Source organism: Microbacterium sp. S308A+, assembly GCF_049800815.1.
Taxonomy (GTDB): Bacteria; Actinomycetota; Actinomycetes; order Actinomycetales; family Microbacteriaceae; genus Microbacterium.
The window spans coordinates 914,619-970,440 of sequence record NZ_JBNAFT010000001.1; the positions used below are offsets into that span (position 1 = coordinate 914,619).

Sequence of the window (55,822 nt, forward strand, 5' to 3'; positions counted from 1 at the left end):
GACGAGGTCGTGATCGTCGACGACGCGAGCACAGACGACACGGTCGGGCTCGTGGCCGAGTACGCCGATCCCCGGATCCGTCTCGTCCGCAACGAGCGAAACCTCGGCTACGTCCGCACGTTCGAGCGAGCGCTCTCCCTGGCTTCTCGCGATGTGATTCTGCTCAGCGACCAGGACGACGTATGGATCGACGGTCGCCGCGACGCCCTGGTGACCGCGAGCGCCTCCGGGTTCGCCGCCTCGAACCTGCTCACCCTCGACGAACGGGCACCACTGCCCTCCCCTCTCACCGGACGGCCCTGGCGACTGCGCGCGCAGGAGCACGGCGGGGGGCTCGGCAACGAGCTCTCGATCCTCGCCGGCAACATCCCGTACTACGGTTGTGCGATGGCGATCGACCGCGACGCCCTCGACCTCGTGCTGCCCTTCCCTGCGTACCTCACCGAGTCCCACGACCTGTGGATCGCGACCGTCGCCAACGCCGCGCACCGGATGACCCACCTGGAGCAGCCGACGCTCCTGCGACGTGTGCACGAGGAGAACGCGTCATCCTCGCGACCGCGCGGGATCGGTGCCGCCCTGCGCTCCCGGCTGCTCCTGCTCCGCCTGTACGTCGAGGCCCGGCGCCGTCTCCGCCGGCGCTGAGCTCTCCGCTCCGGCGAGCAGACACCGCAGGCGAGACTCAGGACACGTCGGTCATGGGACCGCTGGGCGCGACGACCCCTCCGACCGCGTCCGACCTCTTCGCTCGCACCGCCCGCATCGCCCGTCGCTCCACCAAGGTCCAGCTCGCCCACGCGAGAACCAGGGTGACGATGGTGGTGATCGCCGTGTAGAGGACGAGCCCGAGAGCGGCACCGCCGAAGACGACCGTGAGCTGTTGGACCGGCCACGCGTAGATGTAGAAGCCGTAGGACACGTCGTTGCGCGCGATCCAGGCCGGCTGCGGGACGATCGTCGAAAGGGTGAGAAGAGCGTAGCCGAGGAACGGCGCGGCGAGCGGCGCCCCCAGACCGGGTACGAAGACCATGAGCACGGCGGCGACGGGGATCGAGAGCAGCCCGATCGCGCGGCTCAGACCCCACCGCTCGATGATCAGGTAGAGAAGCGAGCCTCCGAGGAAAGACGGCAGCAGCCGAGCGAACAGGTCGAAGTCGGTGTCCATCCCTCCGTTGACCCCGAGAAGACCCGCGCCTCTGACCAGGACCGAGAGCGCCCAGACCGTCGCGACGAAGACGATCGACCGGCGATAGATGGCCAGCCCGCCCAGGACCCAGACCGTCAGATAGCAGAGGAACTCGAAATACAGCGTCCAGAGCGAGCCGTTCCACGCGTTCGGGTAGGGCACCGTGGAGAGGGTCTCGCCGATCTGATACGTGTCGATGTGAAGGAAGAGGTTGGACCAGATGTACTGCAGGGGCGTGGGCCCCGTCGTGAGATACCCGGCGAGGCTTCCGTGCGTCATGAGCTGGGCGACGGGCCCGAACACGAACGCGGTGACGATCAGGCACACGAGGAACGCCGGCATGATCCGCGCGACCCGGTGGAGAAGGAAGGTCCCGGGGTCGGTGCGGAACCGCGAGCGGGTGATCAGGAAGCCGCTGATCACGAAGAAGCCGATGACAGCCCAGCCGCCCAGGTTCTCGCCGTTGAAGCCAGGGCTGTCCGAACGCCCCACGATGTAGTACCCGTGCGCGACGAGCACGAGGAAGGCGAGGAGGAGACGGAACAGGTTGAGGCTGTTGTCCCGGTACGGGAACGACGCCCGCGTCAGGAGGGCGGACCGGCTCACTTGAGCAGGTTCCGCTTGCTCATCTCGTCGAGCGACCGCTGGTAGCCGTCGTTCTCCACCGGCTCGGTGAGGACCCATTCCGCGAAGCGGCGGACGCCGTCCTCGAACGTCACGGACGGCGTGAATCCGAGCACCTCGCGCAGCGCGGAGGTGTCGGCGACGTTGTGGCGGATGTCACCGAGACGATAGTTGCCGGAGACCCGGACGGGGACCTCCGTGCCATAGGCGGCGAACAGCGCGGCCACCACCTGGTTCACGGTGGTGGCGACGCCGGATCCGACGTTGAACACGCCCCCGGCGGCGGCCGGCAGCGTCGCCGCGCGGAAGGTGGCCTCGACGACGTCGTCGATGTAGACGAAATCGCGGCTCTCCTCCCCGTCCTCGAAGACGTTGATGTCCTTGCCCTGTCGGATCAGGGTCGAGAAGATCGAGAGGATGCCCGTGTAGGGGTTCTTCAGCGACTGGCCGGGTCCGTACACGTTCTGGTAGCGGACCGAGACCGGCTCGACGCCGATCGTCGGCGCGACCGTCATGATCAGCGACTCCTGCATCTGCTTGGTGATGCCGTAGACCGACGACGGATGCACCAGCGCCGCCTCGTCGGTGGGGACCATCCGCAGCGGGCCCTCGCCCGGCATGTGGACGTCGAAGTCCCCGGCGGCCATGTCGGCGTCGGACCGGTGACCGGGGTACACCCGTCGTCCGTCCTCCGTCTCGTAGGCGCCCTCACCGTAGATCGACCGCGAGGACGCGATGACCATCCGGCGCACCGTGTGGTCCTCGTTCGCGAGGATGTCGAGGAGCTTGGCCGTGCCGCCGACGTTCGCCTCGACGTATCGGTCGATCTCGTACATCGACTGACCCGTTCCGGTCTCCGCCGCGAGGTGGACGACGATCGTGGCGCCGGTCAGCGCACGACGCAGATCGTCGGCGGAGGTGACCGTCCCGACGACCACCTCCGCCACGCCGTCGAGCGAGCGCAGCAACGGCGACGTCACGGCAGGGTCGTCTCCGTGGACCTGAGGGATGAGCGCGTCGAGGACCGTGACCCGGTGGCCGTCGGAGGCGAAGCGTGCGGCCAGACGGGTTCCGATGAATCCCGCCCCTCCGGTGATCAGGACGTGTTCCGGCATCGATGCTCTCCTCGGCGGTCAGACGGTCTCGGCGTTCGACGCGTCGGCGGAGGCCTCAGCTCGCGAAGATGTGCGCCAGCGTCGATTTTAGCGCAGCGCCGTCCCCGTGCCGGATGACGCCGGGCAGCTCCGTGACGGCATGCAGCCGGGACATGATCCGGACCGCCGCGACACGTGCCGTCCGGTTCCAGCCCTTCGCCCGCGCGAGGCTCCGGGCGGTGCGGTAATACGCGCGCTCGTCGCGGAAACGTCGCCCGTCGAGGATCGTCTTCTGCGATGCACTGGACCCATGGCGCCGGTAGGAGAACGCGACCTCCGGCGTATAGGCGAGCGACCCGCCGTCAAAGGCGATGTCCATGAGGAGCGCAAGGTCCTGGATGATGGGCAGACCCTCGCGGAAGTCGATGCGCTGGAGGGTCTGCGTCCGGAAGGTCAGCGACGGCCAGTAGAGCCAGTCGCCGCGGATGAGACTCGTCGCCATGTCCTGACCGGTGAGCACGACCGTCTCACCGGCGGTCCTCGGCGCGAGCATCCCCTGTTTGACCCGATCCACGAGAGGCGACACGACGGTGCCGTGCTCGTCGATCACCGTGACGCCCGGCTGGATCACGTCCGCCTGCGGAGCCGCCTCGATCGCCCGCAGGATCACGTCGACATAGTTGGCGTGGAGGAGGTCGTCGCAGCCGAGGATCGAGATGTACGGAGACGTCGCACGGCGGATGGCCTCGCGATAGTTCTCCGTGATGCCGAGGTTCCGCTCGTTGCGCACATAGGTGATGCGATCGTCGTCGATCGCGGCGAACCGCCCCGCGACCGACTCGTCGGGATAGCAGTCGTCGATCACGATCAGGCGCCAGTCGGGATTGCGCTGGGCGCGGACCGAGGCCACCGTCTCGAACAGCAGGTCGGGGTCGCCCCAGAAGGGACAGAAGATCTCCAGGGTCACCCGTCGACCCCGCATCCGGTGATCTTGTAGAGCTTCGCCTCGCCCTGCTGGTCGACGAGCGTCAGGTTCGGGGAGCCGGACAGGTCGTCGAGTCCTGAGTAGGTGACGTGCGAGTCGTTGACCTGCCGGGTGCCGAAGTCGAGCGCATAGGACGCCTTCAGATCACGTACCGCCGCACATGCCGGGCTCTGCGGATCGGCGTGATCGAGACCGTCGACGATCGCCTTCTTCCCCTCGGTGATGTCGGTGAGGGTGTGCGGCAGCATCACCGGGCGGTTGGCGAGCGCGTAGGCCAGAGCGGTCCCGGTCCAGGGGCTGCCGACGATCAGCGCGCCCTCCGGGACCTCCTTGTCCAGCCGCGAGAGCAGGATCTGCTCGTCGGACGAGAGGAGCTGCGAGTCCGCGTCCATCCTGAAGGTCGCGTGGGCAGTCCCGATCGCCTGACGCATGGTGACGGCCTGTGGGACGAAGACGAGGAGCACCACGGACAGCGCCGTCGCGAGGACGGACTTCCATCGCGCGCCCCCCGTCCGCGCGATCCGGTCCGTCACGAGCCGCCAGAGCTCGGCGGCGCCGAGGGCTCCCAGCGGGACCCAGGCCACGGGGAGGAGGGCCGCCAGCCTCGGGACGTTGTTATACCACGTACCGGTGAGGATATCACGCAGGAGCGGATAGGGCAGACCGGAGACGACGATGTACAGGCCGGCGGCGGCGAGGAAGACGAGGAGCGCGACGACGTCCGCCCTGCTCCGGCGCCGGAGCGCGACGACGATGCCGACGACGACGAGAGCGGCGATGACCAGGTTCACCGGCATCCGGTAGACGGAGACGGTGAGCACCTCGCCGACCGCCTGCCCGATCGTCTCCTCGGGAAGCCAGGTTCGCGCCGCCGCGGGGGGTCGCAGCACGTACCAGGCGACGCCGCCGATGAGGAGGTATGCGACCGCCCCGGCCACGGCTCCCGCCCTGGCGCCCGCCGATCGCGCGTCGCGGAGGAAACCGATGAAGAACGGGACGAGCACCATGGTGGCGAAGAAGAGGAACGCCACGAATCCGCCGGGGTGGCTGATGACCAGCGCCGGAAGGACCCCGGCGAGAGCCACCGTGAACGGCCACCTCGCACGGCCGCGGGCGTTCAGCGCCCCCCAGAGCAGGGCCAGCGCCGTCCCGATGAGCGCGATCGACACCATGTAGGGGAACAGGACTCCGTACCGGATCATCAGCAGCGGGAAGGCGGGAAGGGCCGCGCTCACCGCGGCCGCGCCCACGACCAGCGCCGTGCCGCCGCTGAAGAGGACACGAGCGAAGAGGATCGCCGAGACGGGCCAGGCGGCGGCGAAGAAGATCGTCATCGCGTTGGAGGCGACCGGGATCGACACCCCCGTGAGCTGGACGAGGAGGGATCCCATCGCATGCCATGCCGACGGATAGAACGGGATGCCCCCGCTCTCGCCGCTCGTCATCTGCCCGAGGGTGAGCGGGGAGGCGCTCCCCGTGTCGAGCGCGTAGCGGATCGCGTTCAGATGGAAGATGTTGTCGAAGGTCTGCGAGATGGCTTCCGGCGCACGGATCACCAGGACCACCTGGGCGGCGACGGCGAGGGTTGCTGCGGCGACGGCGAGCATCGCGCCGCGGCTCAGACGGGGCGCCTCGAGGAGAGCGGTGCCGCGCCACAGCAGCAGCCGGAGGACCCCGGCGACGACCGCGATCCCGACCGTCGAGATCAGGACCGGCAGGATGCCCCACCGTATCCCCAGAAGAGGACCGGCCGTCGCCGCGATCGCGATCACCGAGACGCCCGCGGGGACGGCGATCGCCGGCAGCCACAGGCCCCGGAAGCCGAGGAGGGCGGCGATCATCCCCCCGGGGACGAGGACGATCAGCGCGAGAGCGCCGGTGGAGAGGGCGAGGGCCAACCACGTCATCGCAGCGAGTCCTCGTTTCTTCGATCGCGACCAGCTCGGGCGGGGGGTTCGGAGACGGCGTAGGCGTCGGGCACCGGATGATTCTACCGATCCCGCCCTCAAGACCGGCTTCGAGCCGTCGGACCCATAAGATGGTTCAGATCTCGCCGACTCCCGTAAGGAATGAGAACCGCGTTGTCCCGAATGTCGACATCCGTTGAGGAGCGCTTCGTCGCCCCTGGCTCGACCACCGGGCTGATCGATGTCTTCCGCCGTCGCTACCTGCTGAGCCTCATCGTGAAGAAGGAGGTCGGCATCCGGTACCGCGGGTCCGTCCTCGGCTGGCTCTGGTCGTACGTGAAGCCGCTCATCCAGTTCCTGGTCTTCTTCTTCGCCCTCGGCGTCTTCCTCGATCTCAACAAGTCCATCGAGTACTACCCGATCTACCTCCTCTCCGGCATCACGGTCGTCACCTTCTTCAACGAGTCGTTCGCCAACGGCACCCGGTCACTGGTGGACAACGCGGCCCTCATCAAGAAGATCTACTTCCCGCGACAGATGTTCCCGGTCGCCAGCATGTTGGTCGCGACGATCAACACGGTCCCGCAGATCATCGTCGTGCTCGCGATCGCGCTGTTCTTCGGCTGGGCTCCCGGGGTCCTGAACATCGCGGCCCTGCTCCTCGGCCTCGTCATCATCGCGCTGCTCGCCACCGGGCTGGGGATGCTCTTCGGCGCGATCAACGTGACCTTCCGCGACGCGCAGAGCTTCGTCGAGATCATCGTGATGATCTCCGTCTGGGCCTCGCCGGTCATGTACCAGTGGCAGATGGTCGCGGGCAAGGTCCCGGACTGGATGTTCTCGATCTACACACTGAACCCCATCACGATCGCCGTCGAGCTCTTCCACTACGGCATCTGGTTCCCTCTGGACCCGCTCGGCGCGGCGACGATCCCCGGGCTGTGGCCGCGGTCGGCGATCGCACTGGGCGTCGCGGTCCTCTTCGTCGTCATCGGCGAGCTCGTGTTCCGCCGTCTGGAGGGTCGCTTTGCCCAAGACCTCTGATCCCCGCACGCGCATCGTCGTCGACGACGTGCACAAGCACTTCAAGCTCCGTCACACGCACTCCATCAAAGAGACCTTCGTCGCGGCGATGAAGCGCAAGAAGCTCACCTCCGACTTCCAGGCTCTCGACGGCGTGTCCTTCGAGATCGGCGAAGGCGAGTCGGTCGCGCTCCTCGGCTACAACGGCTCGGGCAAGTCGACGATGCTCAAGCTCATCTCCGGCGTCCTGCGTCCCGACGAGGGCCGCGTGCTCACGCGAGGACGCGTGGCCGGCCTCATCGAGGTGGGCGCCGGCTTCCACCCCGACCTCTCTGGGCGCGAGAACGTCTTCCTGAACGCGGCGATCCTCGGCATGTCGAAGAAGGAGATCGAGGAGCGCTTCGACTCGATCGTGGAGTTCAGCGAGATCGAGAAGTTCATCGACACCGAGGTCAAGCACTACTCCTCCGGGATGTTCCTGCGCCTCGCCTTCTCGGTGGCCATCCACACCGAGGTGGACATCCTCCTCATCGACGAGATCCTCTCCGTCGGCGACGAGCCGTTCCAGCGGAAGTGCATCGCGCGGGTCAAGGAGCTGCACGACCAGGGCAAGACGCTCGTGGTGGTCAGCCACGACCTCAACATGGTCTCGGACCTCTGCGAGCGCGGGATCCTCCTCCAGGACGGCAAGGTCCGCATCGACGGGTCCAGCAAGGACGCCGTCACCCTCATGCGCTCCTGACCCGCCCATCGGCACACAGAGGCCCTGCAACGAGGGCCGACAGGCCTCAGAGGTCGGCGTGCAGCGCCCAGACGTGCTCTGCCGCGCTCGGCCAGGAGAAGGCTCGGGAGCGATCGGCGGAGAGCACCGCGAGGCGAGAGGCCCCGTCGCCGAGCGCGTCCTCGACGGCGACGGCGAGATCCTCCTCCGCGACGATCCGTCCTCCGTCGGCGATCACGTCGCGATGCACGGCCGAGTCGATCGCGACGACCGGGATGCCGAGGCTCATCGCCTCCCCGGCACGCCACGGCCAGGACGCCGTCTGATCCGCGACGAGGACGACGGCGGCGCCACCGAGGAGGGCGGCGCGGTCCGGCGTCTCCTGTCGCCCCCTCACGTGCACGCGGGCTGCAGGGAGCCCGGCGGCGACCGCGCGCGCGGCGACGGCATGCTCCCCGTCTTCATCCGCGTCGAGGATGACGACGTCCGCGCCCGCGGCGACGACCACGGCGAGGGCGGCGGCGAGCCCGTCCGGCCACTGCTCCGCGCAGATCGAGACGGCGGCATAGCGCTCGGGGAGGCCGAGCGCCCGCCGCCGCGCGGCGGCGTCGAGGGGCGCGGCGATCTCCGGATCGGGGGCGCCGGCGATGACCCGGATGCGGTCTCCGAGCGGCGCGAGGTCACTCAGGCGTTCGGCGATCGCATGCGAGGGGACGACGACGGCGTCGGCATGACGCGCCGCTCGCCGCAGCATCGCGCGATGCCCCGCGACGACGCCCTTCGGGAGGAGGTGGGGCGCCTCCCAGGCCCTGAGGTCCCAGAACGTCGGAACGGTCTGGTCGTGGTCGTTGAAGCGATCGTGCCGGACGAGCGGTGCGAGCGGCGTCGGCGAGTGGATCATCCCACCCCCGACGCCCGCGGTGACGCCGAGCTGCCACGCGGCGGCGAGCTCACGACGGGCGAGTGGCAGGCGGCGGACGGAGGAGACCCCCTCGATCGGCTCCGCCGTCCCCGACGGGACGATCGCCTCGAGCGTGCAGCCCTGCGGTGCGGTGACGGCGAGGGCCGACACCAGGGCGCGCGACGCGTCAGCGAGATCCGATGTAGACGAGGGCCCGAGCTGATCGAGGACCACGCGCAACTGAGCCATGGAGCGAGCCTAGCCAGCAGGCGCTGGCATTCCCCTGAGACGCGGCGGCGTCCTCCGCTCCCGTTCCCCGTCCCGTCGGCTGAGGTCAGCCCGCCGGCGGAGCGCTCGGCGGATGGAGCCTCTCCTGCACCGTCGAGCGGATCGCCTCGTAATCCGGGGTGCGCTCGTCCACGCCGCCGTCCGGGGTGAGCTCGATCGTCGCGACGGGCTGCTCCTTCGCCTTGACCAGCAGGTCGAAGAACTCGGGGAGCTTGTCCTGCGGCATGTCTGTCTGGACGATCGCGGTTCCGGCCGCAGCCACCTCGTTGAAGCGGCTCAGGACGTTCTGCGGTGTGAACTGCGCGAGGATCGCCTGCTGCAGCTGACGCTGCCGGAGCATCCGGTCGAAGTCGCTGGTGGTGTAACGTGACCGCGCATACCACTGCGCCGTGTCGCCGTCCATGCGCTGCTGCCCCGGCTCGATCCAGCCGATGGCCCAGTCCTCGGCGGACTGCCCCTCGTATGCCGGACCACCGCCCTTGGGAAGCCGTTCCGTGACGTTGATGTCCACCCCGCCGAGCGCGTCGATGAGGGCGGCGAAGCCGTGCATGTCGATGAAGACGTAGTAGGGAATGCTGATGCCGAGGATCCCCTCGGCGGCGTCCTTGGTCGCCTCGATCCCCGGCTCGGAGCCCCGCGACTTCGCCTCGGGATAGAGGTTCTGCCCCTCGCGCGCGTTGCGGCAGATCTCGACCTCGGGATAGAGCTGGTTGACCCCGCTCCCCCAGCCGCACTCGTCGTCCGCGACGCCCTCGTGCCCGTCCGGGTAAAGATCCTTCATCGGACCGTCCGCGAACGGGAAGCCCGGCATGTCGCGAGGGATCCCGGTGATGGTCACCGCCCCGGTGGAGGCGTTCAGCGACACGACCGAGATGCTGTCGAACCGCATGGAGTCGCGCCCCTCGCCGCTGTCGGCGCCGAGCAGGAGGATGTTGTAGTAGCCCTCGCTGGGCGGGAGACTCGGCCCGCCCGCCCCGAACAGGGTCGTGAGCGCACCGCGGCTCGTCCCCACGATGCTCGCACCGTAGGCCACGCCACCGCTCAGCATGCCCAGCACGAGGACGGCGACGAGCGGAAGGGCGACCTTCGCGTAGGGACGCACCTTGACCAGCCGCACCAGGCGCAGCGTGTCGAAGGTGAGGACGACCCAGAGCACCGCGTATCCGACCAACAGCACCTGGATCAGCGTGAGCACGATCCAGGACATCCAGCCGCCGCCCACCGTGAGCCAGAGCAGCCCCTGCCGCCAGAGGAGGCCCGCGAGCACACCGACGACGACGAGCGCCCACAGCGCGATCGTGGCCCCCAGGCCGAACCTTCCCAGCCGTCGGTTCCCGGCCAGGACCTGCGCGGAGCCGGGGACGAGGATGTTGAGCAGGATGAGCCACCAGCCCCTCCTGGTCATCTCGGGCTCGGAGGCCGTGTCCGGGTTCCGGATCGGACGTGTCTCGATGACGCGACCGCCCTGGGATGCGGTCAAGCGCTCGCGGAGCAGCGTCATAGGGAGTCCTTCAACCGGCGGTTCTTCTCCTCCACCTGCGACTCGAGCTCCGCCGCGTAGGACTCGACCCGGTCCGCGAGCGTGGGATCGGCCGATCCGAGGATGCGGGCCGCGAGGATCCCTGCGTTGCGGGCGCCGCCGATCGACACCGTCGCGACCGGGATGCCCGCGGGCATCTGCACGATCGAGAGCAGGGAGTCCATCCCGTCGAGCAGCGCCAACGGCACGGGCACGCCGATGACGGGAAGCACGGTGACCGAGGCGAGCATCCCAGGGAGATGGGCGGCGCCGCCGGCGCCCGCGATGATCGCCCTGAGCCCCCGCGCCCTGGCCTCCCGCCCATAGCGGACGAGCTTGTCGGGCGTGCGGTGGGCGGAGACGACCTCCACCTCGTGCGGGATACCGAAGTCGGTGAGCACCTGCGAGGCATCGCTCATGACGCGCCAGTCGGAGTCGGAGCCCATCACGACACCGACCACCGGCGCGTCGGAGGAGTGCAGAGGAGAGGTCACCCGACAAGGCTACGGGCGAGGGCTGGGAGATCCCCGGCGCGGCACGCCTCTCGCTCTGCACCGGCACCCCGCGAACAGGGCGCTGCCGGGATCGTGGTCTCGGACGGACGACGCTCAGGCGAACCGCACCGCTGCAGCCCGCGCCTCGTAGACGACGTCGTCCAGGTCGTCCCCGGCGACGTTCACATGCCCGACCTTGCGTCCGGGTCGTGGCGACTTGCCGTAGGTGTGGACCTTGGCGGCAGGATGGGCGGCGAGCACGTCGGAGAGGCGCGCGATCATCCCTCCCTCGGCGGGGCCGCCGAGGACGTTCACCATCACCGCCCAGGTCGCCCGCGGGGTCGGGTCGCCCAGGGGCAGATCGGCGACCGCGCGCAGATGCTGCTCGAACTGCCCCGTGACCGCGCCGTCCTGACTCCAGTGCCCGCTGTTGTGCGGGCGCATGGCGAGCTCGTTGACGAGGATCCGCTCGTCGTCGGTCTCGAACAGCTCGACGGCCAGCATGCCGGTGACGTCCAGCCCCTCGGCGATCTGCACCGCGATCCGGGCCGCGATCTCCACAAGCTTCTCGCTCGCGCCGGGAGCGGGGGCGATGACCTCTGCGCACACGCCGTCACGCTGCACCGTCTCGACCACGGGGTAGACGGCGACGTCGCCGGAGGGACGCCGCGCCACCTGCTGGGCGAGCTCGCGCACGAAGGGCACGAGCTCCTCCACGAGCAGCGCGTCGTCCGGACCGAGCGCCGCGAGCCAGTCGGCGACCTCGGTGGCGGCCGAGACCACGCGGACGCCCTTGCCGTCGTATCCGCCACGGGGGGTCTTCACCACGCCACGGCCGCCATGGGCATCGAGGAACCCCTGCAGAGCCGTCTCGTCCGAGACCCGTGCCCACTCCGGCTGTGGAACGCCGAGCTCGGCGAGCCGCGCCCGCATCGCGAGCTTGTCCTGGGCGAAGCGGAGCGCATCGGGGCCGGGACGGACGGCGATGCCCGCCTCGACGAGCATCCTCAGCACCTCCTGCGGAACATGCTCGTGGTCGAAGGTGACGACGTCGACCCCCTGAGCGAACGGAAGCACGGCGGCAGGGTCCCGGTAGTCGCCGACCGCGGTGGCGGCCAGCCGCGCAGCCATCCCCTCGTCCTCCGCGAGCACGCGGATCTCCAGTCCCAACTCGACCGCCGGGGCGATCATCATCCGAGCCAGCTGTCCTCCGCCGATCACACCCACACGCAACGTCATCGCCGTCTCTCCGTTTCGTCGTCCGCACCATTCTCCCGCACGACGGCCCCGCCCGGAGCGGTCGCACGCCGGAGGTCAGAAGGCGGTGGTCGCGGACTGCGCGTCCCGATGGGCGAGGATCTGCCCGACCTCGACCTGATCGGCGAGCGTCTCGTGGATGAGCGCGACGTAGGGGACGTCGATCAGGCGCAGGGGAGCGTCCACGCCGTTCGTGAGGGTGACGGTGCCGGATCCGGTCAGGCGCTGCAGGGGACCGCGACGGACGGCGATCGTGTACCCGCGGGCATGCGACATCTCGCGCCGGCTGCGCGTGCCGACGCCCTGCTTCACGATCACCCGCCGCGTGGTCACCGTGTAGCTCCGCGCACGCCAGAGAGAGAACGGCACGATCACCGCGAGCAGGACCAGCGCTCCCGCCGCGGCGAACAGCATCCAGTCCTGGAGAGGTGAGGGAAGGTTCCGATAGAAGAACCCGGTCGCGCCGGCGACGGCGATCAACACGAGGGCCGACCAGAAGAGATGGCGGGCGCTCCCGTGGAACCGCGCGATCAGCCGCTCTTCGGCCGGCGGCGCACCCGGCGGCGGCATGAGGGGCCGCCCTCCGAGACCCACGGGTTGCGTCATACGCCCATTCTGGCCCCCGCCCCCGACATTCGCCGGAGAGCCCCCTGGTGTGTCCGGCCGAATCCGCTCGCTTCGCCGGTCAGACGGGACGAAGGTGCACGATGTCGCCGGCGGCGATCGGACGCTCGTCGACCCCGTCACGGACGAGAAGACACCCGTCGTCGGCGAGGCCGGTCGCGCGGCCGACGAGGTCGCCGCCGTCGGGAAGCTCCACGCGCACGTCCTGACCGATCGTGAGGCACAGCGCTGCGACACGATCGCGGAGGCCGCTCGCCGCCGCGGAGCCGTGCGCCGCGAGACCGGCCACGAGCGCGTCCAGACGGGCGAGATATCCCGCCAGCAGCAGGTCGACGTCGCAGGTCACGCCCTCCACCGCGAAGGACGTCGCGTGGGGCACCGGAAGCTGGTCCGCCGTCATCGCCGTGTTCACCCCGGCGCCGACCACGATCGCGTCCGCGCCGGACGCCTCGGCGAGGATCCCACAGATCTTGCGTCCGCCGACCAGCACGTCGTTGGGCCACTTCAGGCCGACGGGCGCTTCGGGGAGCTGCGCGGCGACAGCCTCGGTCATCGCCGCACCCGCTGCCAACGGGATCCACCCTCGCGCAGCGAGCGGCACCTCGCTCACGCGCAGCAGCACCGAGACGGCCACCGCCGCACCGGCCGGCATCACCCAGGAGCGGTCGAGACGCCCGCGCCCGCTCCGCTGGTCATCGGTGAGAAGGACCGAGAGATGCGGCCACCCGTCCTCGTCCGCCGCACGTGTGAGAAGGTCGGCGTTGGTGGACCCGGTCATCTTGAGCACGTCGAGACGAGACGCCGCCGCGGCGGTGTGCGGGAAGCTCATCCCGACACCCTACCGACAGACGGCAACCTACAGACGAACGGCGACCTCGTTGTGCGAGGCATCCAACGTCGTGCGCGGGCCCGCCGCTAGGGTGGAACGCGTGACGGATACGCCTGACCTCTCCACGACCGCCGGCAAGATCGCCGACCTGCGCGCGCGCTACCACGAGGCCGTCGTCGCGCCGGAGGAGATCGCGAAGGAGAAGCAGCACACGAAGGGCAAGATGACGGCCCGCGAGCGCGTCGACCTGCTCGTCGACACCGGCAGCTTCGTCGAGTTCGACGAGTACGTGCGCCACCGCACCACCGCGTTCGGCATGGACAGGTCCCGCCCCTACGGCGACTCCGTGGTCACCGGCGTCGCCACGATCCACGGCCGCACCGTCGCCGTCTACTCGCAGGACTTCTCGACCTTCGGCGGATCGCTCGGCGAGGTCGCCGGCGAGAAGATCATCAAGATCATGGAGTTCGCGCTCCGCAGCGGCGTCCCGATCGTGGGAATCCTCGACTCCGGGGGCGCCCGCATCCAGGAGGGGGTGCTCGCCCTCAGCAAGTACGGCGAGATCTTCCGTCTGAACACCCGCTCCTCCGGCGTGATCCCGCAGATCTCCATCATCATGGGCCCAGCGGCCGGCGGCGCGGTCTACGGCCCCGCGCTGACCGACTTCGTGATCATGGTGGACAAGACGAGCCAGATGTTCGTGACCGGCCCCGACGTGATCAAGACGGTCACGGGCGAGGACGTCGGCATGGAGGAGCTCGGCGGCGCCCACACCCACAACACCCGTTCCGGTGTGGCGCACTACCTCGCTGAGGACGAGGACGACGCGATCGACTACGCCCGCACCCTCCTCGGCTTCCTCCCCGACAACAACATGGCCGAGCTCCCCTCGTACGAGACCGCCTTCCCGTTCGAGACGACCGACGCCGACCGGACCCTCAACACCATCGTCCCCGACTCCCCCAACCAGCCCTACGACATCCACACGGTGATCGAGCACGTCGTCGACGACGGGGACTTCCTCGAGGTGCAGCCGCTGTTCGCGCCGAACATCGTCATCGGCTTCGGCCGGGTCGAAGGGCGATCGGTCGGGATCATCGCCAACCAGCCCTCGCAGATGGCGGGAACACTGAACATCGAGGCCGGGGAGAAGGCCAGCCGTTTCGTGCGCTTCTGCGACGCCTTCTCGATCCCGATCGTGACCCTGGTGGACGTGCCGGGCTACCTCCCCGGCACCGATCAGGAGTGGACCGGCGTGATCCGCCGTGGCGCCAAGCTCATCTACGCCTACGCCGAGGCGACCGTGCCTCTCGTGACCGTCATCCTCCGCAAGGCCTACGGTGGTGCATACATCGTGATGGGATCGAAGCAGCTCGGCGCCGACGTCAACCTCGCCTGGCCGACCGCGGAGATCGCCGTCATGGGCGGCCAGGGCGCGGTGAACATCCTCTACCGCGGCGAGATCAAGCGCGCGGAGGAGGCAGGCGAGGACGTCGCCGCCGTGCGCACGCGGCTCGCCAACGAGTACACCTACAACGTCACCTCTCCCTTCCTCGCTGCCGAGCGCGGAGAGCTGGACGGGATCATCGAGCCGGCCAGCACACGGGTCTCGATCGCGAAGGCCCTCCGCTCCCTCCGCGGCAAACGCGCGGAGCTCCCGCCGAAGAAGCACGGGAACATCCCGCTGTGAGCGTGCACGGGCAGGGGGACGCGGGGAATCCGCCCCCCGTCGAGATCCAGGTCCTGCGCGGTGCAGCCTCGGAGGAGGAGCTCGCGGCGCTGATCGCCGTCCTCTCCGAGGCGTTCAGCGCCGAAGAAGCCGCCGCCGTGGCGACGGAGCCCCGCGTGTCGGCGTGGAACCGCACGCAGCGCGCGCTGCGAACACCGCTGCGCCGGGACATCCCCTGGGGTCGCTTCGCCGGCTGATCCGCATCGGACGCGGCCGGATCGGCCCGCGCCAAATGTCCCCCAAAATACCTACAGACATTGGTCTTAAGACCCGGAAGACTCTTTCTTGCAACGCTTCGCGTTCGACCGGTCCTCTGTCACAGGGTAGGCAGACGATCACCGGTCCTCTCGCGGACGGTTTTCGGGTAACCGGTCCGCACCTGGCGAGGGGCGGGCGGCTTCGCCGCCCCTCGCCCTCACGACGCCCACCCCGGGATTCTCCTCCCTTCACCGGGGTGGACGTCCGTCTGGCGGGTGGACGATCCGCCCGCCAGATACAGCTAGGGGCCTTCCGCCGTCTGGCGTCACACCGGCAACGGATCCTCCCCGCCCCGGCGCGGGATCTCATGCCACAGCTCCACCGCGTCCTCGTCGGAGGACTCCCCTGCCGCCGAACGCCCCACCACGGTCACCGCGATCTCGGCGTCAGGGGCGGCACGGATGATCAGCCGCGCGGAGTCCGCGCTCCTGAGCACGACGGCGAGCTCGTTCCGCACCCGCTCCCTGGCTGCCTCGTCGAGACCGTCGAGCCCGCCCTCGTCGAAGACCGTCACCGTCGCGCCCCGACGGCGGGCCGCCTCGATCGAGCGACGGGCGTCCGCGTTGAGGAGGTTCGCCCCCCGGATCTCGTCGCGCAGCCGGCCTTCGGCGAGCCGCGCCTCCACCCGTTCCTCGGGGAGCAGGTCGGCCCTGCTCTCGATCACACGTGCGAGGACCGGGCCCGCCACCGCCAGGGCGTAGCGCACGCGTTCCCGGCGCTCACGCCGACGCACCGCCTGGGTCGCCTGCCAGGCGGACGCCGCCTGCTGGATCCCGACCAGCCGATCGGTGTCGCGTACGGCCCGGTCCCAGAAGGCCGCGAGCAGCTGCGCGACGATGATCCACACGGTCGAGCCGACGAGCCCCAGCTCGAGAGCCCCGTCGATCCCGATCCAGAGCGAGGTTGTCGTGGCGAGCGCGGCGAGCACGAGCCACCCCAGGAGCGGCCGACGTCGCACGACGCAGATCACCCCGATCAAGCCGACCCCGCCGACATACCAGGTCGCGTAGGGAGCGCGGAACGCGGAGGGGTCCAGCGCGACGTTCACCAGCACGGGGACCGCGGCGCCCGTGACGGGCGCCGCGACCGCCACCGGCAACGGCATGCGGAGCCTGCGCCCCGTCCCGACGGTGACGGCGAGGACGATCATCCCGAGGAAGAGCACGACGGCGACGACGAGGAGCCATGGGGTCTGCGGCGGGATCGTCCACCACAGTGCCCGGAACGCGAAGTAGAGCGCGAACCCGATCGCGAGGATGGTGGCGACGCTGCGTACCGTGAGCCTCATCGTTCGGACCATCCCAGGGTCACGCTCGTGCCGCGACGATCAGACTCGACCACCGCGGTGCCGCCCACGGCGGCCATCCGTGCCAGGATCGACGCGCGGATCCCCAGACGGTCGGGGGCGACCTCGCCGAGGTCGAACCCCGCCCCCGCGTCGCTGACCTTCACCGTGATGCCCGTCTCCCCGTGCCCCTCCACGACGATGGTGAGCCCCCGCCCTCCGGCGTGGGCGACCGCGTTGCCGATCGCCTGGCGGGCGGCGAGAGCCACCGCGCGCGCCACCCGGTCGGGCACGGAGCCGTGCCCGAAACAGTCGAGCTGGGCCACGACGTCCAGCTCCCGCACGCTACGCTCCAGATCCTCGGCGATCCGGACGATCTCCACGGGCTCCTCGCTGCCCTCCTGGGCGGTGGACGCCTCCGCGTTCGCGAGCCGGGTGAGCGCCTCACGCGCCATGGCGACGGCGAGATCTCGCTCCCTGTCCGTCCGCGCGCGCTCGGCCGCGATGAGGGCGGCGAGGACACTGTCGTGCATGAGCGCCGCCACCGCCACGCGCTCCTCCTCCGAGGCCGCCGCAGCGGCGGCGGCAGTGTACGACGAGACCGCGCGCCCGCGCGCGTCGTCCACCCCGGTCGCGACCGAGCGGAACATCCACGCGAGCGCGACGATGACGCTGCCGAGGATCAGGGTGAACGACACGTCGAACGCCACGGTCTCGCCGAACGCCGGCGCGAAGCCCCCCTGGGCGAGTCGCACGAAACCATACAGGAACGGGCCGATCAGCGCCCAGAGCACCTGCACCGCGATGGGGAACGCGACGACCACGGCGGCGCCCGCGACGTTGACCAGGAAGAAGATCCACGGCTGGGCATGCGGCAGATCGCCGGGGAACGCCACGAACGGCCAGGACATGAGGACGACGAGGTAGCCGAGCGTGAACGCGCCCGCCGCGATGCGCACGCCCCGTCCGATCACACAGGCCACGAGCATGCCCGCCCATGGCACGAACGCGAGGGCCAGGAGCAGCAGATGCGGAGTATCGAAGCTGTCGACGCCCGCGAGCGCCGAGAGCAGCGCCTGGGCGCCGAGCGCGAGCGCACCGACCGCCACGACGATGGCGATGATGCGCTCCATCCTGCGACCGGCGAAACGCTCCGCCTCCGGACCGGCCTCGCCGGGCGAGGGGATCTTCTCCCAGGCCTCGCGCAGGCTCGTGTCAGGAGACAATCGAGGGATCCTCCGGCGGCCGGGTGACGATGCCGTCCTCCATCGCCCGGCGCAGGAGGTCGACCTTGGTCGGCGCCGGCCGCCCGACCTCGACGTATTTCACCCGGATCCGCGTGATGTTCTCCTTGGCGGTGGAGTAGGCGACGCCGAGGCGCTCGGCCACCGCCTTGAGCGGGAGCCCGGTCGCATACAGGCGCAGGACCTCTCGCTCGCGCGTGGAGAGAGACGCGTCGGCGAAGGCCCGGTCCCCCTCCACCGCGCTCGCCCACTCGACGTTGTTGAGCGCCTCTCCCCGTGCGACGGTGCGGACGGCCGCGATCACGTCGTCCAGCGGCGAGGACTTGCTGATGACCCCCGCCGCCCCCGCGGCGAGCGCCTCGCGCACCGCGGCAGGTCGGTCGGCGACGCTGTGGATCACGACGCTGGAGCCGTCCGTGACCAGACGGGTCACGTTCTCGGTCACGGTCGTGCCATCGCCGAGAGTGAGATCGAGGACAACCACATCAGCCGGCGGCATCGCCGCGGCCCGCCGTCGGTCGAGATACTCCCCGACTCCTGCTCCGGCGAAGACGACGTCGAACCCCGCGCCTTCGAGAGAGGCCGAGAGGCCGATCCGCACGGACTCGTGGTCGTCGATGAGGGCCACGCTACTCATCTCACCAGCCTACCCAGGCGAGTGCCGGATCAGGAGGCCCCGTTCCGGCCGCTGTCGGGGACGAGCAGGGCGAGGGACTCGAGGTGGTGCGAATGCGGGAACAGGTCGAAGGCGCGGAGAGAGGCGGTCTCATATCCGAGGCCACGGAAGGTGCCGAGATCACGCGCGAGGGCGACGGGATCGCAGGCGACGTAGGCGACCGCCGCGGGCCGGAGGGCGGCGACCGCCTCGACGACCTCACGTCCGGCGCCTGCGCGGGGCGGATCGAGCACGACCGTCCCTCCCACGAGCGCCGCACGATCGTCGCGGTCTCCCCTGCGCAGCCCGGCGAGATAACGGTCGACACGTGCCGTCGCCGCCTCGACGCCGAGATCGGCCAGGTTCGCCGCAGCGTGCGCGGTCGCCCTGGCGCTCGCCTCGACCGTCGTGATGCGCCGCGCGCCCAGCCGTCCCAGAGTGGCCGCGAACAGCCCGACGCCGCCGTACAGGTCCAGGTGCGCGGCGTCAGGGTCGACGCGCCCGGCGAGCGCGTCCGCGACCGCGACGTCCAGGATCGTCGCGGCGCGTGGGTGCACCTGCCAGAAGCCGTCGGCGTCGAGCGCGAACTCCCGCTCCCCGACGCGCTCGCGGATGGTCTCCGGCGCACGACGGGCCGCATCCTGCCGGCGAGCGGCCCCTCCCCGGCGACCGGCACGGGCCGGGCGGTCGATGATCCTGACCCTGCCGTCCGCCGGCTCCACGAGCTCGACCCGCCCTCCCCTCTGTTCCGATCCTGCGGCGGCCAGCTCGCGCGCCGCGGCTGCGACGGCGGGCCGGGCGAGAGGGTGATCAGCGACGGTCACCACCCGATGGCTCCGCGCGGCATAGGGTCCGACCCGCCCCTCGGCGTCGACGTGCAGCGTCAGCCGCGTGCGCCAGCCGTCTCCGTCGCCGCCCGCCTCCTCGACCTCCGGTGCGGGGATCGCGACGCCGGCGAAGCGGTCGAGCGCCTCCGCGAGCACGCGCTGTTTGAGGATCCGCTGGTGCGCGGGGTCGACGTGCCCGAGGTCCGCGCCGCCGGGGCGGCCCTCGGGCGGGGTGTCCAGGTCTGCCTCGGCCCAGACGTGCCGGCGACGGTACGGCGAGGGATCGATGACCTCGACCGTCTCTGCCCGCCAGAACGCGTCCTTCGTCGCGTCGCTGACACGGACACGGACGCGTTCGCCGGGGATGGCGTCCGCGACGAAGACGACCCGCCCCTCGTGCCGGGCGACCATGACACCGCCGTGGGCGATGCCGGTCACGTCGAGATCGAGGAGGGCGTCGGGGGTGTTCACCTCCCGATGATCCCACGACGCTAGCGTGGACGCATGCGCGTCTGTCTCGCCTCCACCTCGCCCGCCCGTCTCGCACTCCTGCGGCAGAGCGGGATCGAGCCGCTCACCCTCTCGCCGGAGGTGGACGAGGAGGAGGTGGCGAGGGCGGCGGAGGAGCGGCACGGATCCGCCCTCGCTCCCGCCGAGCTCGTCCTGCTGCTGGGCCGGGCCAAGGCCGCCGACGTCGCCGCCCGACTGCGCCGCGAGGACCCGGCTTTCGAAGGGATCATCGTCGGAGGAGACTCGATGTTCGCCCTCGACGGCAAGGTGTACGGCAAGCCGCATACCCCCGAGGAGGCGACGCGGCGATGGGCGGAGATGCGCGGTCGCACCGGGGTGCTGCACTCCGGCCACAGCGTGCATCTGCTGCGCCCCGGCGCAGAGCCGACCGAGGTGCACGCGGTCGCCGAGGCGACGGTGTCCTTCGCCGCCGACGTCTCGGACGAGGAGATCCGCGCGTACGTCTCCTCCGGCGAGCCTCTGCACGTGGCGGGGGCGTTCACCGTCGACAGCCTCGGCGGCGCCTTCATCGAGCGCGTCGAGGGCGACCCGTCCACGGTCGTGGGGATGTCGCTGTCGACGCTGCGCCATATGGTCGGCGAGCTCGGCATCCGCTGGACAGACCTCTGGGCCCCTCGCGGCCGAGCATCCTGAGCACGACAGGATTTAGTAGAGTGCCACCCACGGGGCCGTGCGATTCTTGTCGAGGGTCGTCAAAAGGATCCGCTCTCCGGTCGATAGGCTGACATCCATGCCTGAAATCGCCAAGGTGCTCGTCGCCAACCGCGGCGAGATCGCCGTCCGCATCATCCGCGCTGCGCGTGACTCCGGTCTCTCCTCCGTCGCCGTCTACGCGGACCAGGACCGCGACGCCATGCACGCGCGGCTCGCCGACGAGGCCTACGCGCTCGACGGCGCCACCAGCGCCGACACCTACTTGCAGATCGACAAGATCCTCTCCGTCGCCCGCCGTGCCGGTGCTGACGCCGTGCACCCCGGTTACGGCTTCCTCGCCGAGAACGCCGACTTCGCCCGTGCCGTCATCGGCGCCGGGATGACCTGGATCGGTCCCTCCCCCGAGGCGATCGAGGCCCTCGGCGACAAGGTGACCGCGCGTCACGTCGCCGAGAAGGTGGGCGCCCCTCTCGCTCCCGGGACCCCTGGACCCGTGGAGACCGCGGCCGAGGTCGTGGCCTTCGCCGAGCAGGTGGGGCTGCCGATCGCGATCAAGGCCGCGTACGGCGGCGGCGGCCGGGGCCTCAAGGTCGCCCGCGAGCTCGACGAGGTTGCGGAGATGTTCGAGTCGGCCACGCGCGAGGCGATCGCGGCGTTCAGTCGCGGGGAGTGCTTCGTGGAGAAGTACCTCGACAAGCCGCGCCATGTCGAGACCCAGTGCCTCGCCGACGCTGCGGGGAACGTCGTGGTGATCTCCACGCGAGACTGCTCGCTGCAGCGCCGGCACCAGAAGCTCGTCGAGGAGGCCCCCGCGCCCTTCCTCACCGCGGAGCAGAACCGGGTCCTCTACGAGTCGTCCAAGGCGATCCTGCGCGAGGTCGGCTATGTCGGAGCGGGCACGTGCGAGTTCCTGATCGGCGCCGACGGCACCATCTCCTTCCTGGAGGTGAACACGCGTCTGCAGGTCGAGCATCCGGTCTCCGAAGAGGTCACCGGGATCGATCTCGTCCGCGAGCAGTTCCGTATCGCCGCCGGCGGCGCGATCGACTACGACGACCCGGCGCCCCAGGGGCACTCGATCGAGTTCCGCATCAACGGCGAGGATCCCGGTCGCGGCTTCCTGCCGCAGCCCGGCCCCGTCACCGCGTTCAAGACCTTCGGCGGTCCCGGCCTCCGGCTCGACTCCGGTGTGACGGCAGGCGACGAGGTCTCCGGCGCCTTCGACTCCCTGCTCGCCAAGATCATCGTGACCGGCAAGGACCGCGCGGAGGCCCTGGAACGGTCCCGCCGTGCGCTGGACGAGTTCGAGGTCGCGGGTCTCCCCACCGTCCTCCCCTTCCACCGCAAGGTCGTCCGCGACCCCGCGTTCACCGCCGAGGACGGCGGATTCGGCGTGTACACACGCTGGATCGAGACCGAGTTCGTGAACGACATCCCCGCCTGGGATGGAGAGCTCGAAGCGCCGGCGGCAGCCGCAGGCCGTCACACCGTCGTCGTCGAGGTGAGCGGCAAGCGGCTCGAGGTGAGCCTGCCCGACCGCGTCGCCGCAGCCGCGGGCAGCGCCGGCCGGCCGGCCGCAGTGCCGCCGTCGCGACGAAGCCACGCGACGAGCGTGTCGTCCGGCGCATCCGGGGACGCCGTGAAATCACCCATGCAGGCGACCGTCGTCAAGGTGGCGGTCGAGGAGGGACAGCAGGTCGTGAAGGGCGACCTCGTCGTCATCCTCGAGGCGATGAAGATGGAGCAGCCGCTGCAGGCACACAAGGACGGCGTGATCGGGGCCATCAACGCGGCCGCCGGTGAGACGGTGTCCGCCGGGCACCAGCTCCTGACGATCAGCTGATCCGTCCCGCCGCGCCCTCGCCGCTCCGCCGGACGCGGGATCGCTAGGAGATGTTCACCTGGTGCATCGCGCGGGTGGCGTCGGTGATGCTTCCCGACAGCGACGGGTATGCCGCGAAGACGCGGGAGACCTGGTCCACGTTCAGCCGACGCTCGACCGCGAGCGCGATCGGGTAGATGAGCTCCGAGGCCTTGGGGGCGACGATCACGCCGCCGATCACGGTGCCTGACCCCTTGCGGGCGATGATCTTGACGAAGCCGTCCTTGATGCCCATCATCTTCGCGCGCGGGTTCGCGGCGAGCGGCAGCTTGAAGACGATCCCGTCGGCGGCGCCGTCCTCGACGTCCTTCTCGGAGAAGCCGACCGTCGCGATCTCCGGGGCGGTGAAGATGTTCGCCGTGATCTTGCGCTGCTCGAGCGGGATGACGATGTCGCCGAGAGCGTGGAACACCGCGGTGCGACCCTGCATGGCCGCGACCGAGGCGAGCGGGAAGAAGTTCGTGCAGTCCCCGACCGCGTAGATGTTGGGGACCGAGGTCCGCGCGACGCGATTGACCCTGACGTGCCCGGTCTCGGTGAGCTCGACCCCGGCCTCCGCCAGGCCGACGGCGGTGGTGTTGGGGATCGAGCCGACCGCCATGAGGCAGTGGCTCCCCTCGACCGTGCGCCCGTCCGCGAGCGTGACGAGGACGCCGTCGTCGGTCCGCTCGACCCGATCGGCGCGAGACTTGGAGAGGACCTGCATCCCGCCGCGTTTGAACACCTTCTCCAGCACCTTCGCGGCGTCCTGGTCCTCGCCGGGGAGGACCTGGTCACGGCTCGAGACCAGTGTCACCTTCGCGCCGAGGTTCATGTAGGCCGAGGCGAACTCCGCCCCGGTGACGCCGGATCCGACCACGATGAGGTGCTCCGGCAGCGCCTTCATGCTGTACAGCTGGGTCCAGGTGAGGATCCGCTCGCCGTCCGGCTTGGCCGAGTCGAGCTCGCGGGGCGATGCCCCGACGGCGACGACGAGCGTGTCCGCCTCGACCCGGTCGAAATCCGTCCCGCCGGGACCCGTGGACACGACGATCGCCCCCGGCCCGTCCAGCCGCCCGTGACCGGAGAGGATCCGGACCCCTGCCTCGACGAGCGCGGAGCGCATGTCGTCGGACTGCTGCCGCGCGAGGGTGAGAAGCCGGTTGTTCACGGCGGCGAGGTTGATTGCGACCTGGGGCTTGAGGGGCTTGCCCTCCGCGCCCTTCGCATAGAACTGGACGCCGAGGTCGGTGGCCTCGGCGATCGCCACCGCGGCATCCGCCGTGGCGATGAGGCTCTTGGAGGGGACGACGTCGGTGAGGACCGCGGAGCCACCGACGCCGACGCGCTCGACGAGCGTCACCTCCGCGCCGAGCTGGGCGGCGGCGAGTGCCGCCTCATAGCCGCCGGGACCGCCGCCGAGGACGGCGACGCTCTGCCTGTTCGCGAAAGGAGTCGAGGACATGGTCCCATTCTCCCGTACTCCGCGCCGCGGACGCGCATCGTCGGGTCCCACATCCGCTCATCCGCGTCCGACCGTGCTGTGATGGGCCGCTGGCCATAAGGTGATTGCATGGCTGACTCGAACAACCCTCTCGACAACCCGTCCGCCGATCCGTTCGCGATCGCCGCCGATGCCGCCGCGGACATCCACCGCCTCAGCGGGGTCGAGAGCCACGACATCGCCGTCACGCTCGGATCGGGCTGGGGCAAGGCCGCGGAGCTCGTCGGCGAGACCGTCGCGACGATCCCGGCCACCGAGGTCACCGGGTTCTCCCGTCCCGCGCTCGCCGGTCATGTGGGCACGCTGCGCAGCATCCGGACCCCCGGTGGGAAGCACGTGCTCGTCATCGGCGCACGCACGCACTACTACGAGGGTCACGGCGTCCGCCGGGTCGTGCACAGCGTCCGCACGGCCGCGGCGACGGGGGCCAAGGCCATGGTGCTGACCAACGGCGCCGGGGGCGTCCGCGAGACCTGGAGGCCCGGGCAGCCCGTCCTCATCAGCGACCACATCAACCTCACCGCCGACTCGCCGCTCGAGGGCGCGACCTTCATCGACCTCACCGACCTCTACTCGTCCCGGCTGCGCGATCTCGCGCGCACCGTCGACCCGTCGCTCGACGAAGGCGTCTACTGTCAGTTCCGCGGACCCCACTACGAGACACCCGCCGAGGTGCAGATGGCGAAGACCGTCGGCGGCGACATCGTCGGGATGTCGACCGCGCTCGAGGCAATCGCCGCGCGGGAGGCGGGCATGGAGGTCCTGGGCTTCTCCCTCATCACCAACCTCGCCGCCGGGATCCAGAAGACCCCGCTCAGCCATGCGGAGGTGATCGAGGCGGGTCGCGAGGCCGAGCCCGTGATCTCCTCCCTGCTGGCGCGCGTGATCGAGGCGCTGTGAGCGTCGAGCCGGGCGAGGACCGGCTCGCCCAGGCTCGGGCCTGGCTCCGCCAGGACCCGGACCCCGAGACCCGCGACGAGCTCGCCACGATCGTCACCCGAGCCGCCGCAGGCGACGCCACCGCGCTCGCCGAGCTGGACGACCGCTTCGGCGCGCGCCTCGCCTTCGGCACGGCGGGGCTCCGCGGCGAGCTCGCGGCGGGCAGCAACCGGATGAATCGGGTGGTCGTCGCACAGGCGGCGGCCGGATTCGCGGCCTTTCTCCGCGAGCGCGCCGCCGACACGACGCCGACGGTGGTGATCGGCTACGACGGTCGCAAGAACTCCCGCGTCTTCGCGAGGGACTCGGCCGAGATCTTCGCCGGCGCGGGGCTCCGCGCGGTCCTCCTGCCGCGTCTGCTCCCGACCCCGGTGCTCGCGTTCGCGGTGCGCCACCTGGGCGCCGACGCCGGCGTCATGGTCACGGCGAGCCACAACCCGCCGAACGACAACGGCTACAAGGTCTATCTCGGGGGCGACGACCAGGGGTCGCAGATCGTGTCTCCCGCGGACGTGGAGATCGCCGCACGCATCGCCCAGGTGGCCGCGGCCGGCGACGTCGCCGCCCTCCCCCGCTCGGCCGCCTACGAGATCGCGACGGAAGAGGTCGTGGACGCGTACGTCGCGGCCACCGCCGCCGTCGCACCCGCCCCGGAGGGCGCCGCGGGCCTGCGCTGGGTCTACACCGCGATGCACGGGGTGGGATGGGACACCTTCTCGCGCGTCGTCGCCGCGGCCGGCTATCCCGCTCCCCGGACGGTGGACGACCAGCTCGAGCCGGACCCGACCTTCCGCACGGTCTCGTTCCCGAACCCGGAGGAGCCGGGGGCGATGGACCTGTCCTTCGCCCTGGCCCGCGACGTGTCCGCCGATCTCGTGATCGCGAACGACCCCGACGCCGACCGGCTCGCGGTCGCCGTGCCCGACACCTCGGCTGCCGGGGGCTGGCGGAGACTGACGGGCAACGAGGTCGGCCTGCTGCTGGGCCGTCGCGCCGCCAGAGAGTCAGAGGGGACCGAGGGGGCGTCGCTGGCGTGCTCCCTCGTCTCCTCCCCCGGCCTCGGGGCGATCGCGGCCCGTCATGGGCTCGGCTTCCACGAGACCCTCACCGGCTTCAAGTGGATCTCACGCGCGCCCGGAATGGTGTTCGGCTACGAAGAGGCCCTGGGATATCTGGTGAACCCGGGAACCGTCCGCGACAAGGACGGCATCTCCGCCGCCGCCGCCCTGCTGGGCCTCGCCGCCGAGGCACGAGGACGGGGGGCGACGCTGCTCGACCTGCTGGAGGAGCTGGCCGGAGAGATCGGCCACTACGCGAGCGACCAGGTCTCGATCCGCGTCGAGGACGTCGCCGTGATCGAACGGATCATGTCGGCTCTCCGCGCCGACCCTCCGGCGGTGTTCGGCGATCGGGCGGTGTCGTCGGCCGAGGACCTGCTGACCGTGGGCGGCGATGCTCCTGCCGGTGATGTGCTCCGCTATCGCCTGGCCGACGGCTCCCGCGTGATCGTCCGGCCCAGCGGCACCGAGCCCAAGCTCAAGGTGTACATCGACGCCAGAGCCGAGTCGGCCGCCGACGCCGCGGCCGCCGTCGCCGCTCTCGCCGCCGCGATCAGAGCGCTCCTGGACCGGCTCGGCTGACGATGCCGGTCCGACCGGTCGTCATCCGCACCGCCGGCGGGGCGCACGCGCGCCCCGTCGCGGAGCTGGCCCGGCTGGCCATGTCGCATCCGGGACCTGTGACGCTCGCCACCGCTGACGGCACCCGCGTGGACCTCCGCAGCGTGCTGGCGGTCATGGACCTCGCGCTGCTCCCCGGCGACGAGGTGACCCTCATCGCCGACGGCCCCGGTGCGGACGACCTCCTGCGGGCTCTGGAGCGCATCCTCGCGGGCTGAGCGCCTCGTCCGACCCGCGTCCAGGCGGCCGCCCGGTCAGCCGTCGATCACCGCGACCAGTTCGTCCAGGAAGGCGGTGAACGTGGTGCCACGGCGGACGATGCGCTGCACGCTCTCGCCCTCGCCGAACACCTCGACCAGCTGCTCGAAGATCGTCTGGAACGCTGCCCGGTCCTTCTCGCTGAAGGCTGCGAGCGCCACGACCTGGACCCGTCCCGCACCCCAGCCGACGGAGCCGTCGGCGACACCGATCGCGATCGCCGTGCGCTGCGCGGTCATCTGCAGCGCATGCGGTACGGCCAGCGCGTCGCTGAACGCGGTCGAGGACAGGCGCTCACGGAGGATCGTGTTCTCGACGTAGTCAGCGCCGATGATGCCCCTGGCCTCGAGAAGCGCGCCGAGGCGGCGGATCAGGGCCTCGGCCCCCTCGTCCGGGATCGGGCACAGGAACGCGTCCGCGGAGAGGTATCGCCCGAGCTCGTCCCGCAGCCGGGTGAGCCGCCGCGCGCGCCGAACCCGCGCGGCGGCCTGCTGGACCCGTTCCACGTCGGCGTCCGTGAGGAACGGCTGCACGCGCACCACCCGGTCCGACCCCGTCGGCGGGTCGATCGTGCTCAGCACGAGATCCGTGTCGATCCCCGCCCAGTCCGGATCGATCTGGGTGACGACCCCGGTCACTTCGATGGCGGGGCCCAGCGACCGGTCCACCTGCGAACGCAGCACCTCGTGCAGTTCGTAGTAGCCGGGGCACACGATCGTCGCGGTGAGCAGGGAGTCCGCGCGACGGCTGCGCTCGAGGCGCCCGCCGATGTGCATCGCGACATAGGCGATCTCGTCGTCGTCGATCCGCAGGCCGAGCCTCTCGTGCAGACCGCTGACGACCGAGACCGCCACTTCGAAGATCATCGGGTAGGCGGACTTCAGCGAGCGGGTGAGCGGGTTGCGGGTCCGCGTCTCCTCCTGCACGCGCCGCCGGAGGTTCTGCACGTGCAGGGCGAGGCGCAGGATGAACGCCTCGTCGACGAGGTCGACCTGATAGTCCGCGGCGGCCTGCTCGACCTCCACCCGCACCGCGGCCTCCACCTCGGGATCCAGGCCCGCGCGGGCGGCGGCGGCGGGGTCCGCCGAGCCGGGCGCGACGACCCGGGTGAGCACGAGCCGCGCGAGGTGCGCCCGATCCCCTGCGCCCAGCTCGACGCCGAGGCGTTGGCGCGAAAGCCGTCCGATGACCTCGGCGACGGCGCCGTGCTCGTCGACGTCGTCCGCCGCGCGGTCGATCGCACGGCCCGCCGCGACCCTGTCGGCCGCGATCGCGATGTGAAGCAGGACGTCGGAGATCGCGAGCTCGTTGACGTAGTATCCGAGAGCTCCCAGCTCGGCGACGAGGTCGGCTTTGAACGGGGCGACGGCCTCGGCGGAGACGACGCTTCCCTCCAGCGCCGATCGGAAGGGGTCGACGGGGAACTCTGCAGCCTCGATCTCGTCGTGCGCCAGTCTGCTCAGCAGCCGCCGCTGCGCCTCCTCCGGCCCGCCGAGGCGCACGGTCTCCCGTTCCCGGTCCAGGGCGAGCCCCGTCCCCTCGAGGAGCGAGCGGACCCGCCCGAGGTCGGCCTCCAGGGTGGCCTCGCTCACGTGCAGGTCCTCGGCTGTCGTGTAGACGTCGATCCCGGCGGGAGCGGACAGGAGCGCCCGCACGAGCCGATGCAGCCGCGCACGCGGAGTGGTCTCGGCGCCGGATCGGGCCCGGAGCGCCGCCCCGGCCGCCGTTCCCGCCCGATAACCGGCAGGACCGGACTCGACGGCGTCTCCGCCCGGCACCCGCGTGTTGAGGGCCGCGACGTAGTTGCGCACGCTCCGCGGCGTCACCCCTAGCACGTCCGCGAGGCGAGCGGCGGTCATCCAGGCGCCGTCGCGCAGCAGTGCGCTCAGCAACCGATCCTGACGCCGAACCGACACGTTCCTCCGCTCCGCCCGTTCCCTCCGCGCCGCGCGCGGTCCCTCCTCATGATGTCAGGTGGCGCGGCGAAGGGGGTCGGAGACGGGGTTCCGCGGGGGCGGAAGAGATCCTGGTGGCCCTTCCCCCGACGCGGAAAAAGAATGGCAGAGGAGGAAAGGGCATCGATGAGGATCCATGTGGTGTGCGGCGCCGGCGCCTCGAGCACGTTCGTGGCGGCGCGACTACGCCGTGCAGCGCTCGCCGCCGGCCACGACTGGGAGGTCGCCGCCACGGCGATCGACGCCCTCAGCCCGTTCGCCGACCTCGTCCTGATAGGGCCGCACGTCGCCGACCGCCGTGAGGAGATCGTACGATCCGCGCCACGGGCGCGTGTCGTCGTGCTGCCCGAAGACGCTTTCGCCGACCTCGACGGGAGACAGACGCTCGCCCTCATCGAGGCCACCGCCTGGGAAGGAACGCCATGACCGCCATCACCCGTACCGTTCGCATCGCCTCGTCCCACGGACTCCATGCTCGTCCGGCGAAGCTCTTCGCGCAGGCCGCGAAGGACACCGGTCTCGCCGTGTCCATCGCGAAGGACGCAGGGAAGCCCGCCAATGCCGCGAGCATCCTCGGTGTGATCGCTCTCGGCCTGGAGCAGGGCGACTACGTGACCCTCTCCGCCGAGGGAGAGGGCGCGGAGCGAGCGCTCGACGTCCTCGCCGAGTTCCTCGCGACCGACCACGACGAGGACGCGGCGTGAGGACGCTCCGCGGCGTCGGCATCGGGCAGGGGGTCGCCCAAGGCGCGGTCGTCCGGATGGCGGAGCCCCTCCCCGCTCCGCAGAGCACGCCCAGCGCGATCGGCGCCGATGAGGAGCGCCGTCGCGTGCGCGTGGCCGTCGCCGCCGTCGCCGGCGAGCTCCAGCGCCGTGGCGCGGAGGCCGGCGGATCGGCGCAGGAGGTCCTGGAGGCGCAGGCCATGATCGCCGAGGACCCGACGCTGCAGGACGAGGTGGACGCGCGGATCGACGACGGCGTCACCGCCGAATGGGCCGTGCACGACGCGTTCGCCGGCTTCCGGGCGACGCTCGAGGCCGTCGGCGGCTATCTCGGCGAGCGCGCCGCGGACCTCGACGACATCTCGCAGCGGGTCCTCGCACAGCTTCGGGGGCTCCCGGCACCCGGAGTCCCCGATCCCGGCCACCCGTTCGTCCTCGTCGCCCGCGACCTGGCCCCGGCCGACACCGCGCTGCTGAACCTGGAGAAGGTCCTGGCCCTGGTGACGTTCGAGGGCGGACCGACCTCGCATACCGCGATCCTCGCGCGTGAGAAGGGCATCGTCGCCGTCGTCGGCGCCGCCGAGGCCCGGGACCTCGCCACGGGGACGCCGGTGATCGTCGACGCCGCCTCCGGCACCGTCGTCGCAGATCCTGGGAAGGACGATCAGGAGCGCGCCGCGCAGCGGATCGCCGACCGGCGGTCCGCGGACGCCGCGCCCGCCTCCCCCGGTGCCCTCGCCGACGGCACGCCTATCGCTCTGCTGGCGAACCTGGGAAGGCCCGCCGACGCGGCAGAGGCCGTCTCGCGGGGCGCCGAAGGGGTGGGGCTCTTCCGCACCGAGTTCCTGTTCCTCTCCGCGACGCAGGCCCCGACCGTGTCCCAGCAGCGCGAGGCGTATCGTGAGCTGCTCACCGCCTTCCCCGGCAAGAAGGTCGTCGTCCGGGTGCTGGACGCCGGCGCCGACAAGCCCCTCCCGTTCCTCAACGACGCTCACGAGGAGAACCCTGCGTTGGGCCTCCGCGGCCTCCGCGCGCTGCGAGCGAGCGAGGACATCCTCCGCGAGCAGCTCACCGCCCTCGCCGAGGCCGACGCCGAGACCGAGGCCGACCTGTGGGTCATGGCCCCCATGGTGGCCACGGTCGAGGAGGCCGCGTACTTCTCCGCCCTCGCCGGAGAGCTGGGCCTGCGGATGACGGGCGTCATGATCGAGGTCCCCTCCGCGGCTCTCCTGGCCGACCGGATCCTCCGGGAGGCGGACTTCGCCTCGATCGGCACGAACGACCTCACCCAGTACACGATGGCCGCAGACCGGCTGCTCGGCTCCGTCGCCGGTTACCAGGACCCGTGGCACCCCGCCGTCCTCCGTCTCGTCGCCGAGGTCGGCGAGGCCGGACGCCTCCTCGGCAAGCCGGTGGGAGTGTGCGGCGAGGCCGCCGCGGACCCGCTCCTCGCCGTCGTGCTCGCGGGCCTCGGCGTCGGATCGCTCTCGATGGCTCCCTCCGCGCTCGCCGACGTCCGCCGCGCGCTCGCCGCCCACACCCTCGACGACGCCCGACGGATCGCCGCGGCTGCCATGGCCGCGGACGACGCCTCCAGCGCGCGCGCCGCCGCGTCAGCGTCGTCCTGACCCGTCACCACCGCTCCTGCCCGACACCCACCCCCGCACAGAAAGCGACCACCATGACGACGACGTCACCCCCCACCGCTCAGCCCGGCTCCGTTCGCGTGGCCGTGCAGCGGTTCGGCACGTTCCTCTCCGGCATGATCATGCCGAACATCCCCGCGCTCATCGCATGGGGCATCATCACGGCCTTCTTCATCCCCGTCGGCTGGACGCCGAACGAGGGGCTGGCGACGCTGGTCGGCCCGATGATCCACTACCTCCTCCCGCTGCTGATCGCCTACACCGGCGGCTCCATGGTCTACGCGGTCCGCGGCGGCGTCGTCGCGGCGATCGCGACGTTCGGCGCCATCGCCGGCTCCGACCTCCTCATCGCGAACTACAACGCCGAGATCCTCGCCGCCGACCCTGACGCGGCGCCCCTCGGTCAGGTGCACATGTTCATCGGCGCGATGATCATGGCGCCCCTCGCCGCCTACACGATGAAATGGCTCGACAGACTCTGGGAGGGCAAGGTCCGCGCCGGCTTCGAGATGCTCGTGAACATGTTCTCGGCAGGCATCTGGGGCTTCGCGATGGCCATCGTCGGGTTCTACCCGATCGCCTGGTTCGTCAACGGCCTCATGAACGTGCTGAGCACCGCGGTGAACTGGCTGGTCGAGAACAACCTGCTCCCGCTCACGAGCATCCTCATCGAGCCGGCGAAGGTGTTCTTCCTCAACAACGCGATCAACCACGGCGTGCTCACCCCGCTCGGCACCCAGCAGGCGACCGAGTCGGGCCAGTCGATCCTCTTCCTCCTGGAGGCGAACCCCGGTCCTGGCCTCGGGCTCCTCCTGGCCTTCGCCGTCCTCGGCGTCGGCGCGGCGCGGGCGACGGCTCCCGGCGCGGCGATCATCCAGTTCTTCGGCGGCATCCACGAGGTCTACTTCCCGTACGCGCTGATGAAGCCGGCGCTCATCCTCGCGCTGATCGCGGGCGGGATGACCGGAGTGACCACCAACATGCTGCTGGGCGGCGCCCTCCGCGCACCCGCCGCTCCGGGGAGCATCATCGCCGTGCTCGCGCAGACGGCGACCGGCGCCTATCTCGCGGTGATCCTCTCGGTCGTCCTCTCGGCCGCGGTGACCTTCCTCGTGGCCGCCGTGATCCTGCGCGCCTCCCGCAAGCGCGACCTGGCCGCGGAGGCCGCGGGCACGGGCTCCTTCGCCGAGGCGATCCGCCGCACCGAGGCCAACAAGGGCAAGTCCTCGGACGCGCTCTCCGGCCTGGCGTCCTCCGCCGGGGCGACGACGGAGACGACGACGCCCGCTGCCTCGCCCGCGGCGCCGGTCACGAGCATCGTGTTCGCCTGCGACGCCGGCATGGGCTCCTCCGCGATGGGCGCGAGCGTGCTGCGCAACAAGCTCAAGAAGGCCGGGATCGAGGGCGTCACCGTGGTCAACAAGGCCATCGCCAACCTCGACGCCACCGCCGACCTCGTGATCACCCAGCAGCAGCTGACCGATCGCGCGCGTGCGCAGAGCCCGAACGCGATGCACGTCTCCGTCGACAACTTCATGAACTCGCCGAAATACGAGGAGGTCGTCGAGCTCGTCCGCCGACAGCAGGAGCCCGGCGCCTGATCCCGGGCGGGCGGAGAGACCATCCGCCCGCCCTCCCGTCCCACCGATCGCGGACGTCGTCCGCTGCAGAGAGGAAACCCCGATGAGCATCCTGACCCTCGACCAGATCCGCATCCACTCCGGCTCCGCCACCCAGGACGAGGCCCTCGGCGAAGTGGCGGGACTCCTCGGCGCCGCCGGGGCGGTGACCCCCGCCTACCTCGACGCGATGCGCGCGCGCGAGCAGACGGTGTCCACGTTCATGGGCAACGGCCTGGCGATCCCGCACGGCACGAACGAGGCCAAGGACGAGATCCTCGCCTCGGCTCTCGCTGTCGTCCGCTACGACGGCGGCGTGGACTGGGCGGGCGACCCGGTGACCTTCGTGATCGGGATCGCCGGACGCGACGACGAGCACCTGGAGATCCTGTCCCGCATCGCGATCCTCTTCTCCGAGGAGGACGACGTCGCGCGGCTCGCCGCCGCCGCGACCCCCGAGGAGCTTCTCTCCCTCCTCTCGGAGGTGAACGGCTGATGCCGACCGCGGTCCACTTCGGCGCCGGCAACATCGGGCGCGGGTTCGTCGGCCTGATCCTGCACCAGGGCGGGTACGACGTCGTCTTCTCCGACGTCGCCTCGACGCTCGTCGACGCGATCAATGCCGCTGACCGCTATACCGTGCACGAGGCGGGACCGGGCGGCCGGGATCACGAGGTGACCGGCTTCCACGCCGTCGACAGCGGGCGGGACCCCGAGCGCGTCGCGGACGAGATCGCCCAGGCGGACCTCGTCACGACCGCGGTCGGCCCCACCGTCCTCCGCTTCGTCGCACCGACGATCGTCGCAGGGCTCACCCGCCGCTCCTCCGACCTTCCTCCCCTTGCGATCATGGCGTGCGAGAACGCGATCGGCGCGACCGACCTCCTCCGCGCCGAGGTCGAGGCCGCCGCCGGCGACGACGCCACGACGCTGCTGGCCCGCGCGGTGTTCGCGAACACCGCGGTCGACCGGATCGTCCCCGCCGCGCAGCCGGCGAGCGGAATCGACGTCGTCGTCGAGCCCTACTTCGAGTGGGCGATCGAGTCGGGACCGTTCGGCGGACGTCTCCCGAACCTCCCCGCCGCGCATTTCGTGGACGATCTCGCCCCGTACATCGAGCGCAAGCTCTTCACCGTCAACACCGGGCACGCGGCCGCCGCGTACCACGGGGCACGGGCCGGGCACGGGACGATCGCCGAGGCGCTCGCCGATCCGCAGGTCGCTCAGGCCGTGGAGGCGGCGCTCGAGGAGACCGCCGCGGTGCTGACCGCCACTCGCGGACTGGACCCGGCGGAGCTGGCCGCCTACCGGGCGACGATCCTGGACCGCTTCCGCAACCCCGAGCTGCCCGACACGGTCACGCGCGTCGGCCGTCAGCCGCTGCGCAAGCTCTCGCGTCACGAGCGGTTCATCGCCCCCGCCGCCACCGCCGCGGAACGGGGCCTTTCGACCACGGCGCTCGTCGCCGCGGTGGGCGCCGCCCTGGCGTTCGACGTTCCCGAGGACGACGAGTCCGTCCGGCTGCAGGTGCTCCTGCGCACCCGGGACGGGGAGGGCCTCACCACGGAGGTCACCGGGCTCACGGCGGAGCATCCTCTGTTCCCCTCCGTCCGCGAGGCGGTCTCGGCGCGCCAGGCCGATCTCTGACCCGCCCGCCGGCGGAGCCCGGTCGGATCAGGACACCTCCGCCGGCGCCGGGAAGCGGGACCGGCCGGCAGAGCCGCTCCGATCGGCACGAGCGCGATCGGCCCCGCAGACAGCCGGGGCGACGGCCGGACTACGCTCGGGGCATGGAGTTCGCCACGACCGTCACCCTGGAGAACGGCTTCGTCCGCCTCGAACCGCTCCACGTGGATCACACCGAGGAGCTCGCTGCGGCCTCGTCCGAGGCGGAGCGCCCGTGGTACACCTCCGTCCCCTCGCCGGAGGAGGTCCCCTCCGAGATCGACCGGCGCCTCGCGCTGCGGGACGCCGGGACGATGAACCCCTTCGCGATCCGCCGTCTCTCCTCGGAGCGCCTGGTCGGGATGACCACGTTCTGCAACATCGACCAGCCCCACCGGCGGGTGGAGATCGGCTACACCTGGCTCGGCCGCGAAGCGCAGGGAACCGAGGTCAATCCCGCCGCCAAGCGACTGCTCCTGGGGCACGCGTTCGAGGAGTGCGACGCGATCTCGGTCCAGCTGTTCACCCACTCGATGAACCATCGCTCCCGTGCCGCGATCGAACGTCTCGGCGCGAAGCTCGACGGGATCCTCCGCAGCCATCGGATCATGCCAGACGGCTCACTGCGCGACACCGCGGTCTACTCAATCCTCCCGCACGAGTGGCCTGCGGTCCGCCACGGCCTGGACGCCCGGCTGGACCGTCGACACGCGGACTGAGCGCCACCTCTCTGCCCCGAGCGGCACCGCTCAGGAGTCGAAGCCCTCGGCGATCATCTCCACGAGCTCCTCTCGCTCCTCCACCGGGAGGAAGGCGCCGGCGGCGGCGTTGAACTGGAACGACTCCAGGTCCTCGAGGTCGTAGCCGAAAGCGTCGACGAGGAGAGCCAGCTCCCGGGTGAGGGAGGTCGCGCTCATCGTCCGGTTGTCCACGTTCACGGTGACGGCGAAGCCGAGCTGGTACAGCAGGTCGAAGGGATGGTCGGCGAGCTCGGAGCCCCAGGCCGAGACGGCGCCGGTCTGGAGGTTGGAGGACGGCGAGAGCTCGAGCGGGATCTCGCGATCACGCACCCAGCGTGCGACGTCTCCGAACCTCACCTGCACCTCGTCGCCTTCGCGCCCCATGATCTCCAGGTCCTCTGCGATCCGCACGCCGTGTCCGAGCCGCAACGCGCGCCCGTCGATGAGCGCGCCCCGCACGGAGTCGACCCCCGCGGCCTCGCCCGCGTGGACGGTCACCGGGAACATCCGGTCGGCGAGGTAGTCGAACGCGACGCGATGCCGCGAGGCGGGGAATCCGTCCTCGGGACCGGCAAGGTCGAAGCCGACCACGCCACGGCCGCGGAAGGCGACCGCGAGCTCCGCGATCTCGCGGGAGCGGTCGGTATGGCGCATCGCGGTGACGAGCTGACCCACGCGGATGCTGTGTCCCGCGCGATCCGCGACGTCCTCACCCTCCTCGATCCCCTGCTGGACGGCCTCGACGGCTTGCTCCAGGGTGAGGCCCCCGCCGAGGTGCTGCTCGGGAGCCCAGCGTGCCTCGCCGTAGATCACGCCGTCCGCGGCGAGGTCCTCGACGAACTCCTTGGCCACCCGGCGGAGCCCCTCTGCGGTCTGCATCACAGAGACCGTCGCCTCGAAGGTCTTGAGGTATTCCACGAGGGAGCCGGAATCGCTCTGCGCGGAGAACCATGCCCCGAGTGCTGCCGGGTCCGGCGCAGGAGGGGTGATCCCGGCCGCGTCCGCGAGCTCGATCACGGTGGCCGGACGCACCGCGCCGTCGAGGTGATCGTGCAGCGAGATCTTCGGAAGGCTCCGCAGGGAGATGCCCTGGACGTTGACATCGCCGTTCGCGTCGATCGACATTTCAGACCCTCTCGGTCGAGTGTGCAGAAGGAGTGACGGACGCGAGACGCTGCCCGCCCTCAGCCTAGGCGGTGATCCGCTCCCGCACGAGAGGCGCCTCCGCCGGCGCCTCCGCACCGATCTCCCACGCGCCCTCGAGCGCCTCGAGTGCCCGCGGGAAGCGCGCCTCCTCCTCCGCCGACAGCGTGAAGAGCACGTCCCCCGCGCGAACCCGGCCTCCGGGCTTCACCCGCAGATCGATCCCCGCGGCGTGCACCACCGCGTCCTCCGCGCGAGCACGACCCGCCCCGAGCCGCCACGCGGCGACGCCGAACGGCAGGGCGTCCATCCTCGTGACGAAACCGTCCGCGTCAGCGGTCACCGTGTGCGTCTCGCGGGCGATGGGCAGCGCGGCAGCGGGGTCGCCGTCCTGCGCGCGGATCATCGCGTTCCAGACGTCCATCGCGCGTCCGCCGTCCAGCGCCCCCTCCACATCGGCGTCCGGCTGGCCGCTCAGCGCGAGCATCTCCCGAGCGAGCGCCAGGGTCAGCTCACGCACATCGGCGGGCCCTCCCCCGGCGAGCACCTCGACCGACTCCCGCACCTCGTTGGCGTTGCCGATCGCAAGACCCAGCGGAACGTTCATGTCCGTGAGGAGAGCGGTCGTCGAGACGCCGGAGTCCGTGCCGAGCTCGACCATGGTCCTGGCGAGCTCGCGGGCCCGCTCGATGTCCTGCATGAACGCCCCTGAGCCGAACTTCACGTCGAGCACGAGCGCGTCCGTGCCCTCGGCGATCTTCTTCGACATGATGCTGGAGGCGATCAGCGGGATCGCCTCCACCGTCCCTGTCACGTCCCGGAGGGCGTAGAGCTTCTTGTCCGCGGGGGCGAGACCCGAGCCCGCCGCGCAGATCACGGCACCGACGTCGCTCTGCATCTGCACGAACATCTCCTCGTTCGACAATGCCGCGCGCCAGCCGGGGATCGACTCGAGCTTGTCGAGCGTTCCGCCCGTGTGGCCGAGCCCGCGTCCGGACAGCTGGGGCACCGCGACCCCGAAAGAGGCCACCAGCGGAGCCAGCGGGAGCGTGATCTTGTCGCCGACGCCGCCCGTGGAGTGCTTGTCGACGGTCCTCTTGCCGAGCGCCGAGAAGCTCATCCGCTCCCCGGTCGCGATCATCGCGTCCGTGAGGATGCGGATCTCGGAGCGCTCCATGCCCCGCTGGAACACGGCCATCGCGAACGACGCCATCTGCGCGTCCGAGACGTATCCGCGCGTGTACGCGTCCACCATCCAGCGCAGCGCCTCCTCCGGCACCGCACCGCCGTCGCGCTTGGCGCGGATGACGTCGACGGCGTCGAACGGCTCGATCGCAGCGGTCATCGTGCTTCCTCCAGGTCCCGCGGCCCGAACGCATCGGGCAGCACCTCATCGATCGTGCGGATGCCGGAGACGGTCTCCAGGAGCATCCCCGGCATGGCGTGCTCGAACAGGAGCTGGCGGCAGCGGCCGCACGGCATGATCGTCTCCCCGTCGCCGTTCACGCAGACGAAGGCGACCAGCCGTCCGCCGCCCGACATGTGCAGGTCGCCGACCAGGGCACACTCAGCGCAGAGCGTCACGCCGTAGGAGGCGTTCTCGACGTTGCAGCCGGCGACGACCCGTCCGTCCGCGACGAGCGCGGCGGCGCCCACCCGATACCCCGAGTACGGCGCGTATGCCTTGCGCATCGCCTCCGTCGCGACCACGCGCAGCTCGTCCCAGTCGATGTCCATCGCGTCGTCTCGCCCTCTCATGCCTTGATGTACGGCTCGCCGTCGGCAGCCGGCGGCCGCGAGCGCCCGACGAGACCGGCCACCGCGAAGATCGTCACGATGTACGGCAGCATCAGCATGAACTGGCTGGGCACCGGAGAGCCGATGACGCTGAGCACCCCCTGCAGGTTCGAGGCGAAGCCGAACAGCAACGCCGCGAAGGTCGCCTTGAGCGGATCCCACTTGCCGAAGATCACCGCCGCGAGGGCGATGAAGCCCGCGCCCGCGGTCATCTCCCGGTTGAACGACGGCACGGAGACCAGCGTGTAGAACGCACCGCCGAGGCCGGCGATGGCGCCCGCAAGCAGGAGGTTCAGGTAGCGCGTGCGCTGGACCTTGATGCCCACCGTGTCGGCGGCCTGCGGGTGCTCGCCCACAGCACGCAGCCGGAGGCCCCAGCGGGTGCGGTACATGCCCCACCACACGAGGAAGACCACGACGTACATGAGGTATACGACGATCGTCTGCCGGAACAGGATCGGGCCGAGCACAGGGATCTCGCTGAGCAGCGGGATCGGCAGCGGCCTGAAGGGCTCCGGGCTGTTCAGCAGCTCCTTGTTCGGGGCCAGCACCTGACGGAAGAGGAAAGTGGTGAGACCGATCACGAGCACGTTGAGCACCACGCCGACGATCACCTGGTTGACGTAGTACGTGATGGCGAACACGCCGAGCACGAGCGCCACGAGGACGCCGGCCACCATCGCGGCCACAAGACCGGCCCACGGGCTTCCTGTCAGCGAGGCGGCGATCGCGGCGCAGAAGGCGCCGGCGAGCAGCTGCCCCTCGATGGCGATGTTGACGACGCCCGCGCGCTCCCCGACGACGCCGCCGAGCGCGCCGTAGATGAGCGGGGTCGCAAGGGCCAGCGCACCGGCGAGAAGGCCGATCATCGGCAGCGTCCCGCCGGCGGACGCCCAGGCGAGGAACCCGATCAGGAGGACGAGGATGTAGGCCGCGACGAGCCACATCGACTTCCGACGCTGCCGGGCCAGCCAGAACGAGACCGCTGTGAGAGCCACCAGCAGGACCGCCGCGACCCACGCCGTCGGAGTCGCAGGGAGCACGAGGTCGGGCAGGGCGATGACCTCGTGCCCCGCCGTCAGGCGGAAGGTGCTCATCCCCTCGCGAGGCGCGAGGAGCGGCAGGAGAGCGAAAAGCACCGTGAAGATCGCGAAGATCACCGGAGTCTTCCAGGACACGACGGCGACGGTCCGCGGCGTGCCGATCACCGGGGCTTCGACGGACGCACTCATGCCCCCACCTCCTTCTTCGCGGCGCGGCGTTGGCGACGCGTGGGCTTTCCCGGCTGAGGGATGCCGAACATGGCGCGAACCAGCGGCGGCGCGGCGATGAAGAGCACGATCAGCGACTGGACGACGAGGATGATCTCCACCGGCACCTGCTGGGACGCCTGCATCGCGAAGCCTCCGGCCTTGAAGGCGCCGAAGAGGATGCCGGCACCGAGGATGCCCAGCGGGGTGGAACGCCCGAGGAGGGCGACGGTGATCGCGTCGAAACCGATCCCGGCGTCGATCCCGCCGCTGAAACCGTTGGTCTCGGTCCCGAGCACCTGGCTGACGCCGGCGAGACCGACCAGCGCGCCCGCGATGATCATCACCAGGAAGTACATCCGTCCGACGCTGATGCCGGCGACCTTCGCGGCCGAGGGGTTCTCGCCCACGGCCCGGAACCGGAATCCGAGGCTCGACCGCTCCAGAAGCCACCAGGTGAAGCCCACGGCGACCAGCGCGATGAGGAACCCGGCGTGCAGTTTGTACGAGGGCCCGAGGATCTGCGGCAGCACCGCGGTCTCGGCCATCGGCGCGGTCTTGGGGTTGTTCGACCCCGGCGCCTGCAGCACCCCCTGGGTCGCCAGCATCCACGCCAGGAGGTAGAACGCGATGTGGTTGAGCATGATCGTCACGATCACCTCGTGCGCCCCGGTCCGCGCCTTCAGCAGGCCCGCGATACCGGCCCACAGCGCCCCTGCGACGATGCCCGCGATGATCGCGAGCGCCATGTGCAGCGGGAAGGGCAGATCCATCGCGGTCGCCACCCACCCGGCGGCGGCCGCGGCCATGAGCATCTGGCCCTGTCCACCGATGTTGAAGAGGCCAGCGCGGAAGGCGAGGCCCACGCCGAGGCCGGCGGCGATCAGCGGGGTGGCGAACTTGAGCGTCTCCGTGAGCGGCCGGATCCCCAGCGCGAAGCTGGGGGCACGGAAGTTGTACACCGCCCCCTGGAAGAGCGCGACGTAGGCACCGGAGACGGCGTCCCAGATCGCCTGGAAGGTGTCGCCCGGGCGCTGGAAGAAGTAGCCGGCTGCGGCCTGCACCTCTCGATCGGTGAAGGCGATCATGATCGAGCCGACGATCACCGCGGCGAGGACGGCGAGGAACGAGACCAGGCCGTTTCCGGTGACGACCCGCTGCCAGGCCAGCCGCCACTTCGAGGGCTCGGGAGCGCTCCCGTCGAGCGGGGGTGACGCCGGCGTTCCCGGCGTCTGGGTCTGCGCGGCGGTCATGCCCTGTCCTCCTCGACATGGTCGTCGGCGGCGACGGCCGGGGACGGCGCGTCGGCGTGCGGGGCGGCCGGCCCCTCGGGGACGGCGTCGGCCATCCCCGCCATCATGAGGCCGAGCTGGTCGCGCGGGGTGTCCCCCGGCACGATTCCCACGATCCGGCCCCGGTACATCACGAGGATCCGATCGGCCAGGGCGGCCACCTCGTCGAGCTCGGTGGAGATGACGATCACGGGGACGCCTGCGTCCCTCGTCTCGATCACGCGCTTGTGGATGAACTCGATCGATCCGACATCCACGCCGCGGGTCGGCTGGGCCGCGACGAAGAGAGACAGCTCCCTGCTGAGCTCCCGGGCGAGGACCACCTTCTGCTGGTTGCCCCCGGAAAGGCGTCCGACCGCCTGTCGCGGGCCCTGGGTGCGGATGTCGAACTCCGCGATCTTCTCCCGGGCGAAGGTCTCGAGTGCCCTCTGCTGCACGGTCCCGCCGCGGACGAACGGCGCGCCCTCGGAGCGGTCGAGCATCAGGTTCTCGGCGATGGAGAACTCTTTCACGAGCCCGTCGACGCTGCGGTCCTCCGGGACGAAGCCGACTCCGCTGTCCAGGATCTGGCGGACGGAGCGCCCCACGAGCTCCTCGCCGTCGAGGCGGATGCTCCCGCGCACCTTCTCTTGGAGCCCGACCAGGGCCTCGGTGAGCTCGGTCTGGCCGTTGCCCTGCACCCCGGCGATCGCGAGCACCTCGCCGCCGCGGACCTCGAAGGAGGCGTCGTCCACGAGAACGGTCCCCGCGGCGTCCGTCACCGTGAGGTTCTCGACCACGAGAGCGCGGTCGTTGAGCACCGGCTGATCCTTGTGGACGGTCAGCTCCACCGCGCGGCCGACCATCAGGGAGGCCAGCTCCTCGTTCGATGCCGTGGGCGAGGCCTCGCCCACCACCTTGCCGAGCCGGATGACGGTGATCTTGTCTGCGACCTCGCGCACCTCGCGGAGCTTGTGCGTGATGAAGACGATGGAGGTGCCCAGATCGCGGAGCCGCCGCATCGTCGTCATCAGCTCGTCGGTCTCCTGCGGCGTCAACACCGCCGTGGGCTCGTCGAACACGAGCACCTTGGCGTCGCGAGAGAGCGCCTTGATGATCTCCACGCGCTGCTGCACGCCGACCGGAAGGTCCTCGACGACGGCGTCCGGATCCACGTCGAAGCCGAAGCGGTCGGAGATCTCCCGCACCCGTCTGCGGGCCGCGGCGACGTCGAGACGGCCGCCGAACGTCGTCTGCTCGTGCCCGAGCATGACGTTCTCGGCGACGGTGAACACCGGGATGAGCATGAAGTGCTGGTGCACCATGCCGATCCCGGCCGCCATCGCATCGCCCGGCCCGGTGAAGCTCCGCACCTCGTCATCGAGCAGGATCTCGCCCTCGTCGGCCTGGTAGAGACCGTAGAGCACGTTCATCAGCGTGGACTTGCCTGCGCCGTTCTCGCCGAGCAGACAGCGGATCTCGCCGGGCTGAACCGTGAGGTCGATGTGGTCGTTGGCCGTCAGCGCGCCGAATCTCTTCGTGATGCCGCGCAGTTCGAGCTTCATGTGTCGATCCTATTCAGGCGCGTCGGCGCGCCAGGGACGGGAGCGGAAAGAAGGGGAGGCCGGCCGAAGCCGACCTCCCCGGTGCGGTCCTGGGACCTACTTCGCGAGATAGGACGCGACGGCGATCTTGCCGTCGATGATCTGCTGCTTGACCTCGTCGACCTTGGTCATCAGCGCGGCGTCGACCTTGCCCTCGAAGTTGTGCAGCTCGGCGAGCGCGACACCCTTGTTCTCGAGGGTGCCGATGTACGGCTTCGCGTCGAACTTGCCCTCGGCGCTGGCCAGGACGGCGTCCGCGGTGGAGAGGTCCATCGTCTTCAGGACAGAGGTCAGCACGTAGTCCGCCGTCGACGGGTCGGTCTGGAACAGGTCCGCGTCGACGCCGACGAGGGCCACGTCCTTGTTGGTCTCCTTGATCGCCTGCAGAGCCGACTGGTAGATCGGGCCGCCGACGGGCATGATCACGTCGACGCCCTGGTCGAGGATGTTCGTGGCGACCGACTTCGCCTCCTGGTTGGCCTCGAAGCCGCCCGTGAAGGAACCGGTCTTGCCGTCCCAGCCGACGACCGCGACGCTCTTGCCGTTCTCCTTGTTGTAGTGGTCGACGCCCTGCTTGAAGCCGTCCATGAAGATCGTCACGGTCGGGAACTCCATGCCGCCGAACGTGCCGACCTTGCCGGTCTTCGAGTATCCGGCGGAGAGGTAGCCGGCGAGGAACGCGGCCTCGGCCGTGTTGTAGAGCAGCGGCTTGACGTTGTCCGCGTCGGCCTTGCCGTCGTGGTCGTTGTCGGCGGCGTCGTCGACGAGGATGAAGTCGGTGTCGGGGCTGGCCTTCGCCGCATCGACAGTGGCGGCGGAGAGGGCGAAGCCGACCGCGACGATGGTCGAGCATCCCTGCGAGACGAGGCTCTCCACGTTCGGGGCGTAGTCGGTCTCGGCGTTGGACTCGACCTGGGTCAGCTTCACGCCGAGGGACTCGGCGGCCGTGGTCGCCCCCTCGAAGGAGAGCTGGTTGAACGACTTGTCGTCGAACCCGCCCATGTCCGAGACGATGCACGGCATGAAGTCGGAGGCCGCGGGCTTACCGGTGCCGGCGGGCTTGTCGGTCGGAGCCTGGCCACAGCCGGCCAGCGCGACGGCCACAGCGGCGACGACGGTCGCTCCGAGCAGCTTCTTGGTGGTAGAGATGGTCAACTCTTGCCTCCCCTGAACGCACCCGCGGCCATCGCGGGTCGATCAAAGTTACCTACTGTGACGCGCTTCCCGCATCTCGGCGGGATCAGCCACGAGGCAATGGTTACCAACCTGAAACCAAATGAGCGGAGGAAGTGCTCATATGAGCATGAACTCCTTCGCGCTACCGGCTTCAGAGCACGTCATCACGCCCCGTGACCTTGAGGGACTCGACGACGCCCTTCACCCGCTGCGCGTGCTCGGTGGTCGTCACCAACAACGCGTCGGGCGTGTCGACGACGACGATGTCGTGTACGCCCACCAGGCTGATCACCCGCGAGGTCTGGCTCACAAGGATGCCGCTCGCCGCGTCGGAGAGCACCCGCGCCGCGGGCCCGAGGACGGCCAGGTCGTTCTTGCGCCCGTTGGTCACGAGCTTGGTGAGCGAGGCGAAGTCGCCCACATCGTCCCAGTCGAAGTGCCCCGGGACAACGGCCAGGCGCCCGCGCTCTGCCGCGGGCTCGGCCACGGCGTAGTCGATCGCGATCTTCGGCAGGGTCGGCCAGATCCGGTCCACCGCGGGGCCGCGGCGCTCCCGATCGTCCCAGACCTCGGCCAGCTCCATGAGACCCGCGTGCAGCTCGGGCTGGTGCAGGGCGAGCTCGTCGAGCAGGACCCCTGCCCGGGCGATGAACATTCCCGCGTTCCAGAGGTATGCGCGGTCGGCGACGTAGCCCTTCGCGGTGTCCAGGTCCGGCTTCTCCACGAAACGCTCCACGAGGGCCGCCTCACGCGCGCCCTCGACGACGAGCTCCCGCCCCTGCTTGATGTATCCGAAGCCGACCGCCGGCTCGGTGGGTGTGATCCCGATCGTGCAGATGTACCCCTCCCTTGCGACCTCGACGGCGTCACGAACGGCGAACTCGAACACACGCGTGCCCCGGATGACGTGGTCCGCGCTGAAGGAGCCGATGATGACATCGGAGTCGCGACGATGAAGGATCGCAGCGGCGAGACCGATCGCCGCCGCCGACTCGCGCGGCTCGGACTCGAGGATCACGTTCGCGTCGGCGATGCCGGGAAGCTGTGCCTCCACCGCGGCGCGGTGCGCCCGACCGGTGACGACGGCGATCCGCCCCGGACCCGTCAGCGGCTCCAGGCGGTCCCAGGTGTCGCGGAGCAGGGACTGGCCCGATCCGGTGAGATCATGCAGGAACTTCGGGGCGTCGGCCCTTGAGAGCGGCCACAGCCGGCTGCCGATCCCCCCGGCCGGGATCACGGCGTAGAAGTCACGGATCGAATCGCGCATGAGGCCCACCCTATCGAGCGCTCCCCTGCCTTCCCTGGGCGCCCAGGACCCTGGCTAAGGGTCGCCTTCGTCGCTCTCAGCTTGCTGACAGGAATAGGATGGAGACGATCGGGCGTGCCCGCAGGCGGCGCACGACCTTGCTTCGACCAGGGAGGACGACCGTGTCCGCAGGCACTCGCTTGACACCGTCGATTTCGGAAACCACGTCCAAGACCCCCCGCGGAACGCTGTACCGCGGACGCGAGGGCATGTGGTCGTGGGTGCTTCACCGCATCACCGGGATCGCGATCTTCTTCTTCCTCTTGGTCCACGTGCTCGATACCGCGCTGATCCGCGTCTCGCCCGAGGCTTACAACGCGGTGCTCGGCACATACAAGAACCCGCTCATGGGGCTCGGGGAGGTCGTGCTCGTCGCCGGCATCGCGTTCCACGCGATCAACGGCCTGCGCATCATCCTGATCGACCTCTGGTCGAAGGGCGCTCGCTACCAGCGTCAGATGTTCTGGTGCGTGATCGGCGTGTGGCTGGTGCTGCTCGCCGGCTTCGTGCCGCGGCACCTGATCAACGTGTTCTCGGGAGGATCGCACTGATGACCGCTCAGGCACAGGCTCCGGTCGCCGCTCCGCGTCGCCGCCGCGGCGTCAACCTCGAGAAGTGGGGCTGGGTGTTCATGCGCGCCTCCGGCGTGCTGCTCGTGGTCCTCATCTTCGGCCACCTCTTCGTCAACCTCATGGTCGGCGAGGGCATCCACGCGCTCGACTTCGCGTTCGTCGCCGGAAAGTTCGCCACGCCCTTCTGGCAGTGGTGGGACGTCACCATGCTCTGGCTCGCGCTGATCCACGGCGCCAACGGCATGCGCACGATCGTGAACGACTATGTGACCCGCCCCGCTCTCCGCAAGGCCTTGGTCTGGGCTCTCGGACTCGCCGCCGCGCTGCTGATCGTCCTGGGCACCCTCGTGGTGTTCACCTTCGACCCCTGCAACGGCGTGTTCGAGGACGGCGCCATGTGGGCCACCTGCCAGGCCATCGGCAACTGAGCGCACCGAGACACAGAAGAAGGCAAACGAGAGTGACCACGCAGACTCAGGATTCCGTCGTCAAGGACGGCGTGCACCATCACCAGTTCGACATCGTCATCGTCGGCGCCGGCGGCGCGGGGATGCGCGCGGCGATCGAGGCGGGGCCGGGCGCGAAGACCGCCGTGATCTCCAAGCTCTACCCCACACGTTCGCACACGGGAGCGGCGCAGGGCGGCATGGCCGCCGCGCTCGCGAACGTGGAGGAGGACAGCTGGGAGTGGCACACCTTCGACACCGTCAAGGGCGGCGACTACCTGGTCGACCAGGACGCGGCGGAGATCCTCGCCAAGGAGGCCATCGACGCGGTCATCGACCTCGAGAACATGGGTCTGCCCTTCAACCGCACGCCCGAGGGCAAGATCGACCAGCGGCGCTTCGGCGGCCACACCGCCGAGCACGGCAAGACCCCCGTCCGCCGCGCCTGCTATGCCGCCGACCGCACCGGGCACATGATCCTGCAGACGCTGTTCCAGAACTGCGTCAAGCTCGGCATCAACTTCTTCAACGAGTTCTATGTGCTCGATCTCCTCACCGTGAAGGACGATGCGGGCAAGACGGGAATCGCAGGCGTCGTCGCCTACGAGCTGGCCACCGGTGATCTGCACGTCTTCCATGCCAAGGCCGTGATCTTCGCGACCGGCGGTTTCGGCAAGGTCTTCAAGACGACCTCCAACGCGCACACGCTCACGGGCGACGGCGTCGGCATCGTCTGGCGCAAGGGGCTCCCCCTGGAAGACCTGGAGTTCTTCCAGTTCCACCCGACCGGTCTCGCCGGTCTCGGCATCCTCCTCACCGAGGGTGCCCGCGGTGAGGGCGCGATCCTGCGCAACGCCTCGGGCGAGCGGTTCATGGAGCGCTACGCCCCCACCATCAAGGACCTCGCTCCCCGTGACATCGTCGCCCGGTGCATGGTCCAGGAGGTCGCGGAGGGCCGAGGCGCCGGCCCCCACAAGGACTATGTGCTGCTGGACTGCACCCACCTCGGCGCCGAGGTGCTGGAGACCAAGCTTCCCGACATCACCGAGTTCGCCCGCACCTACCTGGGCGTCGACCCTGTCGTGGAGCCGGTGCCGGTGATGCCGACCGCGCACTACGCGATGGGCGGCATCCCCACGAACAACAACGGCGAGGTGCTCGCCGACAACGACACGATCGTCCCCGGCCTGTACGCGGCCGGGGAGTGCGCGTGCGTCTCGGTGCACGGAGCGAACCGCCTCGGCACCAACTCGCTCCTGGACATCAACGTGTTCGGCAAGAGAAGCGGCCGCAACGCCGTCGAGTACGTCAAGACCGCCGAGTTCCTGCCGCTCCCGGAGGATCCGGCCAAGGAGGTCCGCGAGATGCTGGAGGGTCTGCGCGGCAACGCAGGCACCGAGCGCATCGCGGTTCTCCGCAAGAAGCTCCAGGAGGAGATGGACCGCGGTGCCCAGGTGTTCCGCACCGAGGAGTCGCTGACTCACGTGCTCGGGGTCATCGAGGAGCTGCGCGAGCGCTACAAGAACGTGCACGTGGACGACAAGGGCCACCGCTTCAACACGGACCTCCTCGAGGCCGTGGAGCTCGGGTTCCTGCTCGACATCGCCGAGGTCGTCGTCTACGCCGCCCGCAACCGCAACGAGAGCCGCGGCGGTCACATGCGCGACGACTTCCCGAAGCGGGACGACGAGAACTACATGCAGCACACGATGGCCTACCTCGTGGGCGACCCCCACTCCTCCGACGCAGCGGACCACATCAAGCTGGACTGGAAGCCGGTCGTCTTCACGAAGAACGAGCAGGGCGAGTTGAACTACCCGCCGATGGAGAGGAAGTACTGATGTCCACCGCTCTCGTCGACCCGGATGCCGTCGCCGACCTGCAGGCCGCCGACGACAACGGTGTGCAGTCGTACCTGGTCACCTTCATCATCCGACGGTTCGACCCTGAGGTCGACGCCGAACCGCACTGGGTGGACTACGACGTCGAGATGTACTCGACCGACCGCGTGCTCGATGCGCTGCACAAGATCAAGTGGGAGGTCGACGGCTCGCTGAGCTTCCGCCGGTCCTGTGCGCACGGCATCTGCGGTTCGGATGCGATGCGCATCAACGGTCGCAATCGTCTCGCGTGCAAGACGCTGATCAAGGACCTGGACATCTCCAAGCCGATCTACGTCGAGGCCATCAAGGGCCTGCCGCTGGAGAAGGACCTCATCGTCGACATGGAGCCGTTCTTCGCCTCGTACCGCGAGGTGCAGCCGTTCCTCATCGCGAGTTCTTCCCCTGAGAAGGGCAAGGAGCGCACCCAGTCGATCACCGATCGCGAGCGCTTCGACGACACCACCAAGTGCATCCTCTGCGCGGCGTGCACCTCATCCTGCCCGGTGTTCTGGACCGACGGACAGTACTTCGGCCCGGCCGCCATCGTGAACGCGCACCGCTTCATCTTCGACTCGCGCGACGACGCGGCAGACGTCCGTCTCGACATCCTCAACGACAAGGAGGGCGTCTGGCGCTGCCGGACGACCTTCAACTGCTCCGAGGCGTGCCCCCGTGGCATCGAGGTCACCAAGGCCATCGCCGAGGTCAAGCAGGCGGTGCTGCGCGGCGGGCGCTGACTCCTCCACCCTCATCTCTGCCGCTCAGGGCGGTCACGCGATCCGCGTGGCCGCCCTGCGGCTCATCGAGGTCGACGAGCCAGTCGATACGCTGGCCGGGTGACCTCTCGCACGCCTTCCCCCTTCTCCGAGGACGCCACCGCGCCCGACGAGGAAGGCGCGGAGAAGCGGCTCTCCTCTCGTCTCCGCGCCGCGGCCGCCCCCTGGGAGGCGCCGATCGACCGCGCCGTCCGGATCACCCGCCGCACCCTCGGCTGGTTCCCGGTCCGGGTGTGGCGGCATTTCCTGCAGAACAACGGCTTCCTCCTCGCCGCCGGCGTCAGCTATCAGGCGCTGTTCAGCATGTTCGCGCTGATCTACGTCGCGTTCGCCGGCGCCGGGCTCTGGCTCGGCGGAAACGCGACCGCGATCGGTCGGCTGATCCAGGTCATCAACGGCTACCTCCCCGGTCTCATCGCCGATGAGGGCGGTCTGTTCACCACCATGCAGGTCACGCAGATCGCGCGGCAGAGCGTCGGCGTCCTGGCCCTGACCGGTGTCGCGGCGTTGCTTGCCGCGCTCTGGACGTCGATCGGGTTCATCACGTTCGCCCGCCGCGCGGTACGAGACATCTTCGGCATCCCGCCGGATCGCCGGAACTATCTGCTGCTCAAGGCCCGCGACCTCGTGGCCGCCCTGGTCTTCGCAGCGCTCCTCATGGTGGGATCGACGCTCGCCTCGACGGGCACCTGGGCGATCGGGCTCGTCTTCGGCCTCTTCTCCTGGGACACCGCTTCGGGCTGGTACACCCTCGCCGTCCGCCTCGGATCGATCGCGATCTCCTTTGCCGTGTTCTCGGTCGCCGTCGGCGTGCTGATGCGCTCCCTCGTCGGCATCGCCCTCCCCCTGCGCGGCGTGCTCCCCGGCGCGATGATCGGCGGCGGAGCGCTCACCGTCCTCCAACTGGGCGCGGGATGGCTGCTGAGCTACACACCGGCCAACCCGCTGCTGGCGACGTTCGCGATCTTCATCGGCCTGTTGCTGTGGTTCCGCCTGGTCGGCGTCGCGTTGCTGGTGGCCTCGTCCTGGGTCGCGGTCGCCGCGCGTGACGACGACGAGCGCCTGGTGCCGCCGAGCGCCGACGAGCTCCGCGCCGAGCGGCTCCGCGCCGAGATCGAGAGGGCTCGGCGGCGGCTCCGCGACGCTGTCGAGGCCCAGCGCGCCGCTCCCTGGTGGCGCCGAGCCCGGCTCCGTCGCGAGACGCGCGAGGCCTGGGACGCCCTGGCCGCCCTCACCGAGGACGCCCCTCGCTGACGTCGCCCTCACCGGCACGTCCTCCGCCTCCCGTGGTGTCCGTCGTCACGGGCGACGCATACCGACAGATGTCGTGACGGGAACGGGAAGGAGAACGGGCGGAGGAAAGGGCGGGATCGGATGTCGGTGACCGTCGATACGCTGGAGGCATGCCTCATCTGCGTGTCGCCACTGTCAACGTCAACGGGATCCGGGCCGCGGTCCGCAACGGGATGCACGGCTGGCTCGAGGACGCCGGGATCGACGTCCTCACCCTGCAGGAGGTCCGCGCACAGGACGAGCACCTGGAGGCGGCGTTCCCTGGGTGGTCGATCCTGCACGACGAGGCCACCGCGAAGGGACGAGCCGGCGTGGCGGTGCTGAGCCGCATCCCCGCCCTCGCCTCGCGGACCGCGTTCGGCGCCGAGGACTTCGACTCCAAGGGCCGCTGGCTCGAGGCCGACTTCCTGCTCGGCGACACCCCGCTGACGGTCGTGAGCGCCTACGTCCATTCGGGCGAGGCCGACACGCCGAAGCAGGTCGAGAAGTGGAAGTTCCTCGATGCGATGACCGTGCGCATGGCAGAGCTCTCCGCCGGAGATGCGCTCTCCCTCGTCACGGGCGACCTCAACGTCGGCCACCGCGAGCTGGACATCAAGAACTGGCGGGGCAACCGCACCAAGGCGGGATTCCTCCCCCGCGAGCGCGGGTACTTCGACCGGTTCCTCGGCGCCGCGGGTCAGACCGTCACCGGCGTGGACGGCTCGATCGGACCAGGACTCGGCTGGATCGACGTGGGTCGCGCCGCTCACGGCGAGGTCGACGGACCCTATACGTGGTGGACCATGCGCGGGCAGGCGTTCGACAACGACAGCGGCTGGCGGATCGACTACCACCTCGCCACGCCCCCGCTCGCTGCTCGTGCGACGGGCTACCGGGTGGCGCGCGCCGCCACTTACGCCGAGCGGTGGAGCGACCACTCCCCCGTCATCGTCGACTACACCTACTGAGCCCCACGGCGAGCGGGCGCGAAAGGCGCTCTGCATCGGGGCCATAGGATTGTCCTGTGACCAAGCCCCGCCTCTACTCCGGAATGCAGCCCTCCGCCGACTCGCTCCAGGCCGGCAACTACATCGGGGCGCTCCTGCAGTGGCGTGAGCTGCAGACCTCTTATGACGCCTTCTTCTCCGTCGTCGACCTGCACGCCCTCACCGTGGCGCAGGACCCTGCCGAGCTGCGGGCGAAGACGCGTCGTACCGCGGCGCAGTACATCGCCGCCGGCATCGAGCCGTCGCAGTCGACGCTGTACGTGCAGTCCCACGTGCGCGCCCACGCGGAGCTCGCCTGGATCCTCAGCACGATCACCGGCTTCGGCGAGGCCGGACGCATGACCCAGTTCAAGGACAAGTCTCAGCGCTACGGCGCCGACGCGACCTCGGTGGGCCTGTTCACCTACCCCATGCTGATGGCCGCCGACATCCTGCTGTACCAGACGGAGATCGTTCCGGTCGGCGACGACCAGAAGCAGCACGTCGAGCTGACCCGCGACCTCGCCGAGCGGTTCAACTCCCGGTTCGGCAAGACGTTCACGATACCGAAGCCGGTGATCCAGAAGGACACCGCGCGCATCTACGACCTGCAGAACCCCACGTCGAAGATGTCGAAGTCGGCCGAGAGCGACGCCGGGGTGCTGTGGCTGCTGGACGAGCCCTCCGCCTCCGCGAAGAAGATCATGCGAGCGGTCACCGACAACGAGGGCTCGGTCCGCTACGACCGGGAGAGCAAGCCGGGGGTCTCGAACCTGCTCACGATCTACGCCGCGCTCACGGGCCGGCCGATCGCCGTGATCGAGGACGAGTACGCGGGGCGTGGCTACGGCGACTTCAAGAAGGGCCTGGCCGAGGTGGTGACCGAGGAGTTCGGCCCCGTACGCGAGCGCGTGCTCGAGCTCCTGGCCGACCCCGCCGAGCTCGACCGCATCCTTGCGGCGAACGCGGCGCGGGCCGACGAGGTCGCCGACGCGACGCTCGCCGACGTCTACGACAGGGTCGGGCTGCTCCGTCGCGTCTCGCACCCGTCCTCTGCCGAGGCGTGAGCAGCGAGCACGCGCACCAGATCGGCCATACCGCGGTCGAAGTCCGCTGAGGTCGCGGCGAGATCGGACGTGGCGTCGACATCGGCCCACTGGTCCATGAGCGCCGAGGCGACCGCTCCGGAAGCCCCGACCAGCAGCAACGCCTCCCGAACCAGTGCGTCATCGCCCAGCGCCCGCCGCTCCGGATGCGCGGAGAGCCACCGCGCCGTGAGCTCGACGAGCTGGTGCCGCAAGGTCGAGAAGGTCTCCTCCCACCGTCCGATCGTCTCCGGCTGCTCGGCGATGAGGCGCCGACGTCCCGCCACGACCTCGGGGTCGACGCGATCGTCGCCGAGGGCCAGCAGGGAGACCGCGTTCACGGCGCGCGGGATGTTCGCCGCCCCGGCATCGAGCACGGCCCACGCGGCAGCCTGGTCGGTCAGCCGGAGCCGCGGCCCGAAGATCGCCGCGTCCAGCGACGAGAAGTAGTTGAAGAAGGTGCTGCGCGACACGTCCGCACGCTCGCACACCTCGGCGACCGTCACCGCGCCGTGCCCGCGCTCGCAGGCGATCCCCACGGCGGCTCGTTCGATCGCGACCTGCGTCCGGCGACGCTTCCGCTCCCGACGCCCGATAGCGGCAGGACCTGCTTCTCCGCTACGCTCGAACTCAGAATCAGACATGGTCCAATTATGGACTCCATCCACAACGGTGCGCCTACCCCGCGCCGGGGACCCCCACCCGAGCACGAAGGAGTGTCATGTCCGGCACCTCGCCCGCCCCTCTCCCCGCCGTGTCGTCGGACGCCCGCGCCGACGAGGGGTACTTCGGGCCGGAGAGCGTCTCCTGGAAGATCTTCTCCGACCCCGCCACCAAGCTCGGCGGGATGGCCGCGCTGCTGCTCCAGGCACTCAACCCGAACATGATGCGCCTGTTCGATCAGGCCACCGCGGCCTACGCCGACCCCGCCGGGCGCGGCGAGCGCACCGGACGCTTCCTCGAGACCACGATCTTCGGCGACCGCGCCCACGCCGACGCGGCGGCACTGTCGGTGCGCCGGATGCATGCGCACGCGGTGTGGACCGATCCCCAGACGGGTCAGACCCTCCGCGCGGACGAGCCCGCGTGGCTGGCCTGGACGCACAACACCCTGGTCTTCGCCCTGCTTCGTGCCGCCGAGGCCTTCGGCCTCGCTCTCACGCCCGCCGAACAGGATGCCTTCGTCCGCGAGCAGCACGTCGCGGCAGAGCTCGTCGGCTGCGAGCGTTCAAGCCTTCCGGCGACAAGGACAGAGCTGGAGGCGTACATCGACGAGCAGCGGCATTGGATGGCCCTCTGCCTGCCTGCCGCCGAGGTGACCAGGGCACTGCGCGCGCCGAAGCTGTCCGGCAACCCCGTCGCGGCCTGGACGGCGGTGATCGTGCAGGACGGCGTCCTCTCCCTCCTCCCCGACTGGGCGCTGTTGCTCTACGGCGTCGAAGGGCGCCCGATGAACCTCCGCCGCGCCGCGCGGACGACGCGGCGCCTGATCGGGTTCGCTCGGCGCAACCGCCCCTATGAACGGCTCGTGACCGAGATCACCGATCGCGTCGACACCCATCCCTACCGGAAGGTCCGCGTGAGCACCAGCCGCTCCGCCTCCTAGACCGGCGTGATGCGGCCGGCGGCCTGACAGGCTAGGGCTTCGAGACCTCGGCCTCCGATCCTGGACTCCTGACACGGGCCGCCCGACCCCGGGCCTGTCTGATGTCGGCTGCGGATGGCAGGATGGGCCCATGCCCGAGATGCCGGAGGTGCAGGGGCTCGTCGACTTCCTCGCGATGAGGACGACGGGTGCGACTGTCGCCCGCGCGGCGGTCTCGGCGATCTCCGCACTGAAGACCTTCGACCCGCCGCTCTCCGCCCTCGCGGGCAGGGCCGTGAGCGGGGTCCGCCGGCACGGCAAGTTCGTCGATCTCGCGCTGGCCACCGCCGACGACTCGATCCACCTGATCTTCCACCTCGCCAAGGCAGGCTGGCTGCGCTGGTACGACGAGGCCCCCAGCGCCCCCGTGCGGCCAGGGAAGTCCCCCATCGCACTGCGGGTGGCCTTCGACGACGGCAGCGGGTTCGACCTCACCGAGGCGGGCACCAAGAAGTCGCTCGCCGTGTACGTGGTCCGCGACCCTGCCGATGTGCCGGGGGTCGCGCGGCTCGGACCCGACCCCCTCGATCCGGCCTTCACCCGCGAGGCCTTCGCCGCCATCCTCGACGGGCGACGGACGCAGATCAAAGGGCTGTTGCGTGACCAGGGCGTGATCGCCGGGATCGGCAACGCCTACTCGGACGAGATCCTGCACGCTGCCCGCATGTCGCCGTACGCTCCCGCGGGAGGGCTGGGCAACGAGGGGACCACCCGACTCTACGACGCCATGCAGACGACGCTGCGAGAGGCGGTGACCGAGGCCTCGGGAAAGCCGCCGGCCGATCTCAAGGACGCCAAGCGACGGGGGATGCGGGTCCACGGCCGGCGCGGGGAGGCCTGCCCCGTCTGCGGCGACACGGTGCTCAGCGTCTTCTTCGCCGACCGCTCGCTGGAGTACTGCCCCACCTGCCAGACCGGCGGAAAGCCCCTGGCCGACCGTCGGCTTTCCCGTCTGCTGAAGTGACGACGAGGATGACGCCGAACGACGGGGAATGAAAACCGAGCCCCTGCGTTGGGTAGGCTGAGAGCATCAACGTGCTCCGGGGTCGGTGAGAATCCGAACCGGCGGTGACAGTCCGCGAGCCGAGGCCGCGTCGAAGGACGCGACCGAGGCCGACCCGGTGGAATTCCGGGACCGACGGTGATGCGAGGCGAGAGCCTCGTCAGTCCGGATGGGAGGCAGCACGCACGCTTGTCGTGCTCGCCGACCCCAGAGCCGTGACACCACGGAAGGACAGGGAGCACACATGGCTGCGACGGCGGCGGAGCGGGACGCGATGACGCGCGCGCTCGAGCTCGCGCGCCGCGGTCCCCGGGGCGTCAACCCGCAGGTGGGCGCTGTGATCCTCTCGCCCGGCGGGCAGGTGCTCGCCGAAGGCTGGCATCGCGGCGCCGGCACCCCGCACGCGGAGGTCGATGCGCTCGGGCGTCTCGGTCCCGGCGAGGCGCGCGGCGCCACCGCCGTGGTCACGCTGGAGCCCTGCAACCACACCGGACGAACCGGACCGTGCTCCCTCGCCCTCATCGAGGCGGGCGTCTCCCGCGTCGTCTACGCGCTCGAGGATCCCGGTGCGTCCTCCGGCGGCGGGGCCGAGCGCCTCCGCGCCGCCGGCGTCGAGGTCGAGACCGGCCTTCTCGCCGAAGACGCGCGCGACGTCATCGGCGACTGGCTGACCGCCCAGCGCCTCGGCCGACCGCACGTGACCGTGAAGTGGGCGCAGAGCCTCGACGGACGTGCCGCCGCGACCGACGGCTCCAGCCAGTGGATCACCGGTCCCGAGGCCAGAGCGGACGTGCACCGCCGCAGAGCCGGTGCCGACGCCATCGTCGTCGGCATCGGCACGCTCCTCGCCGACGATCCCGCCCTCACCGCCCGTGACGGCGACGCGCTCCTTCCTCGCCAGCCGCGGCCGGTGGTCATCGGGCGCCGCCCCATCCCTTCGGATGCCGCTGTACGCCGTCATCCCGAACCCCTGACCCGTTATCCGGACCACGATCTGCACGCGGTGCTCGCGGATCTCCACGACCGCGGGGTGCAGCGGGTGTTCGTCGAGGGAGGCCCCACGCTCGCGAGCGCGTTCCTCGCCGCAGGCCTCGCCGACACGGTTCTCGCCTACATCGCCCCCGTGCTCCTGGGCGGCCCACGCGTGGCGCTCGGCGACATCGGCGTCGAGGGGATCGCGCAGGCCCTGCGTCTGCGCGTCGACGCATGGATCCCCCTCGGGCCCGATCTGCTCGCCATCGCGAGCGTCTCGTCCGACGAGGAAAAAACGCCCCGGAAGAGCCCGGGAGAAGGAGGTTCCTGATGTTCACCGGGATCATCGAGGAGATCGGCGAGATCACCGCCGTCACACCGTCGGGAGACGGCTGGCGTCTGACCGTGC

53 protein-coding genes and 1 riboswitch (2 of these 54 only partly in view) are annotated in these 55,822 nt (G+C 70.3%); of the genes, 28 read left to right on the plus strand and 25 right to left on the minus strand.

The window, feature by feature from the left end; all coding sequences use genetic code 11:
* Window positions 1-645 carry the 3' portion of a glycosyltransferase gene (locus tag ACP15J_RS04285; RefSeq protein ID WP_424935295.1) on the plus strand. Its footprint begins 111 nt before the window's first position, so 645 of the gene's 756 nt are visible here — the last part of the coding sequence; its start codon lies off the left edge, out of view; its stop codon occupies window positions 643-645.
* Window positions 646-682: 37 nt separating this feature from the next.
* On the opposite strand, the gene ACP15J_RS04290 is transcribed toward ACP15J_RS04285, so the two are convergent.
* Genes ACP15J_RS04290 through ACP15J_RS04305 form a run of 4 tightly spaced genes read right to left on the minus strand, consistent with a single transcriptional unit; the run spans window position 683 to window position 5,796 of the window.
* On the minus strand, window positions 683-1,792 hold the full coding sequence (locus ACP15J_RS04290; protein ID WP_424935294.1) for an acyltransferase family protein: 1,110 nt from the start codon (window positions 1,790-1,792) through the stop codon (window positions 683-685).
* Entirely contained in the window at window positions 1,789-2,925 is a 1,137-nt protein-coding gene (locus tag ACP15J_RS04295; RefSeq protein WP_424935293.1) for an NAD-dependent epimerase/dehydratase family protein, read from the minus strand. The genes ACP15J_RS04290 and ACP15J_RS04295 overlap by 4 nt, the downstream gene beginning before the upstream one ends.
* Before the next feature lie 55 nt (window positions 2,926-2,980).
* The gene (locus ACP15J_RS04300) at window positions 2,981-3,886 is read right to left on the minus strand and encodes a glycosyltransferase (protein ID WP_424980840.1); all 906 of its coding nucleotides are present in this window, start codon (window positions 3,884-3,886) and stop codon (window positions 2,981-2,983) included.
* Window positions 3,868-5,796: a DUF6541 family protein gene (locus ACP15J_RS04305; RefSeq protein ID WP_424935291.1), complete on the minus strand. Its 1,929-nt coding sequence runs from the start codon at window positions 5,794-5,796 to the stop codon at window positions 3,868-3,870. Before ACP15J_RS04305 ends, ACP15J_RS04300 begins: the two co-directional genes overlap by 19 nt.
* A 183-nt stretch (window positions 5,797-5,979) precedes the next feature.
* Between ACP15J_RS04305 and ACP15J_RS04310 the strand changes: the two genes are divergently transcribed.
* Together ACP15J_RS04310 and ACP15J_RS04315 are read left to right on the plus strand one after the other, a co-directional pair.
* Window positions 5,980-6,840: an ABC transporter permease gene (locus ACP15J_RS04310; RefSeq protein ID WP_424935290.1), complete on the plus strand. Its 861-nt coding sequence runs from the start codon at window positions 5,980-5,982 to the stop codon at window positions 6,838-6,840.
* Window positions 6,824-7,561: an ABC transporter ATP-binding protein gene (locus ACP15J_RS04315; RefSeq protein ID WP_424935289.1), complete on the plus strand. Its 738-nt coding sequence runs from the start codon at window positions 6,824-6,826 to the stop codon at window positions 7,559-7,561. The genes ACP15J_RS04310 and ACP15J_RS04315 overlap by 17 nt, the downstream gene beginning before the upstream one ends.
* Before the next feature lie 46 nt (window positions 7,562-7,607).
* Here ACP15J_RS04315 and ACP15J_RS04320 read toward each other — a convergent pair whose 3' ends face one another.
* The 6 genes from ACP15J_RS04320 to ACP15J_RS04345 form a co-directional block, all read right to left on the minus strand.
* Window positions 7,608-8,690, minus strand: coding sequence for a glycosyltransferase (locus tag ACP15J_RS04320; RefSeq protein WP_424935288.1), 1,083 nt, complete (start codon window positions 8,688-8,690; stop codon window positions 7,608-7,610).
* Window positions 8,691-8,775: 85 nt separating this feature from the next.
* Window positions 8,776-10,230, minus strand: coding sequence for an LCP family protein (locus tag ACP15J_RS04325; RefSeq protein ID WP_424935287.1), 1,455 nt, complete (start codon window positions 10,228-10,230; stop codon window positions 8,776-8,778).
* On the minus strand, window positions 10,227-10,694 hold the full coding sequence (gene purE / locus ACP15J_RS04330; RefSeq protein WP_424936054.1) for a 5-(carboxyamino)imidazole ribonucleotide mutase: 468 nt from the start codon (window positions 10,692-10,694) through the stop codon (window positions 10,227-10,229). The genes ACP15J_RS04325 and purE overlap by 4 nt, the downstream gene beginning before the upstream one ends.
* Before the next feature lie 162 nt (window positions 10,695-10,856).
* Window positions 10,857-11,981 (minus strand): 5-(carboxyamino)imidazole ribonucleotide synthase, encoded by a 1,125-nt coding sequence (locus tag ACP15J_RS04335; protein WP_424935286.1) that lies wholly within the window; start codon window positions 11,979-11,981, stop codon window positions 10,857-10,859.
* A gap of 75 nt (window positions 11,982-12,056) precedes the next feature.
* Window positions 12,057-12,605 carry a PH domain-containing protein gene (locus ACP15J_RS04340; protein ID WP_424935285.1) on the minus strand — a complete coding sequence of 183 codons (549 nt, stop codon included), beginning with the start codon at window positions 12,603-12,605 and terminating at the stop codon, window positions 12,057-12,059.
* A gap of 79 nt (window positions 12,606-12,684) precedes the next feature.
* A complete protein-coding gene (locus tag ACP15J_RS04345; protein WP_424935284.1) occupies window positions 12,685-13,452 on the minus strand; it encodes a biotin--[acetyl-CoA-carboxylase] ligase in 768 nt (255 codons plus the stop codon).
* A 100-nt stretch (window positions 13,453-13,552) separates the two neighbouring features.
* On the opposite strand from ACP15J_RS04345, the gene ACP15J_RS04350 reads away from it, so the two are divergent.
* Both ACP15J_RS04350 and ACP15J_RS04355 read left to right on the plus strand, forming a co-directional pair.
* A complete protein-coding gene (locus tag ACP15J_RS04350) occupies window positions 13,553-15,142 on the plus strand; it encodes an acyl-CoA carboxylase subunit beta (protein WP_424935283.1) in 1,590 nt (529 codons plus the stop codon).
* The gene (locus ACP15J_RS04355; RefSeq protein ID WP_424935282.1) at window positions 15,139-15,378 is read left to right on the plus strand and encodes an acyl-CoA carboxylase subunit epsilon; all 240 of its coding nucleotides are present in this window, start codon (window positions 15,139-15,141) and stop codon (window positions 15,376-15,378) included. Before ACP15J_RS04350 ends, ACP15J_RS04355 begins: the two co-directional genes overlap by 4 nt.
* 326 nt (window positions 15,379-15,704) lie before the next feature.
* On the opposite strand, the gene ACP15J_RS04360 is transcribed toward ACP15J_RS04355, so the two are convergent.
* From ACP15J_RS04360 to ACP15J_RS04375, 4 genes are read right to left on the minus strand one after another with little or no spacing between them, the layout of a single operon-like run.
* Window positions 15,705-16,727, minus strand: coding sequence for a hypothetical protein (locus tag ACP15J_RS04360; protein WP_424935281.1), 1,023 nt, complete (start codon window positions 16,725-16,727; stop codon window positions 15,705-15,707).
* Window positions 16,724-17,950, minus strand: a complete 1,227-nt coding sequence (locus tag ACP15J_RS04365; protein ID WP_424935280.1) for a hypothetical protein — start codon at window positions 17,948-17,950, stop codon at window positions 16,724-16,726. Before ACP15J_RS04365 ends, ACP15J_RS04360 begins: the two co-directional genes overlap by 4 nt.
* Complete coding sequence (locus ACP15J_RS04370) at window positions 17,940-18,605, minus strand: response regulator (protein WP_424935279.1); 666 nt, start codon at window positions 18,603-18,605, stop codon at window positions 17,940-17,942. Before ACP15J_RS04370 ends, ACP15J_RS04365 begins: the two co-directional genes overlap by 11 nt.
* A 29-nt stretch (window positions 18,606-18,634) precedes the next feature.
* Window positions 18,635-19,921 (minus strand): class I SAM-dependent RNA methyltransferase, encoded by a 1,287-nt coding sequence (locus ACP15J_RS04375; RefSeq protein WP_424935278.1) that lies wholly within the window; start codon window positions 19,919-19,921, stop codon window positions 18,635-18,637.
* A 33-nt stretch (window positions 19,922-19,954) separates the two neighbouring features.
* On the opposite strand from ACP15J_RS04375, the gene ACP15J_RS04380 reads away from it, so the two are divergent.
* Window positions 19,955-20,614: a Maf family protein gene (locus ACP15J_RS04380; RefSeq protein ID WP_424935277.1), complete on the plus strand. Its 660-nt coding sequence runs from the start codon at window positions 19,955-19,957 to the stop codon at window positions 20,612-20,614.
* Between the two features lie 97 nt (window positions 20,615-20,711).
* Window positions 20,712-22,478: an acetyl/propionyl/methylcrotonyl-CoA carboxylase subunit alpha gene (locus ACP15J_RS04385; RefSeq protein ID WP_424935276.1), complete on the plus strand. Its 1,767-nt coding sequence runs from the start codon at window positions 20,712-20,714 to the stop codon at window positions 22,476-22,478.
* Window positions 22,479-22,521: 43 nt separating this feature from the next.
* Here the strand turns inward: ACP15J_RS04385 and ACP15J_RS04390 are convergent, their stop codons facing one another.
* A complete protein-coding gene (locus tag ACP15J_RS04390; protein ID WP_424935275.1) occupies window positions 22,522-23,961 on the minus strand; it encodes an NAD(P)H-quinone dehydrogenase in 1,440 nt (479 codons plus the stop codon).
* 108 nt (window positions 23,962-24,069) lie between these two features.
* Between ACP15J_RS04390 and ACP15J_RS04395 the strand changes: the two genes are divergently transcribed.
* The 3 genes from ACP15J_RS04395 to ACP15J_RS04405 are packed head-to-tail and all read left to right on the plus strand — an operon-like array spanning window position 24,070 to window position 26,836.
* On the plus strand, window positions 24,070-24,900 hold the full coding sequence (locus tag ACP15J_RS04395) for a purine-nucleoside phosphorylase (RefSeq protein ID WP_424935274.1): 831 nt from the start codon (window positions 24,070-24,072) through the stop codon (window positions 24,898-24,900).
* Window positions 24,897-26,579, plus strand: a complete 1,683-nt coding sequence (locus ACP15J_RS04400) for a phospho-sugar mutase (RefSeq protein WP_424935273.1) — start codon at window positions 24,897-24,899, stop codon at window positions 26,577-26,579. The genes ACP15J_RS04395 and ACP15J_RS04400 overlap by 4 nt, the downstream gene beginning before the upstream one ends.
* 2 nt (window positions 26,580-26,581) lie before the next feature.
* A complete protein-coding gene (locus ACP15J_RS04405; protein ID WP_424935272.1) occupies window positions 26,582-26,836 on the plus strand; it encodes an HPr family phosphocarrier protein in 255 nt (84 codons plus the stop codon).
* Between the two features lie 36 nt (window positions 26,837-26,872).
* Here the strand turns inward: ACP15J_RS04405 and ACP15J_RS04410 are convergent, their stop codons facing one another.
* Window positions 26,873-28,735, minus strand: a complete 1,863-nt coding sequence (locus tag ACP15J_RS04410) for a BglG family transcription antiterminator (RefSeq protein ID WP_424980885.1) — start codon at window positions 28,733-28,735, stop codon at window positions 26,873-26,875.
* Between the two features lie 222 nt (window positions 28,736-28,957).
* On the opposite strand from ACP15J_RS04410, the gene ACP15J_RS04415 reads away from it, so the two are divergent.
* The 7 genes from ACP15J_RS04415 (at window position 28,958) to ACP15J_RS04445 (ending at window position 35,202) form a co-directional block, all read left to right on the plus strand.
* Window positions 28,958-29,257: a PTS sugar transporter subunit IIB gene (locus ACP15J_RS04415; protein WP_424935270.1), complete on the plus strand. Its 300-nt coding sequence runs from the start codon at window positions 28,958-28,960 to the stop codon at window positions 29,255-29,257.
* A complete protein-coding gene (locus tag ACP15J_RS04420; RefSeq protein ID WP_424935269.1) occupies window positions 29,254-29,535 on the plus strand; it encodes an HPr family phosphocarrier protein in 282 nt (93 codons plus the stop codon). The genes ACP15J_RS04415 and ACP15J_RS04420 overlap by 4 nt, the downstream gene beginning before the upstream one ends.
* 56 nt (window positions 29,536-29,591) lie before the next feature.
* Window positions 29,592-31,181, plus strand: coding sequence for a phosphoenolpyruvate--protein phosphotransferase (gene ptsP / locus ACP15J_RS04425; RefSeq protein ID WP_424980886.1), 1,590 nt, complete (start codon window positions 29,592-29,594; stop codon window positions 31,179-31,181).
* Window positions 31,182-31,234: 53 nt separating this feature from the next.
* Complete coding sequence (locus ACP15J_RS04430) at window positions 31,235-32,800, plus strand: PTS mannitol transporter subunit IICB (protein WP_424935267.1); 1,566 nt, start codon at window positions 31,235-31,237, stop codon at window positions 32,798-32,800.
* Window positions 32,801-32,882: 82 nt separating this feature from the next.
* The gene (locus ACP15J_RS04435; protein ID WP_424935266.1) at window positions 32,883-33,314 is read left to right on the plus strand and encodes a PTS sugar transporter subunit IIA; all 432 of its coding nucleotides are present in this window, start codon (window positions 32,883-32,885) and stop codon (window positions 33,312-33,314) included.
* Window positions 33,314-34,465 carry a mannitol-1-phosphate 5-dehydrogenase gene (locus ACP15J_RS04440; RefSeq protein WP_424935265.1) on the plus strand — a complete coding sequence of 384 codons (1,152 nt, stop codon included), beginning with the start codon at window positions 33,314-33,316 and terminating at the stop codon, window positions 34,463-34,465. Before ACP15J_RS04435 ends, ACP15J_RS04440 begins: the two co-directional genes overlap by 1 nt.
* A 143-nt stretch (window positions 34,466-34,608) precedes the next feature.
* On the plus strand, window positions 34,609-35,202 hold the full coding sequence (locus ACP15J_RS04445; protein ID WP_424935264.1) for a GNAT family N-acetyltransferase: 594 nt from the start codon (window positions 34,609-34,611) through the stop codon (window positions 35,200-35,202).
* Window positions 35,203-35,232: 30 nt separating this feature from the next.
* On the opposite strand, the gene ACP15J_RS04450 is transcribed toward ACP15J_RS04445, so the two are convergent.
* The 8 genes from ACP15J_RS04450 to ACP15J_RS04485 form a co-directional block, all read right to left on the minus strand.
* Window positions 35,233-36,348: an adenosine deaminase gene (locus tag ACP15J_RS04450; RefSeq protein ID WP_424935263.1), complete on the minus strand. Its 1,116-nt coding sequence runs from the start codon at window positions 36,346-36,348 to the stop codon at window positions 35,233-35,235.
* A gap of 64 nt (window positions 36,349-36,412) precedes the next feature.
* Window positions 36,413-37,711, minus strand: coding sequence for a thymidine phosphorylase (locus ACP15J_RS04455; protein ID WP_424935262.1), 1,299 nt, complete (start codon window positions 37,709-37,711; stop codon window positions 36,413-36,415).
* Window positions 37,708-38,124, minus strand: a complete 417-nt coding sequence (locus ACP15J_RS04460) for a cytidine deaminase (protein WP_424935261.1) — start codon at window positions 38,122-38,124, stop codon at window positions 37,708-37,710. The genes ACP15J_RS04455 and ACP15J_RS04460 overlap by 4 nt, the downstream gene beginning before the upstream one ends.
* Entirely contained in the window at window positions 38,121-39,395 is a 1,275-nt protein-coding gene (locus ACP15J_RS04465; protein WP_424935260.1) for an ABC transporter permease, read from the minus strand. Before ACP15J_RS04465 ends, ACP15J_RS04460 begins: the two co-directional genes overlap by 4 nt.
* Window positions 39,392-40,666, minus strand: coding sequence for an ABC transporter permease (locus ACP15J_RS04470; protein ID WP_424935259.1), 1,275 nt, complete (start codon window positions 40,664-40,666; stop codon window positions 39,392-39,394). Before ACP15J_RS04470 ends, ACP15J_RS04465 begins: the two co-directional genes overlap by 4 nt.
* Entirely contained in the window at window positions 40,663-42,249 is a 1,587-nt protein-coding gene (locus tag ACP15J_RS04475; protein WP_424935258.1) for an ABC transporter ATP-binding protein, read from the minus strand. Before ACP15J_RS04475 ends, ACP15J_RS04470 begins: the two co-directional genes overlap by 4 nt.
* A 96-nt stretch (window positions 42,250-42,345) precedes the next feature.
* Window positions 42,346-43,443, minus strand: coding sequence for a BMP family lipoprotein (locus ACP15J_RS04480; RefSeq protein ID WP_424935257.1), 1,098 nt, complete (start codon window positions 43,441-43,443; stop codon window positions 42,346-42,348).
* 172 nt (window positions 43,444-43,615) lie between these two features.
* On the minus strand, window positions 43,616-44,731 hold the full coding sequence (locus ACP15J_RS04485) for a mannose-1-phosphate guanylyltransferase (protein ID WP_424935256.1): 1,116 nt from the start codon (window positions 44,729-44,731) through the stop codon (window positions 43,616-43,618).
* A gap of 161 nt (window positions 44,732-44,892) precedes the next feature.
* Here ACP15J_RS04485 and sdhC point away from each other — a divergent pair, with 161 nt between their 5' ends.
* From sdhC to trpS, 7 genes are all read left to right on the plus strand, one after another.
* On the plus strand, window positions 44,893-45,321 hold the full coding sequence (sdhC, locus tag ACP15J_RS04490; RefSeq protein ID WP_424980841.1) for a succinate dehydrogenase, cytochrome b556 subunit: 429 nt from the start codon (window positions 44,893-44,895) through the stop codon (window positions 45,319-45,321).
* A complete protein-coding gene (locus ACP15J_RS04495; RefSeq protein WP_424935254.1) occupies window positions 45,321-45,770 on the plus strand; it encodes a succinate dehydrogenase hydrophobic membrane anchor subunit in 450 nt (149 codons plus the stop codon). The genes sdhC and ACP15J_RS04495 overlap by 1 nt, the downstream gene beginning before the upstream one ends.
* Before the next feature lie 32 nt (window positions 45,771-45,802).
* Window positions 45,803-47,629 (plus strand): succinate dehydrogenase flavoprotein subunit, encoded by a 1,827-nt coding sequence (sdhA, locus tag ACP15J_RS04500; RefSeq protein ID WP_424980842.1) that lies wholly within the window; start codon window positions 45,803-45,805, stop codon window positions 47,627-47,629.
* Window positions 47,629-48,408 carry a succinate dehydrogenase iron-sulfur subunit gene (locus ACP15J_RS04505; protein WP_197220722.1) on the plus strand — a complete coding sequence of 260 codons (780 nt, stop codon included), beginning with the start codon at window positions 47,629-47,631 and terminating at the stop codon, window positions 48,406-48,408. Before sdhA ends, ACP15J_RS04505 begins: the two co-directional genes overlap by 1 nt.
* Before the next feature lie 99 nt (window positions 48,409-48,507).
* Window positions 48,508-49,701, plus strand: a complete 1,194-nt coding sequence (locus ACP15J_RS04510) for a YihY/virulence factor BrkB family protein (RefSeq protein WP_424935253.1) — start codon at window positions 48,508-48,510, stop codon at window positions 49,699-49,701.
* A gap of 149 nt (window positions 49,702-49,850) precedes the next feature.
* Window positions 49,851-50,690: an exodeoxyribonuclease III gene (locus ACP15J_RS04515; protein ID WP_424935252.1), complete on the plus strand. Its 840-nt coding sequence runs from the start codon at window positions 49,851-49,853 to the stop codon at window positions 50,688-50,690.
* A gap of 56 nt (window positions 50,691-50,746) precedes the next feature.
* Window positions 50,747-51,775 (plus strand): tryptophan--tRNA ligase, encoded by a 1,029-nt coding sequence (gene trpS / locus ACP15J_RS04520; protein WP_424935251.1) that lies wholly within the window; start codon window positions 50,747-50,749, stop codon window positions 51,773-51,775.
* Here trpS and ACP15J_RS04525 read toward each other — a convergent pair.
* A complete protein-coding gene (locus tag ACP15J_RS04525; RefSeq protein WP_424935250.1) occupies window positions 51,718-52,437 on the minus strand; it encodes a TetR/AcrR family transcriptional regulator in 720 nt (239 codons plus the stop codon). The two genes, trpS and ACP15J_RS04525, sit on opposite strands and share 58 nt — an antisense overlap.
* A gap of 77 nt (window positions 52,438-52,514) precedes the next feature.
* On the opposite strand from ACP15J_RS04525, the gene ACP15J_RS04530 reads away from it, so the two are divergent.
* From ACP15J_RS04530 to ACP15J_RS04545, 4 genes are all read left to right on the plus strand, one after another.
* The gene (locus ACP15J_RS04530) at window positions 52,515-53,399 is read left to right on the plus strand and encodes an oxygenase MpaB family protein (RefSeq protein WP_424935249.1); all 885 of its coding nucleotides are present in this window, start codon (window positions 52,515-52,517) and stop codon (window positions 53,397-53,399) included.
* A 130-nt stretch (window positions 53,400-53,529) separates the two neighbouring features.
* Window positions 53,530-54,402 carry an Fpg/Nei family DNA glycosylase gene (locus ACP15J_RS04535; RefSeq protein ID WP_424935248.1) on the plus strand — a complete coding sequence of 291 codons (873 nt, stop codon included), beginning with the start codon at window positions 53,530-53,532 and terminating at the stop codon, window positions 54,400-54,402.
* A 68-nt stretch (window positions 54,403-54,470) separates the two neighbouring features.
* Window positions 54,471-54,627, plus strand: a riboswitch (FMN riboswitch).
* Window positions 54,628-54,685: 58 nt separating this feature from the next.
* Window positions 54,686-55,744: a bifunctional diaminohydroxyphosphoribosylaminopyrimidine deaminase/5-amino-6-(5-phosphoribosylamino)uracil reductase RibD gene (ribD, locus tag ACP15J_RS04540; RefSeq protein WP_424935247.1), complete on the plus strand. Its 1,059-nt coding sequence runs from the start codon at window positions 54,686-54,688 to the stop codon at window positions 55,742-55,744.
* Window positions 55,744-55,822 carry the 5' end (the start) of a riboflavin synthase gene (locus tag ACP15J_RS04545; protein WP_424935246.1) on the plus strand. Its footprint extends 575 nt past the window's final position, so the window shows 79 of its 654 coding nt (coding positions 1-79); it begins with the start codon at window positions 55,744-55,746; its stop codon lies off the right edge, out of view. The genes ribD and ACP15J_RS04545 overlap by 1 nt, the downstream gene beginning before the upstream one ends.

What these genes read in the sequence shown, in the direction of transcription:
- ACP15J_RS04340 (WP_424935285.1), bottom strand. Translation starts at nt 12,605, where the DNA reads ATGACGCAACCCGTGGGTCTCGGAGGGCGGCCCCTCATGCCGCCGCCG.
- ACP15J_RS04460 (WP_424935261.1), bottom strand. Translation starts at nt 38,124, where the DNA reads ATGAGAGGGCGAGACGACGCGATGGACATCGACTGGGACGAGCTGCGC.
- ACP15J_RS04455 (WP_424935262.1), bottom strand. Translation starts at nt 37,711, where the DNA reads ATGACCGCTGCGATCGAGCCGTTCGACGCCGTCGACGTCATCCGCGCC.
- ACP15J_RS04300 (WP_424980840.1), bottom strand. Translation starts at nt 3,886, where the DNA reads ATGCGGGGTCGACGGGTGACCCTGGAGATCTTCTGTCCCTTCTGGGGC.
- ACP15J_RS04360 (WP_424935281.1), bottom strand. Translation starts at nt 16,727, where the DNA reads ATGAGGCTCACGGTACGCAGCGTCGCCACCATCCTCGCGATCGGGTTC.
- ACP15J_RS04345 (WP_424935284.1), bottom strand. Translation starts at nt 13,452, where the DNA reads ATGAGCTTCCCGCACACCGCCGCGGCGGCGTCTCGTCTCGACGTGCTC.
- ptsP (WP_424980886.1), top strand. Translation starts at nt 29,592, where the DNA reads ATGGCGGAGCCCCTCCCCGCTCCGCAGAGCACGCCCAGCGCGATCGGC.
- ACP15J_RS04405 (WP_424935272.1), top strand. Translation starts at nt 26,582, where the DNA reads ATGCCGGTCCGACCGGTCGTCATCCGCACCGCCGGCGGGGCGCACGCG.
- ACP15J_RS04535 (WP_424935248.1), top strand. Translation starts at nt 53,530, where the DNA reads ATGCCCGAGATGCCGGAGGTGCAGGGGCTCGTCGACTTCCTCGCGATG.
- ACP15J_RS04395 (WP_424935274.1), top strand. Translation starts at nt 24,070, where the DNA reads ATGGCTGACTCGAACAACCCTCTCGACAACCCGTCCGCCGATCCGTTC.
- ACP15J_RS04530 (WP_424935249.1), top strand. Translation starts at nt 52,515, where the DNA reads ATGTCCGGCACCTCGCCCGCCCCTCTCCCCGCCGTGTCGTCGGACGCC.
- ACP15J_RS04420 (WP_424935269.1), top strand. Translation starts at nt 29,254, where the DNA reads ATGACCGCCATCACCCGTACCGTTCGCATCGCCTCGTCCCACGGACTC.
- ACP15J_RS04435 (WP_424935266.1), top strand. Translation starts at nt 32,883, where the DNA reads ATGAGCATCCTGACCCTCGACCAGATCCGCATCCACTCCGGCTCCGCC.
- ACP15J_RS04410 (WP_424980885.1), bottom strand. Translation starts at nt 28,735, where the DNA reads ATGACCGCCGCTCGCCTCGCGGACGTGCTAGGGGTGACGCCGCGGAGC.
- ACP15J_RS04390 (WP_424935275.1), bottom strand. Translation starts at nt 23,961, where the DNA reads ATGTCCTCGACTCCTTTCGCGAACAGGCAGAGCGTCGCCGTCCTCGGC.
- ACP15J_RS04445 (WP_424935264.1), top strand. Translation starts at nt 34,609, where the DNA reads ATGGAGTTCGCCACGACCGTCACCCTGGAGAACGGCTTCGTCCGCCTC.
- ACP15J_RS04370 (WP_424935279.1), bottom strand. Translation starts at nt 18,605, where the DNA reads ATGAGTAGCGTGGCCCTCATCGACGACCACGAGTCCGTGCGGATCGGC.
- ACP15J_RS04440 (WP_424935265.1), top strand. Translation starts at nt 33,314, where the DNA reads ATGCCGACCGCGGTCCACTTCGGCGCCGGCAACATCGGGCGCGGGTTC.
- ACP15J_RS04475 (WP_424935258.1), bottom strand. Translation starts at nt 42,249, where the DNA reads ATGAAGCTCGAACTGCGCGGCATCACGAAGAGATTCGGCGCGCTGACG.
- ACP15J_RS04485 (WP_424935256.1), bottom strand. Translation starts at nt 44,731, where the DNA reads ATGCGCGATTCGATCCGTGACTTCTACGCCGTGATCCCGGCCGGGGGG.
- ACP15J_RS04310 (WP_424935290.1), top strand. Translation starts at nt 5,980, where the DNA reads ATGTCGACATCCGTTGAGGAGCGCTTCGTCGCCCCTGGCTCGACCACC.
- ACP15J_RS04320 (WP_424935288.1), bottom strand. Translation starts at nt 8,690, where the DNA reads ATGGCTCAGTTGCGCGTGGTCCTCGATCAGCTCGGGCCCTCGTCTACA.
- ACP15J_RS04525 (WP_424935250.1), bottom strand. Translation starts at nt 52,437, where the DNA reads ATGTCTGATTCTGAGTTCGAGCGTAGCGGAGAAGCAGGTCCTGCCGCT.
- ACP15J_RS04380 (WP_424935277.1), top strand. Translation starts at nt 19,955, where the DNA reads ATGCGCGTCTGTCTCGCCTCCACCTCGCCCGCCCGTCTCGCACTCCTG.
- ACP15J_RS04385 (WP_424935276.1), top strand. Translation starts at nt 20,712, where the DNA reads ATGCCTGAAATCGCCAAGGTGCTCGTCGCCAACCGCGGCGAGATCGCC.
- ACP15J_RS04450 (WP_424935263.1), bottom strand. Translation starts at nt 36,348, where the DNA reads ATGTCGATCGACGCGAACGGCGATGTCAACGTCCAGGGCATCTCCCTG.
- ACP15J_RS04415 (WP_424935270.1), top strand. Translation starts at nt 28,958, where the DNA reads ATGAGGATCCATGTGGTGTGCGGCGCCGGCGCCTCGAGCACGTTCGTG.
- ACP15J_RS04430 (WP_424935267.1), top strand. Translation starts at nt 31,235, where the DNA reads ATGACGACGACGTCACCCCCCACCGCTCAGCCCGGCTCCGTTCGCGTG.
- ACP15J_RS04495 (WP_424935254.1), top strand. Translation starts at nt 45,321, where the DNA reads ATGACCGCTCAGGCACAGGCTCCGGTCGCCGCTCCGCGTCGCCGCCGC.
- ACP15J_RS04305 (WP_424935291.1), bottom strand. Translation starts at nt 5,796, where the DNA reads ATGACGTGGTTGGCCCTCGCCCTCTCCACCGGCGCTCTCGCGCTGATC.
- ACP15J_RS04465 (WP_424935260.1), bottom strand. Translation starts at nt 39,395, where the DNA reads ATGAGTGCGTCCGTCGAAGCCCCGGTGATCGGCACGCCGCGGACCGTC.
- purE (WP_424936054.1), bottom strand. Translation starts at nt 10,694, where the DNA reads ATGGGCTCCGACTCCGACTGGCGCGTCATGAGCGATGCCTCGCAGGTG.
- ribD (WP_424935247.1), top strand. Translation starts at nt 54,686, where the DNA reads ATGGCTGCGACGGCGGCGGAGCGGGACGCGATGACGCGCGCGCTCGAG.
- ACP15J_RS04335 (WP_424935286.1), bottom strand. Translation starts at nt 11,981, where the DNA reads ATGACGTTGCGTGTGGGTGTGATCGGCGGAGGACAGCTGGCTCGGATG.
- ACP15J_RS04295 (WP_424935293.1), bottom strand. Translation starts at nt 2,925, where the DNA reads ATGCCGGAACACGTCCTGATCACCGGAGGGGCGGGATTCATCGGAACC.
- ACP15J_RS04515 (WP_424935252.1), top strand. Translation starts at nt 49,851, where the DNA reads ATGCCTCATCTGCGTGTCGCCACTGTCAACGTCAACGGGATCCGGGCC.
- ACP15J_RS04470 (WP_424935259.1), bottom strand. Translation starts at nt 40,666, where the DNA reads ATGACCGCCGCGCAGACCCAGACGCCGGGAACGCCGGCGTCACCCCCG.
- ACP15J_RS04505 (WP_197220722.1), top strand. Translation starts at nt 47,629, where the DNA reads ATGTCCACCGCTCTCGTCGACCCGGATGCCGTCGCCGACCTGCAGGCC.
- ACP15J_RS04325 (WP_424935287.1), bottom strand. Translation starts at nt 10,230, where the DNA reads ATGACGCTGCTCCGCGAGCGCTTGACCGCATCCCAGGGCGGTCGCGTC.